46 protein-coding genes and 2 pseudogenes are annotated in these 46,717 nt (G+C 65.0%); 34 read left to right on the forward strand and 14 right to left on the reverse strand.

The features are described 5' to 3' along the window. Nucleotides 1-80: 80 nt before the first annotated feature. From mutL to QRO95_RS02975, 3 genes are read left to right on the forward strand one after another with little or no spacing between them, the layout of a single operon-like run. Nucleotides 81-1,988, forward strand: coding sequence for a DNA mismatch repair endonuclease MutL (gene mutL, locus QRO95_RS02965; protein WP_121505054.1), 1,908 nt, complete (start codon nucleotides 81-83; stop codon nucleotides 1,986-1,988). An 11-nt stretch (nucleotides 1,989-1,999) separates the two neighbouring features. Beyond that, nucleotides 2,000-2,932 carry a DUF1684 domain-containing protein gene (locus tag QRO95_RS02970; RefSeq protein WP_049401240.1) on the forward strand — a complete coding sequence of 311 codons (933 nt, stop codon included), beginning with the start codon at nucleotides 2,000-2,002 and terminating at the stop codon, nucleotides 2,930-2,932. Between the two features lies 1 nt (nucleotide 2,933). Then, a complete protein-coding gene (locus QRO95_RS02975; RefSeq protein ID WP_285301632.1) occupies nucleotides 2,934-3,887 on the forward strand; it encodes a TraB/GumN family protein in 954 nt (317 codons plus the stop codon). 74 nt (nucleotides 3,888-3,961) lie between these two features. Here QRO95_RS02975 and phaR read toward each other — a convergent pair whose 3' ends face one another. From phaR to gluQRS, 3 genes are all read right to left on the reverse strand, one after another. Further along, nucleotides 3,962-4,501, reverse strand: coding sequence for a polyhydroxyalkanoate synthesis repressor PhaR (phaR, locus tag QRO95_RS02980; protein WP_032130258.1), 540 nt, complete (start codon nucleotides 4,499-4,501; stop codon nucleotides 3,962-3,964). A gap of 183 nt (nucleotides 4,502-4,684) precedes the next feature. Then, on the reverse strand, nucleotides 4,685-5,425 hold the full coding sequence (gene phbB, locus QRO95_RS02985) for an acetoacetyl-CoA reductase (RefSeq protein WP_049423910.1): 741 nt from the start codon (nucleotides 5,423-5,425) through the stop codon (nucleotides 4,685-4,687). A 17-nt stretch (nucleotides 5,426-5,442) separates the two neighbouring features. Then, entirely contained in the window at nucleotides 5,443-6,363 is a 921-nt protein-coding gene (gene gluQRS, locus QRO95_RS02990; protein ID WP_285301633.1) for a tRNA glutamyl-Q(34) synthetase GluQRS, read from the reverse strand. 93 nt (nucleotides 6,364-6,456) lie between these two features. On the opposite strand from gluQRS, the gene htpX reads away from it, so the two are divergent. Both htpX and QRO95_RS03000 read left to right on the forward strand, forming a co-directional pair. Next, nucleotides 6,457-7,323, forward strand: a complete 867-nt coding sequence (gene htpX, locus QRO95_RS02995; protein WP_049457138.1) for a protease HtpX — start codon at nucleotides 6,457-6,459, stop codon at nucleotides 7,321-7,323. A gap of 173 nt (nucleotides 7,324-7,496) precedes the next feature. Continuing rightward, nucleotides 7,497-7,730, forward strand: coding sequence for a hypothetical protein (locus QRO95_RS03000; protein WP_285301634.1), 234 nt, complete (start codon nucleotides 7,497-7,499; stop codon nucleotides 7,728-7,730). Nucleotides 7,731-8,015: 285 nt separating this feature from the next. On the opposite strand, the gene QRO95_RS03005 is transcribed toward QRO95_RS03000, so the two are convergent. Next, nucleotides 8,016-8,843, reverse strand: coding sequence for an inositol monophosphatase family protein (locus QRO95_RS03005; protein ID WP_049401244.1), 828 nt, complete (start codon nucleotides 8,841-8,843; stop codon nucleotides 8,016-8,018). A gap of 120 nt (nucleotides 8,844-8,963) precedes the next feature. Between QRO95_RS03005 and QRO95_RS03010 the strand changes: the two genes are divergently transcribed. The 3 genes from QRO95_RS03010 (at nucleotide 8,964) to QRO95_RS03020 (ending at nucleotide 12,836) form a co-directional block, all read left to right on the forward strand. Further along, entirely contained in the window at nucleotides 8,964-9,734 is a 771-nt protein-coding gene (locus QRO95_RS03010) for an RNA methyltransferase (protein ID WP_049423915.1), read from the forward strand. Between the two features lie 76 nt (nucleotides 9,735-9,810). Further along, nucleotides 9,811-10,713, forward strand: coding sequence for a phosphate/phosphite/phosphonate ABC transporter substrate-binding protein (locus QRO95_RS03015; RefSeq protein ID WP_032952775.1), 903 nt, complete (start codon nucleotides 9,811-9,813; stop codon nucleotides 10,711-10,713). Next, on the forward strand, nucleotides 10,710-12,836 hold the full coding sequence (locus QRO95_RS03020; RefSeq protein ID WP_032130248.1) for a bifunctional diguanylate cyclase/phosphodiesterase: 2,127 nt from the start codon (nucleotides 10,710-10,712) through the stop codon (nucleotides 12,834-12,836). Before QRO95_RS03015 ends, QRO95_RS03020 begins: the two co-directional genes overlap by 4 nt. Before the next feature lie 73 nt (nucleotides 12,837-12,909). Here QRO95_RS03020 and epmB read toward each other — a convergent pair whose 3' ends face one another. After that, nucleotides 12,910-13,950, reverse strand: a complete 1,041-nt coding sequence (gene epmB, locus QRO95_RS03025; RefSeq protein WP_285301635.1) for an EF-P beta-lysylation protein EpmB — start codon at nucleotides 13,948-13,950, stop codon at nucleotides 12,910-12,912. A 96-nt stretch (nucleotides 13,951-14,046) separates the two neighbouring features. On the opposite strand from epmB, the gene efp reads away from it, so the two are divergent. The 5 genes and pseudogenes from efp (at nucleotide 14,047) to QRO95_RS25290 (ending at nucleotide 18,303) form a co-directional block, all read left to right on the forward strand. Next, nucleotides 14,047-14,613, forward strand: coding sequence for an elongation factor P (gene efp, locus QRO95_RS03030; RefSeq protein ID WP_014037874.1), 567 nt, complete (start codon nucleotides 14,047-14,049; stop codon nucleotides 14,611-14,613). Between the two features lie 197 nt (nucleotides 14,614-14,810). Next, on the forward strand, nucleotides 14,811-16,154 hold the full coding sequence (locus QRO95_RS03035) for a TRZ/ATZ family hydrolase (RefSeq protein WP_053460913.1): 1,344 nt from the start codon (nucleotides 14,811-14,813) through the stop codon (nucleotides 16,152-16,154). A 24-nt stretch (nucleotides 16,155-16,178) separates the two neighbouring features. Next, the gene (ubiG, locus tag QRO95_RS03040) at nucleotides 16,179-16,895 is read left to right on the forward strand and encodes a bifunctional 2-polyprenyl-6-hydroxyphenol methylase/3-demethylubiquinol 3-O-methyltransferase UbiG (RefSeq protein WP_049401248.1); all 717 of its coding nucleotides are present in this window, start codon (nucleotides 16,179-16,181) and stop codon (nucleotides 16,893-16,895) included. Next, the gene (locus QRO95_RS03045; RefSeq protein ID WP_110712927.1) at nucleotides 16,892-17,587 is read left to right on the forward strand and encodes a phosphoglycolate phosphatase; all 696 of its coding nucleotides are present in this window, start codon (nucleotides 16,892-16,894) and stop codon (nucleotides 17,585-17,587) included. The genes ubiG and QRO95_RS03045 overlap by 4 nt, the downstream gene beginning before the upstream one ends. Nucleotides 17,588-17,598: 11 nt before the next feature. Beyond that, nucleotides 17,599-18,303 (forward strand): annotated as a pseudogene (locus tag QRO95_RS25290) (phytoene/squalene synthase family protein). 89 nt (nucleotides 18,304-18,392) lie between these two features. Here the strand turns inward: QRO95_RS25290 and QRO95_RS03060 are convergent. From QRO95_RS03060 to yidD, 3 genes are read right to left on the reverse strand one after another with little or no spacing between them, the layout of a single operon-like run. Further along, complete coding sequence (locus QRO95_RS03060) at nucleotides 18,393-19,241, reverse strand: M23 family metallopeptidase (RefSeq protein ID WP_049401255.1); 849 nt, start codon at nucleotides 19,239-19,241, stop codon at nucleotides 18,393-18,395. Further along, a complete protein-coding gene (locus QRO95_RS03065; RefSeq protein WP_010486624.1) occupies nucleotides 19,241-20,587 on the reverse strand; it encodes a dihydroorotase in 1,347 nt (448 codons plus the stop codon). The genes QRO95_RS03060 and QRO95_RS03065 overlap by 1 nt, the downstream gene beginning before the upstream one ends. A 1-nt stretch (nucleotide 20,588) precedes the next feature. Further along, a complete protein-coding gene (gene yidD, locus QRO95_RS03070) occupies nucleotides 20,589-20,843 on the reverse strand; it encodes a membrane protein insertion efficiency factor YidD (protein WP_014037867.1) in 255 nt (84 codons plus the stop codon). Between the two features lie 272 nt (nucleotides 20,844-21,115). Between yidD and dksA the strand changes: the two genes are divergently transcribed. The 7 genes from dksA to QRO95_RS03105 all read left to right on the forward strand — a co-directional run bounded on the left by dksA (nucleotide 21,116) and on the right by QRO95_RS03105 (nucleotide 26,778). Then, nucleotides 21,116-22,225, forward strand: coding sequence for an RNA polymerase-binding protein DksA (gene dksA, locus QRO95_RS03075; RefSeq protein WP_285301638.1), 1,110 nt, complete (start codon nucleotides 21,116-21,118; stop codon nucleotides 22,223-22,225). A 229-nt stretch (nucleotides 22,226-22,454) separates the two neighbouring features. Continuing rightward, on the forward strand, nucleotides 22,455-23,654 hold the full coding sequence (locus QRO95_RS03080; RefSeq protein ID WP_033959547.1) for a site-specific integrase: 1,200 nt from the start codon (nucleotides 22,455-22,457) through the stop codon (nucleotides 23,652-23,654). After that, nucleotides 23,651-23,974, forward strand: a complete 324-nt coding sequence (locus tag QRO95_RS03085; protein WP_060434321.1) for a hypothetical protein — start codon at nucleotides 23,651-23,653, stop codon at nucleotides 23,972-23,974. The genes QRO95_RS03080 and QRO95_RS03085 overlap by 4 nt, the downstream gene beginning before the upstream one ends. After that, nucleotides 23,971-24,354 carry a type II toxin-antitoxin system RelE/ParE family toxin gene (locus QRO95_RS03090; protein ID WP_033959552.1) on the forward strand — a complete coding sequence of 128 codons (384 nt, stop codon included), beginning with the start codon at nucleotides 23,971-23,973 and terminating at the stop codon, nucleotides 24,352-24,354. Before QRO95_RS03085 ends, QRO95_RS03090 begins: the two co-directional genes overlap by 4 nt. Continuing rightward, nucleotides 24,338-24,640 carry a DNA-binding transcriptional regulator gene (locus QRO95_RS03095; protein WP_033959554.1) on the forward strand — a complete coding sequence of 101 codons (303 nt, stop codon included), beginning with the start codon at nucleotides 24,338-24,340 and terminating at the stop codon, nucleotides 24,638-24,640. The genes QRO95_RS03090 and QRO95_RS03095 overlap by 17 nt, the downstream gene beginning before the upstream one ends. A gap of 22 nt (nucleotides 24,641-24,662) precedes the next feature. Next, nucleotides 24,663-25,481 carry a TIGR02391 family protein gene (locus tag QRO95_RS03100; protein WP_033959555.1) on the forward strand — a complete coding sequence of 273 codons (819 nt, stop codon included), beginning with the start codon at nucleotides 24,663-24,665 and terminating at the stop codon, nucleotides 25,479-25,481. Nucleotides 25,482-25,494: 13 nt separating this feature from the next. After that, entirely contained in the window at nucleotides 25,495-26,778 is a 1,284-nt protein-coding gene (locus tag QRO95_RS03105; protein WP_285301639.1) for a hypothetical protein, read from the forward strand. An 18-nt stretch (nucleotides 26,779-26,796) separates the two neighbouring features. On the opposite strand, the gene QRO95_RS03110 is transcribed toward QRO95_RS03105, so the two are convergent. Then, the gene (locus tag QRO95_RS03110; protein ID WP_033959559.1) at nucleotides 26,797-27,585 is read right to left on the reverse strand and encodes a hypothetical protein; all 789 of its coding nucleotides are present in this window, start codon (nucleotides 27,583-27,585) and stop codon (nucleotides 26,797-26,799) included. A gap of 6 nt (nucleotides 27,586-27,591) precedes the next feature. Continuing rightward, complete coding sequence (locus QRO95_RS03115) at nucleotides 27,592-28,494, reverse strand: YafY family protein (protein WP_285301640.1); 903 nt, start codon at nucleotides 28,492-28,494, stop codon at nucleotides 27,592-27,594. A gap of 90 nt (nucleotides 28,495-28,584) precedes the next feature. Between QRO95_RS03115 and QRO95_RS03120 the strand changes: the two genes are divergently transcribed. From QRO95_RS03120 to QRO95_RS03150, 7 genes are all read left to right on the forward strand, one after another. Beyond that, nucleotides 28,585-29,778: a hypothetical protein gene (locus QRO95_RS03120; RefSeq protein WP_033959564.1), complete on the forward strand. Its 1,194-nt coding sequence runs from the start codon at nucleotides 28,585-28,587 to the stop codon at nucleotides 29,776-29,778. Next, entirely contained in the window at nucleotides 29,775-32,030 is a 2,256-nt protein-coding gene (locus tag QRO95_RS03125; RefSeq protein ID WP_060434318.1) for a ThiF family adenylyltransferase, read from the forward strand. Before QRO95_RS03120 ends, QRO95_RS03125 begins: the two co-directional genes overlap by 4 nt. A 44-nt stretch (nucleotides 32,031-32,074) precedes the next feature. Further along, nucleotides 32,075-33,145, forward strand: a complete 1,071-nt coding sequence (locus tag QRO95_RS03130; protein ID WP_033959566.1) for a competence protein ComEC — start codon at nucleotides 32,075-32,077, stop codon at nucleotides 33,143-33,145. A 368-nt stretch (nucleotides 33,146-33,513) separates the two neighbouring features. Further along, nucleotides 33,514-34,023 (forward strand): DNA repair protein RadC, encoded by a 510-nt coding sequence (radC, locus tag QRO95_RS03135; RefSeq protein WP_033959568.1) that lies wholly within the window; start codon nucleotides 33,514-33,516, stop codon nucleotides 34,021-34,023. Nucleotides 34,024-34,301: 278 nt separating this feature from the next. Next, the gene (locus QRO95_RS03140) at nucleotides 34,302-34,694 is read left to right on the forward strand and encodes a hypothetical protein (RefSeq protein ID WP_033959570.1); all 393 of its coding nucleotides are present in this window, start codon (nucleotides 34,302-34,304) and stop codon (nucleotides 34,692-34,694) included. A 762-nt stretch (nucleotides 34,695-35,456) separates the two neighbouring features. Beyond that, the gene (locus QRO95_RS03145) at nucleotides 35,457-36,284 is read left to right on the forward strand and encodes a DUF932 domain-containing protein (protein WP_285301641.1); all 828 of its coding nucleotides are present in this window, start codon (nucleotides 35,457-35,459) and stop codon (nucleotides 36,282-36,284) included. Between the two features lie 79 nt (nucleotides 36,285-36,363). Further along, the gene (locus tag QRO95_RS03150; protein WP_033959574.1) at nucleotides 36,364-38,412 is read left to right on the forward strand and encodes a ParB N-terminal domain-containing protein; all 2,049 of its coding nucleotides are present in this window, start codon (nucleotides 36,364-36,366) and stop codon (nucleotides 38,410-38,412) included. Between the two features lie 294 nt (nucleotides 38,413-38,706). Here QRO95_RS03150 and QRO95_RS03155 read toward each other — a convergent pair. The 3 genes and pseudogenes from QRO95_RS03155 to QRO95_RS03165 all read right to left on the reverse strand — a co-directional run. Next, a pseudogene (locus QRO95_RS03155) lies at nucleotides 38,707-38,889 on the reverse strand (IS30 family transposase); the annotation flags it as partial. Nucleotides 38,890-38,923: 34 nt separating this feature from the next. Next, nucleotides 38,924-40,141 (reverse strand): DUF418 domain-containing protein, encoded by a 1,218-nt coding sequence (locus QRO95_RS03160; protein WP_033959575.1) that lies wholly within the window; start codon nucleotides 40,139-40,141, stop codon nucleotides 38,924-38,926. A 60-nt stretch (nucleotides 40,142-40,201) separates the two neighbouring features. Continuing rightward, nucleotides 40,202-41,014, reverse strand: a complete 813-nt coding sequence (locus QRO95_RS03165) for a hypothetical protein (protein WP_124180083.1) — start codon at nucleotides 41,012-41,014, stop codon at nucleotides 40,202-40,204. A gap of 348 nt (nucleotides 41,015-41,362) precedes the next feature. Here QRO95_RS03165 and QRO95_RS03170 point away from each other — a divergent pair, with 348 nt between their 5' ends. Together QRO95_RS03170 and QRO95_RS03175 are read left to right on the forward strand one after the other, a co-directional pair. Further along, nucleotides 41,363-41,524 carry a hypothetical protein gene (locus tag QRO95_RS03170; protein ID WP_153573931.1) on the forward strand — a complete coding sequence of 54 codons (162 nt, stop codon included), beginning with the start codon at nucleotides 41,363-41,365 and terminating at the stop codon, nucleotides 41,522-41,524. Between the two features lie 758 nt (nucleotides 41,525-42,282). Beyond that, on the forward strand, nucleotides 42,283-42,597 hold the full coding sequence (locus QRO95_RS03175) for a DUF736 domain-containing protein (RefSeq protein WP_033959579.1): 315 nt from the start codon (nucleotides 42,283-42,285) through the stop codon (nucleotides 42,595-42,597). Nucleotides 42,598-42,667: 70 nt separating this feature from the next. Here the strand turns inward: QRO95_RS03175 and QRO95_RS03180 are convergent, their stop codons facing one another. After that, a complete protein-coding gene (locus QRO95_RS03180) occupies nucleotides 42,668-42,961 on the reverse strand; it encodes a helix-turn-helix domain-containing protein (protein WP_012467524.1) in 294 nt (97 codons plus the stop codon). Nucleotides 42,962-43,279: 318 nt separating this feature from the next. Here QRO95_RS03180 and QRO95_RS03185 point away from each other — a divergent pair, with 318 nt between their 5' ends. The 5 genes from QRO95_RS03185 to parA form a co-directional block, all read left to right on the forward strand. Beyond that, nucleotides 43,280-43,630: a DUF2958 domain-containing protein gene (locus QRO95_RS03185; RefSeq protein ID WP_033959581.1), complete on the forward strand. Its 351-nt coding sequence runs from the start codon at nucleotides 43,280-43,282 to the stop codon at nucleotides 43,628-43,630. 337 nt (nucleotides 43,631-43,967) lie between these two features. Further along, nucleotides 43,968-44,735, forward strand: a complete 768-nt coding sequence (locus QRO95_RS03190) for a DUF2285 domain-containing protein (RefSeq protein WP_033959583.1) — start codon at nucleotides 43,968-43,970, stop codon at nucleotides 44,733-44,735. Nucleotides 44,736-44,846: 111 nt separating this feature from the next. Beyond that, nucleotides 44,847-45,131 (forward strand): AlpA family transcriptional regulator, encoded by a 285-nt coding sequence (locus QRO95_RS03195; protein ID WP_011657225.1) that lies wholly within the window; start codon nucleotides 44,847-44,849, stop codon nucleotides 45,129-45,131. A 26-nt stretch (nucleotides 45,132-45,157) separates the two neighbouring features. Next, nucleotides 45,158-46,012: a replication initiator protein A gene (locus QRO95_RS03200; protein WP_033959586.1), complete on the forward strand. Its 855-nt coding sequence runs from the start codon at nucleotides 45,158-45,160 to the stop codon at nucleotides 46,010-46,012. A 241-nt stretch (nucleotides 46,013-46,253) separates the two neighbouring features. Next, a partial coding sequence (gene parA, locus QRO95_RS03205) for a ParA family partition ATPase (RefSeq protein WP_285301642.1) occupies nucleotides 46,254-46,717 on the forward strand: 464 nt, incomplete at its 3' end.

Consider the following 46,717-nt stretch of genomic DNA (forward strand, 5'->3'; position numbering starts at 1 on the left):
GGTCAAGCCTGCTTCCAGAAGGCTTGACCGCGAACATAGGATCTCGACTCTACCCTCGGCCGCTCCGTTATCATCCCCGCATGACGTCTGCTACCCATCCGCGCCCGATCCGGCCGTTGCCGGAGATCCTCATCAACCAGATCGCCGCTGGCGAAGTGGTCGAACGTCCCGCGTCGGTGGTCAAGGAGCTGGTCGAGAACGCGATCGATGCCGGCGCCAGCCGCGTTGATATCGATCTTGAAGAGGGCGGTGTCCGCCTGATCCGCATCCGTGACAACGGCAGTGGCATCGCACCGGAACAGTTGCCACTGGCGGTCTCACGCCACGCCACCAGCAAGATCGCCGATCTGGACGATCTTGAATCGGTGGCCACGCTCGGCTTCCGTGGTGAGGCGCTGCCCTCGATCGCATCGGTCAGCCGCTTCACCCTGTCCTCGCGCCGCGCACATGACGAACATGGTTCGGCACTGCAGATCGAAGGCGGCAAGATCGGCGAAGTGACCCCGCGCGCGCATGCGCCCGGCACCACGGTGGAAGTGCGCGAGCTGTTCTACAACGTGCCGGCGCGGCGAAAGTTCCTGCGCGCAGAACGCACCGAACTGGGCCATATCGAAGAATGGCTGCGTTCACTGGCGCTGGCGCGGCCGGATGTCGAACTGCGCGTGTCGCACAACGGCAAGGCCTCGCGCCGCTACAAGCCGGGCGATCTGTATTCCGATGCGCGCCTGGCCGAAACACTGGGCGAGGATTTCGCCAACCAGGCCGTGCGTGTGGATCACAGCGGTGCCGGCCTGCGGCTGCACGGCTGGATCGCGCAGCCGCATTATTCGCGGGCCAGTGCCGACCAGCAGTACCTGTACGTCAACGGTCGCTCGGTGCGCGACCGTAGCGTCGCCCACGCCGTGAAGATGGCCTATGGCGATGTGCTGTATCACGGCCGCCAACCGGCCTACGTGCTGTTCCTGGAACTTGACCCGACCCGCGTCGACGTCAACGTGCATCCGGCCAAGCACGAGGTGCGCTTCCGCGACTCGCGGCTGGTCCATGATTTCGTCTACCGCACCCTGAAGGATGCGCTGGCCGATACCCGCGCCGGCATGTCGGTGCAGGACATCGGCGCCGGCTCCGCGCATCCGGTGGATGCAGGCGCGGCACCGATGCTCTCCAGTGCGGGCGCCTCCGGTTTCGGTCTGGTACGCGGTGCCGCACCGGGGGCCGGTTCGAGTGGTGGCGGTGGTGGATTCTCGGGTTGGCGCCCGCAGCAACCGCTGGGATTGCAGGTGGCCGATGCACCGGCGGCTTATGCCGCGCTGTATGCCGCACCGGCCGGCGCCGAACGCGGTGCTGCGCTGCCGCCGATGCCGACCGAGAACGGGCTGCCGGTCACCAGTGCCGACGCTGGCGTGCCACCGCTGGGCTACGCGATCGCGCAGCTGCATGGCATCTACATCCTGGCCGAGAACGCCGAAGGCCTGATCGTGGTCGACATGCATGCGGCACACGAACGCATCGGTTACGAGCGGCTGAAGAACGCGCACGATGGCATCGGCCTGCAGTCGCAGCCGCTGCTGGTGCCGATCACGCTCGCAGTGGGCGAGCGCGAAGCCGACACCGCCGAGAATGAAAGTGAAACCCTGGCCGCACTGGGCTTCGAAGTGACCCGTGCCGGTCCCGGTGCGCTGCACGTGCGCAGCATTCCGGCGCTGCTGGCGCATGCCGAACCGGAAGGCCTGCTGCGCGATGTGCTGACCGACCTGCGCGAACACGGCCAGAGCCGGCGCGTGGCCAGTGCACGCGACGAACTGCTGTCGACCATGGCCTGCCATGGGGCGGTGCGCGCCAACCGGCGCCTGACCGTGCCGGAAATGAACGCGCTGCTGCGCGACATGGAAATCACCGAGCGGTCCGGCCAGTGCAACCACGGCCGGCCGACCTGGGCCCGTTTTTCGCTGGCGGAGATCGACCGCTGGTTCCTGCGCGGACGTTGAGGGGAGCATCGATGCGTTATCGGGGAATGGGCGGCCTGCTGGCCGCTTTGGTGTTGGCCGCCTGCAGCCCGGCAACGCCGCCGGCACCGGCCTCGGCCGCGGAGGATCCGTCCTATGCCGCCGAGCAGCAGCAGTGGCGGGTGGCACGCTATCAGGACCTGACCCGGCCCGATGGCTGGACCGCGCTGGTCGGCCTGCACTGGCTGCAGAACAAATCCCACTTCGTCGGCAGCGGCGCGACCAATGGCATCCGCCTGGCGGTTGGGCCGGACAAGCTGGGCCTGCTGCGCCGTGAAGGCAGCCAATGGTGGTTCACGCCCGAAGCCGGTGTGGATGTCAGCCATGATGGCCAGCCGGTGCGCGGCCGCATCCGCATCGACACCGACAAGGATGCGCAGCCGACGCTGCTGGCTTTCGATGGCGGCAAAGGCCAGCTCAGCATCATCCGCCGCGGTCCGCGCGATGCGCTGCGGGTCAAGCACGCCGATGCGCCGGCACGTCGCGATTTCGGTGGGCTGGAGTACTGGCCGGGCGGCCCGGACTGGCAGGTGCAGGCGCGCTTCATCGCGCACCCGCCGGGCAAGACCCTGCCCATCGTCGACATCACCGGCCTGACCACCGAAATGCCCAATGCCGGCGCGGTCGAGTTCCAGCGTGATGGTCGCAGCTGGCGGCTGGAGGCGATCGGTGCGCCGGGGCAGCCGCTGTTCCTGATCTTTGCCGATCGCACCAGTGGCCGTGGCAGCTATCCGGCCGGTCGCTATCTGGATACCGATGCCCCCGCTGCCGATGGCACCGTGCGCATCGATTTCAACCATGCCTACAACCCACCGTGTGCGTTCACCGCCTACGCGACCTGCCCGTTGGCGCCACCCGAAAACCGGTTGGACCTGCGTGTGGAAGCAGGCGAGAAGGCGTACCACCTGCCTGAAGGAGAAGGCTGATATGCCGATCAGATCCCTGTTGCGTGCCTCCGTTCTGTTGGCGGCCTGTGCGCTGGCACCGCTGGTTGCAGCGCGTACCGTGCAAGCCGATACCACTGGCGCAGCGGCGGCCAAGCCGCCGGTGCCGTTGCTGTGGAAAGTGACCGGTCCGGGCGATTCGCGCCTCTACCTGCTCGGTTCCTTCCACCTGCTGAAGCCGCAGGACTACCCGTTGTCGCCCGATGTCGAACAGGCGTTCGAGGCTTCGCAGCGGGTCGTGTTCGAACTGTCGCCGGAAGACATGCAGTCGCCACAGTTGGCCAGCCGCATGGTGCAGGCTGCGGTGCGCACCGATGGCAGCGAGCTCAAGCGCGATCTCGATGCCGCGACCTGGCAGAAGCTGCAGGTGTTCGCCACCGAAAACAAGCTGCCGCTGGCGCAGATGCAGGGGATGAAGCCGTGGTTTGTCGGCCTGAGCATTTCGGTCGGGCAGATGCAGAAGCTGGGCCTGGACCCGGCACTGGGCCTGGACCGTCACTTCATGGAGCGTGCGCAGAAGACCGGGCGCAAGACTGCGGGACTGGAAGACATCGACACCCAGATCGGCATGCTCGACGGAATGACGCTGCAGGAACAGCGGCAGATGCTGGCCGAAGCGCTGGACCAGGCCGGCAAGGCCGACGAGCAGGCACGCCAGCTGCACGACGCCTGGCGCCGCGGTGACGAGCGCGTGCTGTGGACCCGGATGGCGGCGGAAATGCGCCAGCAGTATCCGCAGCTGTATCAGCGCATCAATACCGGCCGCAATGACGCCTGGGTGCCGAAGCTGCTGCCGTACCTGCAGGCAGGGCAGGGCGGTACGCTGGTGGTGGTGGGCACGCTGCACCTGCTGGGCAACGACGGCGTGGTCGAGAAGCTGAAGGCGAAGGGTTACAAGGTCGAGCGCGTATGCACGGGGTGCAAGGCGAAACGCTGACGTATCGTTGGCGCGATGCCAAACAAAACGGCGCGCCAGGGGCGCGCCGTTTTCGTATCAGCCGTTGCAGCAGCTCAGCGGCGGGTCTTGCCACCGGTGCCGGTGCCCGGTTCGTTCGGCTTGTTGCCGGTACCTGCGCCGGTTCCCGTTCCGGTGCCGCCCGGACGCGGGCCACCGAAGCCGGTGCCCATGTTGCGCTGGAATTCCTGCCACAACTCCAGGTTGCGCTCGGTCAGCTGGTTCATCATCGCCCACGGGGTCTGGCCCAGCAGGTTGCCCATCTGCTGGCGGAACTGCTGCTGCTGGTCGAGGAAGACCTGCATGCTGCGCTCCAGGTAGTTGCCCATGAAGCCCTGCAGGGAATCGCCGTAGAAGCGGATCAGCTGGCTCAGCAGCTGGGTGGACAGCATCGGTTCGCCGTCCTGTTCCTGGTCGGCGATGATCTGCAGCAGGACCGATCGCGTGAGATCGTCGCCGCTCTTGGCGTCGCGGACTTCGAAGTCTTCACCGTCCAGGATCAGCTGGCGCACGTCCTCGATGGTGATGTAGCTGGAGATCTCGGTGTCGTAGAGACGGCGGTTCGGATACTTCTTGATGATGCGGGTCGCAGCCATGAAGCGGTACTCGTCACAGTAGACGCGCAGCATGGCGCAGTGCAGCAGCCGTTGCAACCGCCTCAGCCCCCGCCAGGCTTGGCTTTCGGCGGCGATCATGTTGCGCAACAAGGGTTTGCGTGCTGCGCAGCATGACTCTTGGCAGGGGCCGGCGGCGTTCGCCGCGATGGCCCGCTGCGCGGCTTACCAACCCATATGGTGGCCGCCGTTGATGTCCAGGTTGCTACCGGTGATCCACGAGGCTTCATCGGCGACCAGGAACGAGACGCCGTAGGCGATTTCCTCCGGCTTGCCCAGGCGTCCGGTGGGGATGTCGGCGATGATCTTGGCACGCACCTCCTCCGGCACCGCCATCACCATGTCGGTAGCGACGTAGCCGGGCGAAATGGTGTTGACGGTGATGCCAAAACCGGCGTTCTCGCGGGCCAGCGAGATGGTGAAGCCGTGCATGCCGGCCTTGGCCGCCGCGTAGTTGGCCTGACCGTACTGGCCCTTCAGGCCGTTGATCGAGCTGATCTGGATGACCCGGCCCCAGCCGCGGCGGCGCATGCCCTCGATGACCGGACGGGTGACGTTGAACACCGAATTGAGATTGGTGTTGATCACATCGTGCCACTGGTCCGCGCGCATGCGGTGGAAGGTGGTATCGCGGGTGATGCCGGCGTTGTTGACCAGGATCTCGACCGGACCCAGTTCGGCCTCGACGGCGCGCACCAGTGCTTCGGCGCTGTCCGGATCGGAGACATCGCCCGGGAAGATCGACACGCTGTAGCCGCGTTCGGTCATCGCCTGCTGCCAGGCGCGGGCCTTGGCCTCGTCGCGGTAGTTGGTGGCGACCCGGTGGCCCTGGTCGGCCAGGCGTTGGCAGATGGCGGTACCGATGCCGCCGGTTCCGCCGGTGACCAGTGCGACGCGAGATGTCATGGAGTGCTGTCCGGGTATCAGGTGGGGGAAGGGTGATTCTGCAACATCGGCGCGGAAAGTGCGCCGGCAGGCAACAGGATGTCGCTACGCGGCAACCGCGCCGGGTCGAGGGCCCGCCGAGCGGCGGCCAGCAGCGCGTCCAGATCGTGTGCCTGCGCCAGCGCCTCAGGGGCTTGGCCGAGCAGCTGCCAGAGCTGGCGCAGCACCGGCAGCGGGCATTCGCTATCCACCGGCAGCGCCGCCAGTGACTTGGACAGCTTGTGGCCCGGTGTATCCAGCAGCAGCGGCAAGTGCCAGTAGCGCGGCACCGCCAGGCCCAACGCCTGCTGCAGCAGGATCTGCCGTGCGGTGGAGTCGAGCAGGTCGGCACCGCGCACCACTTCGGTCACCCCCTGCGCGGCGTCATCGACCACCACCGCCAGCTGGTAGGCCCAACAGCCATCGGCGCGGCGCAGCACGAAGTCGCCGACCTCGGCATGCACGTCCTGCTGCTGCGGGCCGCGCAGGCCATCGTCGAAGTGCACAAGGCTGCCGGGCGGCACGCGGAAGCGGACGGCCGGGTCCGGTCGTGGTTGCCGGGCTACGCAGCGGTGATGGATGCCGCCGCTGGCAGCCAGCTCGCTGCGGCTGCAGTGGCAGACAAAGGCCTGGTCGCTGGCGAGCAGTTCATCCAGCGCGGCCTGGTAGGCCTCGCCGCGCGTGCTCTGCCAGAGTACCGGGCCATCGTGGACCAGGCCGAACGCGGCCAGCGCCTGCAGCTGTGATTCCGCCGCACCGGGCACGGTGCGCGGCGGGTCGACGTCTTCGACGCGCAGCCGCCACAGGCCGCCGTGATGGCGGGCGAGCAGCCAGCTGCCGAAGGCGGCGAGCAGGGATCCGGGGTGGAGCAGGCCGGTCGGCGAAGGGGCGAAACGGCCGCAGGGAATGGGGGAGGTCATGCTGGCTGAATCGTCGGTCAGGTTGGCGCTTGAATTCAAGCTGACCGCACCGCAAATTGATCGATATCGACCCCTTCCGAGCCGGAATTTCCCATGTTCACCCGTATTGCCCTCTTCCTGGCCACGAACTTTGCCGTGCTGATCCTGGCCAGCATCGTGATGTCGCTGTTGGGAACCGACCCCAGCAAGATGAGCGGCCTGCTGATCATGGCCGGCATCTTCGGTTTCGGTGGCTCCTTCATCTCGCTGCTGCTGTCCAAGTGGATGGCCAAGCGCTCCACCGGTGCGGTGGTCATCACCGAGCCGCGCAACCAGACCGAGCGCTGGCTGCTGGCTACCGTCGAGCGCCAGGCCAAGGCGGCCGGCATCGGCATGCCGGAAGTGGCCGTGTACGAAGGTCCGGAGATCAATGCCTTCGCCACCGGTGCCAACCGCAACAACGCGCTGGTGGCGGTGTCCACCGGCCTGCTGCACAACATGAGCGAAGACGAAGCCGAAGCGGTGCTGGGCCACGAGATCGCCCACGTCGCCAACGGTGACATGATCACCATGGCGTTGCTGCAGGGTGTGCTGAACACCTTCGTGATCGTGCTGGCGCGCGTGGTTGGCGGCATCATCGACAGCGCGCTGTCGGGCAACCGCGAAGGCGGCGGCCGCGGCTTTGCGTACTACATCATCGTGTTCGTGCTGGAGATGGTGTTCGGCCTGTTCGCCACCATGATCTCGATGTGGTTCTCGCGCCATCGCGAGTTCCGCGCCGACGCAGGCGGTGCCTCGCTCGCCGGCCGCCAGAAGATGATCGCCGCGCTGGAGCGCCTGCAGCTCAACCACGGCCAGAGCACGCTGCCGACGCAGATCGCGGCGTTCGGTATTGCCGGTTCGACGGCGAAGAAGCTGTTCATGAGTCACCCGCCGCTGGAAGAGCGCATCGCCGCGCTGCGGGCGTCGACGGTGGCGTAAGCCTCCGTACTTCCACGGTAGCGCAGGAACGCCTGGCCTCGCGCCGGGCGTTTTTGTTTGTGCGCGCACGCATCGGTGGTGCCGGGATCATTTCCGCGACCGCGGAGGGGTGTCACTTTCTTTGCTCGTGCAAAGAAAGTAACCAAAGAAACACGCCGCCGGGGCGCGAGCCGATGCTGCGCATCGGTACCCTGCGCTCCTCGGTCCGTCGAGGGACGGTGCGGGAACTCGCTGCGCTCAGACACCCGCACCTCTTCGCCCTCGCCGGACCTGCGGTGCTCGGCTCGCTCAAGGCGGACTGGAAGGTCAAGATCAACGGCAACGGCAACGGCAACGGCAACGGCAACGGCAACGGCAACGGCATCCACGCATGGCGTGGACCTACTGGGTGCAGCTGTGGCATTTGACCTTGGGTCCGCCTTCAAGCGAGCCGAGCATCGCAGGGGAATCAGGGGCGAAGAGGCGCCGATGTTTGAGCGCAGCGAGTTCGGCGCCGTCCCCTGATTCGCCGAGAAGCGCAGGGTACCGGCGCGTAGCGACGGCTCGCGGCTGGCGGAGCGTTTCTTTGGTTACTTTCTTTGCGCGCAAAGAAAGTGACACCCCTCCGCGGTCGCGGAAACGAATCTCCGTGCGCACAAACGAAAACGGCACCTTCGCAGGTGCCGTCTCCATGAACCGCGTCTACGCGCAGATCAGAACTTCGCGTCGAACTCCGCCGCGTAACCGGTGTTGACCAGCACCTTCTGCAGCGACTCGGCCACCTTCAGGTTGCCGGCCACGATCTGGTGGGTCTCCGGACCGCGGTTGTCCATGCGGCCCAGGGTCGCGCCCTTGAAGTCGCAGACCTTGCCACCGGCCTCGCGGACCAGCAGCAGGCCGGCAGCGATGTCCCAGGCCTTCACGCCGGCTTCGAAGTAGGCGTCGGCGCGGCCGCAGGCCACGTAGGCCAGGTCCAGTGCAGCCGAGCCGGTGCGGCGGATGTCTTCGCCGTGCACCAGCAGGGCGTCGACCGCCTTCAGCTGAGCGCTGGCGCGGTTGCGCTCACGCGGAGCGAAGCCGGTGTGGATCATGGTGCCTTCCAGATCCTTGCGTTCGGCCACGCGGATGCGGCGGTCGTTCAGCACGGCGCCGGCGCCACGGCTGGCGGTGAACAGTTCATTGCGCAGCGGGTCGAAGATGACCGCATCGGTCGGCTCGCCGTTCTCGACCAGGGCGATCGACACGCAGTAGTGCGGCACGCCGCGCAGGTAGTTGCTGGTGCCGTCCAGCGGGTCGATGACCCACATGTGGCGACGCTCGCCCTGCACGCCGCCTTCCTCGCCGAATACACCGTATTCGGGGTAGGCGCGCTTGAGTTCCTTGACGATGACCTTTTCCGCGTCCGCATCCACTTCGCTGGCGTAGTCCATCCGGCCCTTCTGCACCACGTTCAGTGCCTCGAGCTTGTTGATGTTGCGCAACAGGACGTTGCCGGCGAGGCGGGCGGCCTTGACCATGACGGTTACGGCGGGTTTCTGCATGGCGTGGGCTCCCGGAAAGGCAGAAGAGATGGACTGGCGGGGGAAAAGAGCGGGTCCGGCGCAGTGGCCGGCCGCACAGTTTACCATTGGTCATCGTCCAGCTCGACCTTTTCCCTGTTCATGTCCCAGTTTCCTGCCGCCACCCGCCTCCGATTCGTCCTGGTCGGTACCCAGCACCCCGGCAACATGGGCGCCGCCGCCCGCGCCCTGAAGACCATGGGCCTGGCCCGCCTGGTGCTGGTTGCCCCCGAAAAGCCACTGGACGAGGAGGCCTTCCGCCGCTCGGCCGGTGCCGAAGACGTGCTGGGGGATGCCCCGGTGGTGGCCACCCTGGCCGAGGCGGTGGCCGATTGCCGCCTGGTGCTGGGCTGCACCGCCCGCGCACGCCGCGTCCAGCTGGAGGAGTACCTGCCGGCCGATGCCGCTGCCCGCGCGGTGGCCAAGGCCGGCGAGGGCGCCGAGGTGGCGCTGGTGTTCGGCCGTGAGCGCACCGGCCTGACCAACGAGGAACTGCAGCTCTGCCATGCAGCGGTGCACATCCCGTCCGACCCGGAGTTCAGCTCGCTCAACCTGGCTGCCGCCGTGCAGGTGCTGGCCTATGAAACGCGCATGCAGCTGCTGGGCGCGCAGCCGGCCACCGATGCCGAGCCCGGCTTCCGCGAACAGGCGGCCAGCCACGAGCAGATGGAGAGCTTCTTCGCCCAGCTTGGCGACACGCTGGACGAGATCGATTTCCACAAGGGCCGCGCCCCGGAATCGGCGATGCGCAAGCTGCGCCGCCTGTTCCTGCGCAGTGAGCCGAGCGAGCAGGAAGTGCGCCTGCTGCGCGGCATCCTCGCCGACACCCAGCGCATGGCGCGACTGGCCCAGGCAGGCGGCAAGGACAGCTGACGACGTTCTCATTTTTTCGGGTAGTCTGTCCGGATACCCAGGGGGGATGAAGCCTGTGTCGGGTCTGCGAAAGGCAATGCAGGGGGGACTGCTGAGCCTGGCCATGGTCCTGCTGGCCGGGACGGTGCGTGCAGCACCGGACCCGGTGCTGGTGCTGGGCCGGATCAGCGATGATCCCAAGGCCCATTACGAGCAGCTGCAACCATTGCTGGACTACGTGGTGGCGCGCATGCACGACGTTGGCATCAAGGAGGGGAGGATCCTGATGGCACGCGACCCGCAGCAGATGGCCAGCTATCTGCGGCGGGGCAGGGTCGACTGGGTCACGGAAACCTCCGGTACGGCGGTGGCGCTGGGCCAGCGCAGTGGCGCCCGTCCACTGCTGCTGACCGAGCGCAACGGCGTGCGTGATTACCAGACGGTGTTCTTCGTGCGCCGCGACAGCCCGATCCAGCGCGTGCAGGATCTGCGGGGCCATCGCCTGGCCCTGCAGAACACGGCGTCCACCAGTGCCTATCTGGTGCCGGTGATGACGTTGCTGCAGGAGGGCCTGTCGCCCCAGATCCTGGCCGGTGCATGGGACATGCCGGGCCGGGACAGTGTGGGTTACGTGTTTGCACGCAGCGAGCTGAACATCGCGACGTTCGTGCACAAGGGGGTGGTTGACGTGGGGGCGGTGAGCAGCGTGGACTGGAACGACGAGCGGCGGATGCCGGCAGCGTTCCGGCGCGACTTCCGCGAGCTGCTGCGCACCGAGCCCTACCCGCGTGCGGTGGAGATGGTCCGCGCCGACCTTGATCCACGCGTGCGCGATCGCCTGCAGGAAGTGCTGCTGCAGGCAGCCAGCGACCCGCAGGCACAGGGGGCGCTGCATCGGTTTTTTGGCACTTCCGGGTTCCACCGCGTCGATGCGCATGCGCAGCAGCGGTTGGATGAATTGAAACAAGGATTGACGCGCGTGCGGATGGAAGTGGAATGAAGTGGCTTGGCTCGGGGATGCAGGCCCGGTTCCTGCTCGCGATGGGCGGGGCGATGGTCGTGGTGATCGCGATCCTTGCGGTGTTGTTGGGGCGGCAGGCCGCGATGCAGGGCGAGGTGCGCAACCTCAGCGGCGGCGTCATCCATGAATTGTTCGACCGCAGCGTGCGCAGCCGCGGCGAGGCGATGGCGCGTGAGCTGTCCGACGCGCTGGCCAACCCGTTGTACTACCGTGACCTGGACCAGGTGGGCGTACTGGTGCGCAGTACCGCGCGCCAGCCCGTGGTGCGCTATGTACTGGTGTTCGATGAACGCGGCCGGTTGGTACACGATGGCTCGGTCGAGGTGTCTGGATTCGGTCAGCCGATGGCCGATCCACTGGCACCCAAGGCCGCGGCCGCGCAGATGCTGGTCGTGCAGGAGTCACCGAAGGTGCTCGACAACACCATGCCGATCATGATCGGCAACCAGCGCATTGGCGGCGTCCGGGTCGGCATGGCGCTGGATGAGGTGCAGCAGCGCGAGCAGGCGGCCAACGCCACCCTGGGCGAGCGCCTGCAGCAGGTCGGCAGCCGTCACCTGGGCTGGCTGCTGCTGATGCTGGGCCTGCTGGTGGTGATCGGCGTGGTGGTGATCCTGTACGTGCAGCGCACCCTGGTCGCGCCGATCCGTGATCTTGCCGTCGCCGCCCGCCGCATCGAGGCCGGTGACTACCAGACACCCTTGGCCGAGAACACCCGCGACGACGAGGTCGGCGAACTGGTCCGCGGTTTCGCCCGGATGCGCGATGCGATCGCACGCCATGACCGCGAAGTGCGGCGCATGGCCTATACCGACGCGCTGACCGGGCTGACCAACCGGCTGGCATTCCGCGAGGCGCTTGATCATCGGTTGATGGCGGCCCGTGCCGCCAATCACCGGCTGGGCCTTCTGTTCGCCGATATCGACGATTTCAAGCGGGTCAATGACACCCTTGGCCACGAGGCCGGCGATGAGGCATTGCTGCAGTTCGCCCAGCGTATCGGCCGCGCGGTCACCGAGGCCGGGGGCGATGAAGCCCTGCTGGCCCGCTTCGGCGGCGACGAGTTCGTGATCCTGGTCGGAGATGGCGACGTGGCGGCCAATGCGCGGCTGCTGGCCGAAGTGCTGGTGCGCGAGCTGGGCAAGCCGCTGGTGGTGCAGGGCAGGGAACTGTTCCTGGGCACCTCGATCGGCGTGACCCTGTTCCCCGACGATGCTGCCGATGCGACCACGCTGCTGAAGAACGGCGACATCGCCATGTACCAGGCGAAGATGGCCGGCAAGAACTGCTATCGCTATTACAGCCGGGCGATGGACCATGCGGTCGAGCGTCGCGTGCATATGGAACAGGAGCTGCGCGGCGCCTGGGAGCGCGGTGAGCTGCGCCTGGCCTACCAGCCGATCTTCCGCATGCGCGACCGCCGCATGGTCGGCGTTGAAGTACTGCTGCGCTGGCAGCATCCGACACTGGGCACGATCCCGCCCTCGGTGTTCATCGAGGTGGCCGAGCAGAGTGGCCTGATCGAGATCATCGGCCCGAAGGTGCTGCGTGCGGCCTGCATGGAGGCCTCGCAGTGGCCGCGCGGGGCAGCGGGCGATGATCTGTTCGTGTCGGTCAACGTGTCACCGCGGCAGCTGCGTGGCGGCGAACTGCCGGCACTGGTCGCGCAGTGCCTGCATGAGTCCGGGCTGCCGGCGTCGCGCCTGCACCTGGAGCTGACCGAAACCGCCGTGATCGGCGACGAGATGGTTGCCGCGCAGCTGCTGGACAAGCTGCACCGCACCGGCGTGAAGGTGTGGCTGGACGATTTCGGTACGGGCTTCTCCGGGCTCAGTCATCTGCGCCAGGTGCCCGTGGACGGCGTGAAGATCGACAAGAGCTTCGTTGCCGACATGCAGCGCGATCCTGACGACCTTGCGCTGACCACGGCGATCATCGCCATGGCCCACGCGCTGGGCATCACCGTGGTGGCCGAGGGCATCGAGCAGCAGGCACAGTTCGAGCTGCTGGCGCAGCGCGGCTGCGACCTTGGCCAGGGCTACTGGCTGAGCCACCCGGTGACCGCCACCGAAGTGGTGCGGATGATCGAATCGGGCGTCTGACCCCCAAAAAGGGGACGGAGGGAATTAAGTCGCAAATGCATAAGCGACTTAATTCCCTCCGTCCCCTTTTTTGTTACAGCGGGCGCTTGCTTGGGTCGCCGGGCAGTTCGCGCACCAGCTTGGGGATCAGGTAGCCGGACAGGCGTGCGGTCAGGCCGGCAATCAGCGCCTTGGCCTGGGTGTCGTCCACTTCGAAGTGGGCCACGCCCTCGACCCGGTCCAGCTGGTGCAGGTAATAGGGCAGCACGCCAGCAGCAAAGCTGCGCTCGCTCAGGTCCTGCAGGGCCTGCACGCTGTCGTTGACCCCGCGCAGCAACACCGCCTGGTTCAGCAGCTGGGCGCCGGTACCGCGCAGGCGGGCCATCGCTGCGTCCACGCTGGCGTCGAATTCATTGGCGTGATTGGCGTGGACCACGATCGCCAGCGGCCAGGGCAGGCTGCCCAGCCAGGCCAGCAGCTCCTCGTCCACCCGTTCCGGCAGCACGATCGGCAGGCGGCTGTGGATGCGCAGGCGGCGCAGGTGCGGGATTCCGCGCAGCGCATCGGTCAGTTCGACCAGCTTGTGGGTGGCCAGTGACAGCGGGTCACCGCCGGACAGGATCACTTCGTCAATGTCCGGGTCAGCGGCGATGGCGGCTACGGCCTCCTGCCAGCCGCCCTTGGCGGCGTTTTCCGCGCCATAGTCGAAGTGGCGGCGGAAGCAGTAGCGGCAGTTGATCGCGCAGCTGCCGGTGGCGACCAGCAGGGCGCGACCGCGGTATTTCTGGATGACCCCGGTGGCCTTCTTGGCCGCGCCATCGCCCACCGCGTCGAAGCTGAACCCGGGTGCCGGACGCATTTCCTCGTCGACCGGCAGCACCTGGCGCAGCAGCGGGTCGGCCGCATCGCCGGGGCGCATGCGGGCCACGAAGCCCTCCGGTACGCGCAGCGCGAACTGTGCCATGGCCGCCTCCGAGACGCCCAGCGCGGCCGGGTCCAGCTGCAGCCGGGCCAGCAGGGCGTGCGGGTCACGCAGCGCCTGGCGCCAGAGCTGCTGCCAGCGCGCGGGCGTACCTGGCGACTGGGGCCGTGGGAAGGCGGAAAGCTGCATGGAGAGGGGGCCTGCGGTTATCATGGGGGCAGAAAAACAGTCGCCCACCGGCATCCGGTGGGCTTTCCATTCTAACGGCTCGCCGCACCCGCGGCGTTTTTGCCACTCAGGAGTTTACGCATGGCCAGCTACGGCATGAACGACGTCAAGAACGGGATGAAGATCCTGGTCAACAACCAACCGGCCGTCATCATCGACACCGAATACGTCAAGCCGGGCAAGGGCCAGGCCTTCACCCGCGTGAAGTACCGCCTGATCAAGGACGGCCGTACCCAGGAAGTCACCATGAAGTCGACCGACTCGCTGGATGCAGCCGACGTCGTCGATACCGACATGAACTTCATGTACAGCGACGGTGAGTACTGGCACTTCATGGACCCGGAATCCTTCGAGCAGGTCCAGGCCACCAAGGCCGGCATGGGCGGCGCCGAGAAGTGGCTGAAGGGCGAAGAGTCCTGCGTGGTCACCCTGTGGAACGGTGAGCCGATCTTCGTGCAGCCGCCGAACTTCGTTGAACTGAAGATCACCGAAACCGATCCGGGCGTCCGTGGCGACACCTCGGGCGGCGGCGGCAAGCCGGCCACCCTGGAAACCGGCGCCGTGGTCCGCGTGCCGCTGTTCGTGAACCAGGAAGAAGTGATCCGCGTCGACACCCGTTCGGGCGAATACTCCGCACGCGTCAAGTAATCCGGCGCAGCCGGATTACGGTAGTGCCGGCCGCTGGCCGGGTACGCGCCATCGCATTCGCGCTGGCGCTCCCATGATCTGCTTCGGCAGATCATGGGCCCCGCTTCACGAGTCTCCAGACCCCGCCGCTTCGCGGCAGCCCCTGACTCAGGGGCGTGTCCCCCAGAAGTATCTCGCCCCACAGCCAGTGAGCCCGCATGAGCGATAGCCCGCACCTCCCCGAAGCCTGCGACCTGCTCATCGAAGCCGGTTACGTCGTTCCGATCGAGCCGCACGCGGTGGTGCTGGAAGACCATGCCGTTGCCGTGCGTGGCAGTGAAATCGTGGCCATCCTGCCGCGTGCCGAGGCGCGCGCGCGGTTCCGCGCCGCCCAGGTGGTGAGCCGCCCCGAGGCTGCCCTGATGCCGGGCCTGGTCAATGCGCACACGCACAACCCGATGACGCTGCTGCGCGGCGTCGCCGACGACCTGCCGCTGATGACCTGGCTGCAGCAGCACATCTGGCCGGTGGAAGCGGCGGTGATCGGCCCCGAATTCGTTGCCGACGGCACCACTCTGGCCATCGCCGAGATGCTGCGCGGCGGTACCACCTGTGCCAACGAGAACTACTTCTTCGGCGACGTGCAGGCCGCGGTCTACAAGAAGCACGGTTTCCGCGCGCTGGTGGGCGCGGTCATCATCGATTTCCCCACCGCCTGGGCCAAGACCGATGACGAATACTTTGCCAAGGCCGGTGAACTGCACGACCAGTGGCGCACCGATCCGCTGATCGGCACCGCGTTCGCGCCGCATGCGCCCTACACGGTCAACGATGCCAACTTCGAGCGGGTGCGGATGCTGTCCGACCAGCTCGACATGCAGGTGCACCTGCACACCCACGAGACCGCGCAGGAGATCAACGATTCGATCAAGCTGCACGGCCAGCGCCCGCTGGCGCGGCTGGATCGGCTCGGCCTGGTCAACGACCGCCTGATCGCGGTGCACATGACCCAGCTGACCGATGCGGAAATCCACCTGTGCGCCGAACGTGGCGTCAGCGTGGTGCACTGCCCGGAATCGAACCTGAAGCTGGCCTCTGGTTTCTGCCCGGCCTGCGCCCTGCAGCGCGCCGGCGTGAACCTGGCGATCGGCACCGATGGCTGCGCCAGCAACAACGACCTGGACATGTTCAGCGAGAACCGCACCGCGGCGATCCTGGCCAAGGCCGTGGCCGACGATGCGACCGCGCTCGATGCGGCGACCACGCTGCGCGCCTCCACCCTGGGTGGCGCCCGCGCACTGGGCTTCGGCGACCGCATCGGTTCCATCGAAGTCGGCAAGCAGGCCGATCTGGTCTGCGTCGACCTGTCCGCGCTGGAAACCCAGCCGCTGCACAACGTCCTGTCGCAGCTGGTGTACGCCACCGGCCGCCAGCAGGTCAGCGATGTCTGGATCGCCGGCAAGCCGAAGCTGGTGCAGCGCGAGCTGGTCGGCATGGACCTGCCGGGCATCATCGCCAACGCGCGCCAGTGGCGCGAGCGCATCCGTCATATCCGCGCCTGAACCCCGGCGCCGCAAGGACCCCTCATGACTGCCCCCCACGCTTCCTCCAATTTCGATCAGGCCGAGCTGGACAAGTTCGCCGCGCTGGCCAACCGCTGGTGGGACGCTGACGGCCCGCAGAAGCCGCTGCATGCGCTGAACCCGGTGCGCCTGCAGTACGTGGCCGATCGCGTGCCGCTGCGCGGTGCCCGCGTGCTCGACATCGGTTGTGGTGGCGGCCTGTTGAGTGAAGCGCTGGCCCAGGCCGGTGCTGACGTCACCGCCATCGACCTGGCCCCGGAACTGGTCAAGGTCGCGCGCCTGCATGCGCTGGAAAGCGGCGCCAAGGTCGATTACCGGGTGCAGGCTGCCGAAGATCTGGCCGCCGAGCAGCCGGGCAGCTTCGATGTGGTCACCTGCATGGAAATGCTCGAGCACGTGCCCGACCCGGGCGCGATCATCGAGGCCTGCAAGCGCCTGCTGAAGCCGGGCGGCCACCTGTTCCTGTCGACCATCAACCGCACCGCCGCCGCCTTCGCGGTGGCGATCGTCGGCGCCGAGTACGTGGCGCGGCTGCTGCCCAAGGGCACGCACCACTACCAGGAATTCATCAAGCCTGCCGAGCTGGCGCGCTGGCTGCGCGAGGCCGACATGCAGCTGGTGGATGTCAGCGGCATGGCCTACGAGCCGTGGCGCAACCAGGCCCGCCTGAGCAGCCGTACCGACATCAACTACCTGGCCTACGCGGTCAAGCCGGCATGACCGCGGCCCGCTTCCCGCGCGCGGTGCTGTTCGATCTGGACGGCACCCTGCTGGACAGCGCGCCGGACTTCGTCGCCACCTGCGACGCGATGCTGGCCGAGCGTGGACGCGCACCCATCGATCCGGCCGCGCTGCGCCCGGTGGTGTCGAAGGGCTCGCGGGCGATGGTCTCGGCTGCGTTCCCGGAACTGGACGTTGCCGCACGTGACGCGCTGATCCCGGAATTCCTGCAGCGCTACGAAGCATTGATCGGCCAGCACGCAGTGCTGTTTGATGGCGTGGCCGGCATGCTCGCCGCGTTGGACGATGCCGGTACGGTGTGGGGCATTGTCACCAACAAGCCTGAATACCTGGCGCGCTTGATCCTGCCGCAGCACGGCTGGCAGCAGCGCTGTGCGGTACTGGTGGGTGGTGACAGCCTGGCCGAACGCAAGCCGCATCCGCTGCCGTTGCTGCACGCCGCGCAGGCCATCGGCATTGCCGCCGAAGACTGCGTGTACGTGGGTGACGACGAGCGCGACATCATCGCCGCGCGTGCCGCGGCCATGCCGTCGGTGGCGGCGTTGTGGGGCTATCGCCTGCACAGCGACGATCCGCTGGCCTGGCAGGCCGACGTGCTGGTCGAGAACGCCGAACTTCTGCAACTGGCCAGCCTCTGGCCGACCCGGCCGGCAGCCCCGGCCCAGCCGTAAGGAATCACGTAGTGAGCAGTACCGCGCTGGACAGTTTCCTCGACAAGTGGCGCAGCCGTTGGCCGGAATGGTCGGTGGCCGCCCCGTTCGTGGCCGAATCGCAACGCGAGCTTGCGGTGGCGTGGTTCGCGCTGCTGCAGGAATTCGACGACATGCTCAACACCAGCGGCGACCCGTTGCCGGCCGACGCCAAGCTGGCGTGGTAGGGCGAGGAGCTGCGCAGCTGGGCCGCGCATCGTTCGCGCCACCCGCTGGGCCGCCTGCTGGAGCCGGTGCGTGCGCCGTGGGCGCAACTGGCCGAAGCGCTGCCCGATCTGGTTGAAGCGCGTACCGTCGCGCTGGATGCAGCCGGTGCCGAGCGTGCGCTGGCCCATTACGCTGAAGCCGTGGCTGCGGTGGAGGCAGCCCTGTTCGCGGACAAGCCGCGAACTGGCGCCGGTCGTGCGGTGCAGCTGCAGACCCTGGCCCAGCGCCTGCAGGATGCCGGCGTAGCCGGTGTGCCGCGCAGCCTGCTGGACGGTGATGCCAGCACGGCCGCACAGCGCTGGGCGCAGCATCTGTTGAAGGGCTGGGGCAGCCGCGTGCCCGGCCCGCGGCCGCGCCGCGTGTGGTCCAGCCTGGCGCGTGCACGCGTTGCCGCGCAGGCGGCAGGCAAGCCGATCGAAGCCACGCCGGTACGCACCCTGCTGCGTGTGTGGTGGGCTGCGCGCGGCTGATGCCGCTGCGCTCGCCGGGCATGGCCCGGCGCTACCGGGCGCGGTAATCGGGTAGCGCCGGGCCATGCCCGGCGGCCGTTCGTCGCGCGTTACTTCCGTTCCAGCACCAGTAACGGATCGATACGGGTATCGAACCAGTTCATGCCCCAGTGCAGGTGCGGGCCGGTGGCACGACCGGTGGCGCCGACCGCAGCGATCACCTGGCCCTGTTCCACACGGTCGCCAACTTTTACGTCGATGCGCGACAGGTGCAGGAAGTTGGAGCTGACACCGAAACCGTGGTCGAGCAGCAGCGTGCCGCCGGTCAGGTACAGGTCGGGGCCGGCGAAGGTGACGATGCCGGCCGCCGGCGCCTTCACCGGCGTGCCGGTCGGTACCGCGATGTCCATGCCGGAATGACCTGCGCCGGGCTGTCCGTTGTACACGCGTGCGTTGCCGAAGCGGCCGCTGATGCGGCCCTGCACCGGCCAGATGAAGGTCTGGGTGAAGTCGGTGCGATCGTCATCGCGGGCACGCGCGGCGGTCACCTGTGCCTGTTCGCGCTTGATCCGCTCGGCAATCGCCGGCGGCGGGTTGACCGTCTTCGGCGGCACGCCGTTGACCCGCTCGGTGGGCCAGTCGCGCGGGGTCACCGCAATGGTCGCGGTCTCGCTGCCACCGTCAGGGCGTTGCACCTGCACGCGCAGCGGACCCTTCTCGTCGCGGCCGATGCCGAACACCACGCTGCCATAGCCGCTCACCCGCAGTTGGCGGCCGGCGTACTGCACGCGGCTGCCGGCGGGTACCTTGCCGATCACCAGTGCGCCCTGCGATGCGCTGGCCGGGAACACCACGCGGCTGTCGATCAGGCTGCCGATGCCGTCCTGTGCCTGCGCCGACGGTGCGGTGAACAGGGGCGCGGCCAGCAGCAGCGCCCCGATCAGAAGTGCGGAGCGCATCAGCGGTCGTAGGTCATGCGCTGGCCGGCCGGCTCGCCCACCAGTTTGCTGCCGTCCCACACCAGTTGGCCATTGACCCAGGTGGAGGCCACGCGCGAACGGAAGGTCGTGCCTTCAAACGGCGACCAGCCGCACTTGGACAGCACGTCCTCGCGCTTGACCGTGAACGGCACGTCCTCGACCAGCACCAGGTCGGCGAAGTAACCCTCGCGCAGGAAGCCACGTTCTTCCACGTCGAACAGCTGTGCCGGCGCATGCGCGAACTTCTGCACCACCTGCTCGCGGGTCAGCTTGCCTTCGTGCACGCGTTCCAGCGCGGCCACCAGCGCGTACTGCACCAGCGGCAGGCCCGACGGCGCCTGTGCGTAGGGCTTCTGCTTCTCTTCCCAGGTGTGCGGCGCGTGGTCGGTGGCCAGCACGTCCAGCACGTCGTCGGCCAGCGCGGCGGTGATCGCCTCGCGGTCGGACACTTCCTTGATCGCCGGGTTGCACTTGATCAGGTTGCCCTTGGTCGCATAGTCCGGGCGCGCGAAGTGCAGGAAGTGCACGCAGGTTTCGGCGGTGATCTGCTTGCGGCTGCCGTCGGCGCGGATCAGCGGGCCCTTCTCGAACAGCGCCAACTCGTCGGCGGTGGAGATATGCAGCACATGCAGGCGGGTGCCGTGCTTGCGCGCCAGCGACATCGCCAGGCGGGTCGACTTGATGCAGGCCTCGCGCGAGCGGATGTCCGGATGCATGTCCGGGGTCAGCGCGTCGCCGTATTTCTCCTGGAAGGCCTTCAGGTTGGCGTCGATCATCGGCGTGTCTTCGCAGTGCGTGATGATCGGCGTCGGGCATTCGCGGAAGATCGCGTCCAGCGTTTCCGGATTGTCGACCAGCATGTTGCCGGTAGAGGCGCCCATGAACACCTTCACGCCCGGGGCCTTCTTCGGGTCCAGCGCACGGATGGCATCCAGGTTGTCATTGCTGGCGCCGTGGTAGAAGCCGTAGTTGGCCCAGGCGCGGCCGCGCGCGAGCTCGTATTTGGCTTCCAGGATGGTCGAATCCAGTGTCGGCGGATTGGTGTTGGGCATGTCCATGAAGCTGGTCAGGCCACCGGCCACCGCAGCTGCCGATTCGCTGGCGATGTCGCCCTTGTGGGTCAGGCCCGGTTCGCGGAAGTGCACCTGGTCGTCGATCATGCCCGGAAGCAACCAGCGTCCGGCTGCGTCCACCACCTGCTCGCCGTCGCGCGGCGCCAGCCCGTTGCCGATCTGCGCGATGCGGCCGTTCTCGATGCGCAGGTCGCCGTCGAAGGTGCGGCCTTCGTTGACCATGCGGGCGTTGGTGATGAGGGTGGAGGACATGTCAGTGTTTTCCTGTGCAACGGCAAGAGGGGGCGTTGGGGGACTCGGGCACGGGGTCGAAGCCGCCGGGATGGAACGGGTGGCAGCGGCCCAGCCGGCGCGCAGCCAGCCAGCTTCCGCGCAGCGGGCCGTGCCGCGAGATGGCGTCCATCGCGTATTCAGAACAGCTCGGCACGAAACGGCAGCGAGGCCCCAGCAGGGGGCTGATGAAGCGCTTGTAGAAGCGCAGCAGGGCAATGAGCAGGCGCGAGATCACCCAGTCATCTTATGCCAGTTGGCATGAAGGCCGCATTTGTGCAGGATGGGCCGTTGGTCGCATGTCGCCGATGGCCTGCGACCGGTACCAGTACCTTCGGGTGCTGGCCAGGTTCCGTACCGCGCAAGGCGGTCCGTGTTCGTCGGACTGCCTCCAAGGGCGCCTTGACTCCAGGACTGAATGGAGCAGGGGGTCGAGGTTGCTGCTGCGGGTCGGGTAGGCTATAAAGGCCCGCTTTCCCGGGCCCCGGGGAATCCAAGGAAGAGCGTTTCGTGGCTGCTAAAAAAACTGCAAAGAAGGCCGCAACGGCCGCCAAGAAAACCGCCAAGCCTGTTGTGAAGAAGTTGGCGGCAAAGCCCGTTGCCAAGAAACCGGCCAGCAAGCCGGCGACCAAGGCAGCGTCCTCGCAACCGGCGGCCAGGAAGGCCACCGCAAAGAAAACGCCGGTCAAGGCAACCAAGCCGGTGGCGAAGAAGGCAGCAGCCAAGCCGGCGCCGAAGGCGGTGGTGAAGAAGGCTGCGGCCAAGCCGGTCGCCAAACCTGCAGCGAAGAAGGTTGCTGCGGCTAAACCGGTGGCCACGCCTGCCGCTGTAAAGAAAGTCACCAAGAATGTTGCCGCGCCGGCCGCAAAGCCGACCCCGGCCCCCGTAGTGAAGTCCGCACCGAAGCCTGCCCCCAAGCCGGCTCCGGCCAAGCCTGTCCCGGCCAAGACCGTGGCAGTGGCAGCAGCCCAACCGGCCCCCAAGCCGGCCCCGGCCGCCGCTCCTGCTGCTTCGAAGGCCCCGCAATCCAAGAATCCCGTGCCCGTTTCGAAATCGCCTGCCAAAACCGCCGTGAAATCCGATTCCGCCCCGAAGACCGTGTCGCGCCCTGTCGGCAAGGTTGCCGTGGCCGTCGCCGCCCGCTCGGCGGCACCGGCCCCGCGCAGCAAGTACAAGGTGGTCGAGTACAAGACCGACGAGGCCACCGGCCGCCCGATCCTGCCGGCTGGCTACAAGCCGTCCTCGGAAGAGGAATACATGAGCCCGCTGCAGCAGGAGTATTTCCGTCAGCGCCTGCAGAACTGGCGCGCGGACCTGGTGGAAGAGTCCAAGCAGACCATCGAGAACCTGCGCGAGGAAGTGCGTGACATCGGCGACGAAGCCGAGCGCGCGACCCGCGAGACCGAAAACTCGCTGGAACTGCGTACCCGTGACCGCTACCGCAAGCTGATCGGCAAGATCGACAGCACCCTGAAGCGCCTGGAAGCCGGCGACTACGGTTACTGCGTCGACACCGGCGAAGAAATCGGCCTGGAGCGCCTGGAAGCGCGCCTCACCGCCGAACGCACCATCGACGCCCAGGAGCGCTGGGAGCACCTGCAGAAGCAGCAGGGCGACTGATTCCTGATCGTTGTCTGGTCATGCGAAAAACCCGGCCTCGGCCGGGTTTTTTGTTTGACGATGACTCCAGCCCGGTACTTCGCTGGACTGCGCCGTAGCTCGATACAGCAGGTTTATCAAGAGCTTACGCGCGTCCATCATATGCCGGTGCTTTCTGAAACTTGACCCGGTTTTCCCTCGCGCCGCTCCTATCTGGCTCTTGGAATCCGGGTCGTTCCAAGGAGTCATCATGGCAAAGATCAAGCTCACCAAGACCGCCGTAGAGTCAGCGCAACCCCAGGCCAAGGACATCGAACTACGGGATACCGTGGTGCCGGGCTTCCTGTGCAAGATTACCCCGAGGGGCCGCCGGGTGTTCATGCTCCAGTACCGCACGAACTCCGGGCAGCCCCGCAAGCCCTCGCTGGGCCTGTTCGGGGAACTGACCGTGGAGCAGGCCCGCGTCATGGCGCAGGACTGGCTGGCCGAGGTTCGCCGGGGCGGCGACCCCGGCGGCGCCAAGGCCGAGGCGCGCAAGGCGCCCACGGTCGAAGCGCTGTGCAAGAAGTTCATGGAGGACTACTCCAAGAAGCGCAACAAGCCCAGCACGCAGCGCGGCTACCAGGCCGTCATCGACCGCTGCATCGTCCCGCTGATCGGCCGCAAGAAGGTGCAGGACGTGAAGCGGCCCGACATTGCCGGGCTGATGGAAAAGCTGGCCTACAAGCCGGCCGAGGCGAACAACGCCTTCGGCGTGCTGCGCAAGATGTTCAACCTGGCCGAAGTGTGGGGCTATCGCCCGGACGGCACGAACCCGTGCCGCCACGTCCCGATGTACCCGCCCGGCGAGGAAACCCGGCTCATCGTGGACGACGAACTGGCGCTGATCTTCCGCCATCTGGAGAAGCTGGAGGCGGAAGGACTGGAGAACTACGTCATCCCGCTGGCGATCCGCTTGCAATTCGAGTTCGCTGGCCGCCGCTCCGAAATCTGCACGCTCGAATGGGATTGGGTCGATCTGGAGAACCGGCGCGTGGTCTGGCCCGACAGCAAGACCGGCGGACTTTCAAAGCCCATGAGCGCGGAAGCCTACCGGCTGTTTTCGACGGCGCCGCGCCGGGAGGGCTGCCCCTATGTCCTGCCGTCGCCCAACGACCCGACCAAGCACCTGACCTTTGGCGAGCACTACGGCGGCTGGTGCCGGGTGCTCAAGGCCGCCGGCGTCCCGCACGTCGGCACGCACGGCATCCGCCATCGCTCGACCACCGACATTGCCAATTCGGGCGTGCCGACCAAGGTAGGCATGAAGCTGACGGGCCACAAGACCGTGGCGATGTTCATGCACTATGTCCACACCGAGGACAAGCCGGTGCGCGATGCGGCCGAACTGGTGGCCAGCCGGCGGCAGGCCATCACGGGCGCGCGGCGCCCTGCGGAGGCCACGGCATGAGCAAGAAGACGCTTTCAGTGGCGGGGAAACCTCCCGCCGCCTTGCCGGCCGACTATCCCCGTTCCGCGATTTCCCAGACAGAGTCTGGGAAATTCGGCCTCGCCGAGCTAGCCAAGGTCTTCGCGCTGCCATGGTCGGCCTATGCGCTATTGATTTCGGCCATGGATGCCCGCGTGACCGGTGGCCGGCATCCCGTCCCGTCGGCTCCGATTGTCGTGCCGGCGTCACGACAATCGGGCGGGTCATCCCTTCTATCTAGGTGCTACACCGGAGACTGGAAAAGTATGCCCGTTTCGGGTATAGTTTGGAGGTCGAAATGACGGACATCCTGAAGCGCAAGGACTTTGCACGCTGGCAGTCGGGCGAGAAGCTGCCCGATGCCGCGTTGTGCAAGGCGGTTCAAGAGATGGAAAGCGGTCTGATCGACGCGGACTTGGGCGGCTCCCTCTACAAGAAGCGGGTGGCCCGCCCCGGCGGAGGCAAGAGCGGCGGCTACCGCACGCTGGTATCGGCCAGGATCGGCAACCGCTACGTGTTCCTGTATGGGTTCCCGAAGAACGACAAGGCGAACATCACGCAGGACGAAAAGAAGGCGCTGCAATTCGCAGGCAAGGTGTTCTTGGAACTGTCCGCGGAAGCCCTGTCGAAAGCATTGCAGACCGGCGTGTTATTGGAGGTGCATTGTGAGCAAGATCATTGAATCGCTGCGTGGCGACCTGGCTGCGCTCCACGAAGTGGGCGCGATCAGCAAGGTGACGATGCGCAAGTTCGACGCGATCTGCCCGCCACCGGTGCGGGAGTTCGGTGCTGCCGACATCAAACGCCTGCGCAAAGCCTTGAAATTCAGCCAGCCGGTGTTCGCGCTTCACCTGCACACCACAGCCTCGACGGTGCGCAAATGGGAGCAAGGCGAGACTCGCCCGGCCGGTCCGGCCCTCAAGCTGCTCAACGTCATTGCAGACAAGGGCTTGCAGGCCATCATCTGATGCCTGACGAGGGAGACAGGCATTGGCGACGCGAATTGACCCTTTCAGCTCACAGAATCTTGAAGCCGCTTGCCGTGTGCTTGCAGATACTGAGCGGGGCCTGAGCGGAACGCAGATCGAGCGCCTGCTGCAAGAAATAGAGGTTGCTGACACGTCGCCCGGCATCACCAAATGGAAGCGGTTGTTCAATGCGTTGGCTGGCGCGCAGAACCGGCATCAGATCGGGAACCATCTCATCATGTTCATCAATCGCGCGATGAACCCGGTGAACTACGCCCGCGACCCCGCGACGTTCACCTGGCGGCGCGACGAACTCAATGTCGTCCTGGCCTTCTCCGGCTTCTACGTGCGCGAAGACGGTAAGGTTGGGCACGCCGACAAGGCCACGACGCTTGATGCCGCGTGTGCCCGAGTTGGACGACTAAAGGCTGCGCTCGAAAGCCGCGTCGTCCACGCGGAAGTGCTGAACTATTGCCGTGCCGAGCTGCTGGACGAAAACTACTTCCATGCCGTGTTCGAGGCAACGAAAGGTGTTGCGGAGCGGATTCGCCTGCTGTCGGGCCTGAACGGCGATGGCGCCGACCTAGTGAGCAAGGCATTCGCAGGCCAGCAACCCGTTCTCACCTTGGGATCGCTCACCACCGAGTCCGAAAAGAGCGAGCAGAAAGGCTTTGCTAACCTGCTGATCGGCCTCTTTGGCGCCGTGCGCAATCCGCTGGCCCATGCACCCAAGACGAATTGGCCTATGTCCGAGCAGGACGCACTGGACATTCTGACGCTGGTGTCGCTGATCCACCGCAAGCTGGATGGCGCCACGAAAGTCGCCGCCGTATCGCAATAACGGAAAGAGAAGAATGGACGAGGCGATCGTTGTCTTCTCTCGGAAAGGGATCTTTCAGACCACGATCGCCGCGCGCGACGTTCGCAGCCGGGAACATGCGCGCAAGCTGTGGCCCCTGGTATCTCCCGGCGCATCACGGCAGATGGTGACATGGGTCAGCCCATCCTTTGAAAGCGGGAAGCTGTGCCGGCGATCCCATTTCCGGATGCTTCCTGCCCAGCACACCTATAACCCAAAAGCGCACTTCGATGATGAAGAAGCCAGCCGGTGGCGCACAGTGCAGGAAAGCGCTGAACACCGACGTGCGAAGGAACTTGTCGCAGCTGAACTAGCCCGACGCTTGAACGCCGGACTTGCAATGCCTTGGGCGTTCAAGGACGCGGATGCGTCTGACTATCCGCTGGAAGGCAACTTGCTGCTCGGCGCCGATCGGGTGGCGATCGAGCACCCGCTGGAGACACCATTCGGCAGCAAATTCCGACTCGACGTTGCCGTGATCGGGCCGCCTGTCCAGACCGAGCCGATGGTGCTGGGGGGCGTCGAAATCGAACTCAGGCATGCCTTTGATGGGCGCAAGGCGCTAATCGGAAAATCGCTCGGATTCCCCCTCATCTCCATCGACATTACTGAGATGACGCTGGCAGAACTCACACCAGAATGGGCGCAGAAGGTGCTGACCGCAACCACGCGGAGTCATGAGCAAGGGCGCCGGCAGACCTACATCTACCTGCATGATCTGCTGTACCCCCTCTACGCGCAGCTACCGGCATTTCTCGACGATGAACAGCGCCACCAGTTTCTGGTGTTTGCGGACGACAACACTCTAAACAAGCTGGTGCGCTGGATGAACGCGCTGGCCGAAAAGCTGGAGTACTCGAAGGGTACGGTCGCCGTTGCCCTGGTCAATGGCAAGAACGAACAGTCGCGCAAGATGCTGGAACGCGCCGGACAAGTGGTTGGCCCCGACTGGGCTGAATTCAACGACCAACGATGCCTGCGTCTGACTCTTCCGCGACCAAAAGGTCCGGCTGATCTCCAGGCTCATCGCTTCCACATGACGATGGCGCGCGTTCTGCTGTCGCGCACCGATGCGCTGGTTGGCTACAAGTATTGCAACGGTGTGGACAACAACCACCCCGAAGAAGATGTATGGGTTGCGCATCGCTGGATCGCCGACCTGAAAACTCATACCCAGCACCGCGTATTGCCCAAGCGACTGTCTGAACCGATCAACAGGTTGATCGCGGTGGTTTCGGACCTGCATCGCAATCACGCGGCAACCAGCCAAGAGGCGTGACCATTCCCATACTGAATTTCAATCTATAGCTGTTTTTTGCGCTTTTTTCCGAGGGGCCGAAGAAGACAAAGATGGCAAGCACTCGAATAGGCGTTCTGCGTAGACGAAGCCCATTCGCCTGACAGAATCCTGATCGAAATACAGCAGCCAAGCGGCAAGCAGCGCTAGGGAAATGAGTAGTGTCAAGCCGGCTGCGAGCCCTGGATCAGCAAAATTCATTGGGTTGAAGTGAGGCGGTGCTACCCGTAGGACCTTTGCGATCAAAAGTCCGTAAAGGATGCCCACGAGACACGACGCGACACCGACGGGCTTCATCGCCAACATGTTGCGATGGAATCCATACGCGATGTTCTCCTTCAGCAAGAGCTGCTTGTTCGAGCGCGTGAGTTCGCGAAGTCGTTTGGTTGCCCCTATGTACGTGTCGTCTGCCTGTTCAGGGGCTGCCAACTCTTCTTCCGCTGTTGGCATCGCGATGCCAAGTTTGGCAGTGATCGCCGTGTGGTAGCGCTGCTTGCTGACACCATCGAGAAACCTGTCGCGGTGGCGCAGTGCAATGGTGGTGGGCATGCCCCCCCACTTGGCAACTAAGGTTTCTTCGAGTTTCTTACCGCGGCCACGGGCAACGCTCGCAAGTGCATAAATGGCCCCACAGCCACCAAGCAGGCCAATCACACTCGTAAGCACAGGATGCTTGGCTCCGTAGACGCACAACAACGGAACCAGTACCGGCAAGGCCACAAGAAGCCCAGGAACAACCCGCGCCTTGCGCTCATAAGGGTCCTTGACCAGTTCAAAAATTGTTGTCATACGGAGTCAAGCCTGTGCCGTAAGGGCATCGATGTAGGGTTGAATATCGTCACGATTTTTCAGCGCGATCTGTTGTGCGAGCGGATCTGGTGCTTCCTTGGTGTGCAAGCCCAAACGTCTTAGTGTGTAGTAAAGGAATGCTTGACGGCACGGAAGCTTGACCTGCCCGTCTTCCATGCCGTAGTCCAACTCCAACACTCGTTTCTTGGCCGCCGGTAAGTCGGGGTGTGGCGCAAGGATCAGTGTCAGCACAGTATGCCAATGCGTATCCTGACTGAAGTCCACTTGGCTCGGCTCTATACCATCGATGCGAAGGATTCGAGCGAGGACGAAATCGCTGAAACGCTGGCGCTTGTGGCAAAACGCGCGCACGTGCCAACGAAAGCCATCGTAGCCAAGAGCGTGTGGCGACAACAGGCGAATTGACTCGTTCAAGGACGTCATGGACTGGTAACTGACTCGAATAGCTTCCTGCTGCCGTATTGCACGAACCACCAATTCGACAGTCTGCTCGTCGATGGTGCGCCAGGGGGAAGGAGCCCAATCTGTCTCCGGCGCGGATCCGATAAAGCTGGCAGTTGACTCAACCACCCCCATCTTGGTTGCCAACAGTTCTGCCAGATAACGTTGTGCAGAGCTTCGCTGGTAAAGCGGACGAAAACTCGGCGCTGCCGTGTAGGTCTTGGAGCTGCGGTCGTATGTCAGATTGTTCGGTGCCAGTTCTGTGTACTTGGCAATGTCAAGTGACGCTTGAGGCACTGATATGCCGAAGTACTCAGTAAGATCCATTCGATTGATGCGCCGCTCCCAGCGCAACCGAAAATCGATGAATTGAAGTCTGCTCTCCAGCCCCCAGCTCAGCCCCTTGGGCTCAACAGGTTCGGCAGTAGCAACGGGGGGGGTTTGCATCAGTAGCGCCTAAAAAGTAGACGGATCGAAAAAATAGTCGTACATTAACTATACGCGATCACTCCTCAGTCGTCTACTCGGAGACCCCAAGTGCCCACCACCATCACCTTTTTCCCCGTTGACAACGGGGACATGACCCTCATCAAGTTCGGTGATCTTGATGCCACCACCCTGCTGATCGACGTAAACATCCGACAAGATGCCGACGATCCAGAGGGGGAGGCGCGTGATGTCGCCAAGGACCTGCGCGATCGACTGAAGAAGGATGAAAACGGCAGACCATATGTTGATGCCTTCCTGCTGAGCCACCCCGACGACGACCACTGCCGAGGGCTGACTCGTCACTTCTACTTGGGCGAGTTGGATAAGTACCCGGACGACAAGAAGGACGACAAGGACAAGAAGATCGTCATTCGCGAGATGTGGTCGTCTCCCATTGTGTTTCGCCGTGCGAGCAAGACCCTCACCTTGTGTGATGACGCGAAGGCTTGGGCTACCGAGGCGCGCCGACGTGTTCAGTTGAATCGAGACAAAAACTTCACCGTTGGGTCCGGTGATCGCATCCAGATCATGGGGGAGGACATCAATGGAAAGACCGATGACCTCACCTCCATCGTGCGGAAGGTCGATACGCGCTTCTCTACGATCAACGGCAAGAGTTCTGCATTCTTCTCTGCGTTTCTTCTTGCACCTTTGGAGGCCAAGGACGATGAGGAAGAGGAAGAGTGCCTGGTCAAAAATCAGTCCAGTGTGATCCTGAACTTCACATTAGCTGCCGATGCAGCGACACCAGATGGCGCGAAGTTTCTTACTGGCGGGGATGCTGAAGTATTCATCTGGAACCGCCAATGGCAGCGCCATGAGGCCGAGACTGAGGTGCTGGAGTACGACATCATGCAGACACCTCATCATTGCTCTTGGCACTCTTTGTCCTATGACAGTTGGTCGAAGTGCGGAGAAAAAGCAAAACTGGATGCAGATGCAAGAAAGGCGCTCTCACAGACCCGTGACGGCGCCGTCATCGTCGCAAGTTGCAAGCCCATCAAAGCTGATGACAGCGATCCGCCCTGCATCCGTGCAAAGCGTGAATATGTAGAAATCGTGGAGGAAGCAAAAGGTGAGTTCTACTGCACGGGCGAGTACCCGAGCGAGAAATCTGTGGAGCCCCTCGTTTTCACCGTCACTTCCCAAGGTGTGCAGCCCCCCTCGAAGAAGGAAGCTGGATCGAAGGCCGCCGCCGTGATCACCTCCGCGCGAACTCCCATGCCGCACGGGGCATCATGACGGACGCTATCGCAGACGCACTGCATAAACTTCAGCGACATCGGGGCTTGACCCGCGTTGGCGAACCAAAGGTAATCGGTGCATCGACGCAGATAGAGGTCGATGTTGCCGTGCAACTGCCAAACAGGTCTCGGCGTAGCGGCGTCTCCGAAACCGGGGTGCGTGCCGTCGAGACATGCGTTCTGGTATTCGGCGGTGACTGGCCCCTATCCGCGCCCAAGCCCTTCTTGCGTGCGGACTTCCCACTCAACTTGCCACACATAAACCCCCATCGCGAAGGCGAGTTGGTTTCGCCATGCCTGTTCGAAGGATCTTTGAACGAACTGCTGCATCGGTTTGGTCTCGACGCCATTGTCGATCAGTTGGTTGATTGGCTGCACAAGGCTGCTGCCGGAACGTTGTTGGACCTGGAGCAAGGGTGGGAACCGACGCGGCGAGACAGTTGTCCTTCGACCGTTGTCTTCAGTGCCGAAAAGGTCGCGGCCGCCGCCCCCGTTGACGGCGCGGTTTTGGTGGTTTCCGCGAGCTACGTGACGATTGATGGCGGGCTATACGCCATCATCGATGACGAGCTGAGCGCACAAGTCGATCCTGTGTTTTCCCAAGGCGTTCACAACGACAAGTTGGGCAAGTGGGGGAATGGCCATACCGCGACCTTCATTGCGCGGGGACCAATCACCGATGGCCACCCGTATGTAGTCGAACGCTATCAACCGGAGACGGTTGTCGATCTTACGACACTGCTAGATCGAGCAGCAGAACTTGGTATCGATCGTGACGCTTTAGCCCAAAGCTTGGAGGGTTATTACCGGCGCTCGATTCTGGATATGCAACAAGACTCGCGTGGTTGGGTGCACGGTTTGTACGCGATTGTGATTCTGACTGTACAAAGACCAGCGCCGCTTGTTGGATCACCAGGCCGGAATGTCGAGGTATTGCCCTATGTGGTGCGCTATGAACTCAACGCTCAGTCGCTCCTAGAGCGAAATGCCACGGTTCACCCCGCCTTTCATGCGCATGCGCTGTCTCCCGAGCTGCTGGCACGGACATCCGGTATCCCGTCAGCAGCTACATCGCAGTCGCTGGTCATCCTCGGCTGCGGTAGTGTGGGATCAAAAATCGCGATGCACCTCGGGCGGGCTGGTTTCGGCTCAATGACTTTCGTTGACAACGAATCCATGTCACCTCACAACGCAGCTCGGCATGCACTCATTGAGCGAGCATCGGTGCTGGTCCTACCGCGAAAGTCTGCGCTGATGAAGACGGCCTTTGGGGAACTGTCGCATCTTCAATCGCGCGCGTTCGACGCTGACGCTGTGACTCTCTTGGTCGATCCGGAAAGATTCGCCACAATTGTTCCGCAGGATGCTGCCCTTATCGTGGACACGACGGCTTCACTTCAAGTGCTGGCCGCAGAAATGCAATCAGAAGCATTGGACCAATCCCCAACTCGACTGGCACGGGTAGTGATGTATGGCCAGGGGCGTTGTGTCGCGGTTTTGCTTGAAGGGCCAAGTCGCGCTGGTCGGGTTGATGACCTCACGGCTTTCTTGTTCGAGTGCTGCCGGTTTGTGCCAGAACTTCGTGCGTCGATTGCCGGTGATACGTCGGAGCCGACGCGCATTTTTGTAGGGGACAACTGCCGCTCACTGACCATGCCAATGTCAGATGCCGTTGTTTCGCGGTCTGCATCACTGGCTGGAGTGCAACTGGAGCGCTGGCTCGTTGATGGGCTTCCGGAGGAAGCGACGCTTTGTGCTGGTATCTCGGACGCCGAAGGCCTTGGCATGGCATGGAGCCGTGCCAGCCTTGGCCCGACCACTGTGCTCGATGTAGCGGACGATGGCGGCTGGAGCATTCGGATTCTGCACCCTGTGGCGCACGCGATCGATGCTGATGCGCTGCACTGGGGGGCGGTGGAAACAGGAGGCGCCTTGGTTGGCCGTATCTCGTTTGAAAATCGAACCATCACCATTGCAGGCCTTGTTGAGGCACCGTCTGACAGCGTTCGCGAGGCCGCTCGTTTTGTCCTTGGAACCAGTGGGCTTGTCCAAAGTTTGCGCGCTGCAAACGCGGCCTCTTTAGGATATCTCGCTTTCATTGGCACTTGGCACAGCCACCCGAAAGGCGGCGCGCATTCAGGGATAGACCGAAATACCTTGCGCAGCATCGCAGAGGATGCCGGTGGCCTTCCCGCCGTGTCGTTGGTCTGGACTCCGACAGGACTCACGTGCGCGGTTGACCGCTGGTAAGAACAAAGTCGCCGGCACTTTTTGGCAAAACACGAGGGGGATTTATGGCTGACTACTTCGAGATTGATTTTTTAGGCGTCGAAACAGCGAAAAGCGGGGATGCGATCACGCTACGCTATTCGGTGAATGGCACTGAGGGCGTACACGTCGTTGACGGCGGATACCTGGATACGGGAGATCAGATCGTCGAGCACCTGAAAACCTATTACGGAACAACTGTTATCGACCATGTGATCCTCACGCACCCTGATCGCGACCACGCCAATGGGCTGCGGAAGGTCTTGGAGCAATGCACAGTCAAGAATCTCTGGATCAACAGGCCATGGATATACGCGGATCAATTGATTGATCGCTTCGAGAACTATGAATCAGTTGATGCCCTCAGAAGGAAGCTGCGGTCCATCTATGATGCTTCGGCAGCTCTTGAGGATATTGCGCTGGAGAAGGGAGTTTCCATTCATGCCCCTCTTCAGGGGCAAAGCATTGGCCCATTCATGGTGATGGCACCAACTTTGGGTCGCTATCTTGACCTGATCGTAGATTCATCGAAGACACCGGAAGCTGTTGAGGAAAGCGCTATGGATAGTGCGCTGAGCAGCCTATTCCGGGTAGTAAAGGCCGCGACGGCCTATATCAAGTCCCTGTGGGGCGAGGAGTATTTTCCACCTGCTCCCACCAGTAGGGAGAATGAAATGAGTGTGGTGCAGTCGGCTGTGCTGAACGGCCATCGCATTATGCTTACTGGTGATGCCGGACGAGAAGCGTTGCAGGAAGTGATCGACTATGCCCCCTTTGCGGGACTTACGTTGCCCGGAATTCGATACTTCCAAGTGCCTCACCACGGAGGTCGGCACAACGTCTCGACGGAAATTCTGGATCAATTGCTGGGGCCACGCTTGGACGCGATGCCTGACAATCACCACTGGAATGCCATATGCAGCTCCGCCAAAGCGGACGAGGATCACCCGCGGAAGTCGGTGATTCGCGCTGTATTGCACCGGGGCGGGCACTGGGCGGCAACTGAAAGCAAGAACATCCGCATCGGCGCGGGCATCACCCGTGATGGCTGGGTGCCGATTCCTCAGGCGCCATATCCCGAAGATCAAGAGAACTGACTTCGATAGAAGGTCAGCACCATTTTGATTTTCTGCTGACTACATTGTTTGCGTCTCGGCGTACCGCCGTCGGGTTCGCGGGCTACGCCCCGCGCTTCGTTCCGAATCGCGGTCGTCCGGCTTTGATCCCTGACGCCTTCGGCCCTTGCGGGCCTGCGCACTCCGCTTGCACAAAGGCGGGTGTGGGCAGTGGGCGGGTGTAGGCGGTCTTGCTGTTCCCTTTCACCCTACCACGGCGTTCTCGCCGTAAAGGGCTGCGCGTGCTCGCACGCTTGCGGCCGTGGCCGTCTTCGCCCCTGTGACGGCTTGCGCTGCGCCGTGCTGGCGACGGTTCCGGGCAATTCCGCCCGAGCAACCGGAGCACGATCATGTCGCAACTGTCCATTCCTTCCTTCGATTCCCCGTTGATGCTGCGTGACTCGCGCGGGCGCTACCGTCAGGCATCGGCCGACCAGATTCTCGAAGCCGCGCGCCAGGTCATCGACCAGAAGATGCAGCGCGGTGACGAGTTCACTTCGCCGGCGGCGGTCAAGGACTACCTGCGCGCCAAGCTGGCCGGCTTCGAGCACGAAGTCTTCGCGGTGTTGTTCCTCGATACGCGCCATCGGCTGATCGACTATGCCGAGATGTTCCGCGGCACGATCGACAGCGCGGAGGTTCATCCGCGCGAAGTGGTGAAGGAGGCGCTGCGGCTCAACGCGGCGGCGGTCATCATTTCGCACAATCACCCGAGCGGGAACCCCGAGCCGAGCGCGGCCGACAGGGCAATGACCTCGCAGCTTCGGCAGGCGCTGGCGCTGGTGGACGTTCGCACGTTGGATCACATCATCGTGGCGGGCGGCACCACCACGTCTTTCGCCGAACGTGGCTTGATCTGATCGAGGGGGCTTCGGCCCCCTTTTTGCTGCGCCCGGTGGCGCAGCTCCGGCCCTCGCGGGCCTGCGCGTGCTGCGCACTTGCCAAAGGCAGGTGTGGGTGTATCGCATTGGTGGCGGTCTTGCTGTTCCCTTCACCGTATCACGGCGTTCTCGCCGTGCAAGGGCTGCGCGCGCCTTGCGCGCTTGCGTCCTGGCGGCCGTCTTCGACCCCTGACTGCTGCGCTGCGCCGTGAGGGCGACGGCTCCGGGCAATTCCGCCCGTGCAACCGGAGATCGTCATGAACGACAAATCACACGTTTCCCTCGAACAGCACGTTTGCCTGGTCTGCGGCACGGCGTTCGATACCGGCGCCATCCTGCTGGACAAGCGCCTGCGCGCGAGCATGGGGCGCCACACGGCGACCGGCTGGGGCCTGTGCCCCGAGCATCAGAAGCTGTCCGACGATGGCTTCGTCGCGTTGGTCGAATGCGATCCGCAGCGCAGCGGCTCGCAGGCTGGTGGCCGCATGAAGCCCGAGCAGGCGTACCGCACGGGCCGGCTGGCCCATCTGCGGCGCACGGTGTTCGCGCAGGTGTTCAACGTGCCGATCGCGGACGAGCAGGCTTGCGTGTTCGTTGAGCCGGGCGTGATCGAGCAGTTGCAGTCGATGACGGCGCCGGCGGCGAGCTGATCGCGCCGCGCTGCCTTCGGTGCGTCGTCCCTGCGGGGGCGGCGCACCTTTTTTTCTGCTGCGCCTGTTGCCGGCTTCTTCGCGCCTGCGGCGCTGCGCGCTTCGCTTGCCTCCAGGGGAAAGCCCTGCGGGCTATCCCCGCCGCGCGATGCTTGGCGCTCCTCGATGCAGCCGAACCGGCTGCGCCGGATCGGCAATACCAATGCCGCAAAGGCTGTTTGTCCACCACAGAAGATCCACTCTGCATCTCCACGACTGCATGGGCGTCCCCGGCCAAGAAACATGGCCGGTCGCGCTGTCGTGCTTCGCATCGAGCCGCCTGCGGCGTCTCGCCCCCTTCGGGCTTCCATCGTTCCCTCGCTCCGCTCGGCTGACGCCTACAGCCCGGCTTCCAGCTTCGGGCCTGCGCGCTTCGCTTGCCGTGCGGTCAGCACATAGGGATGGCCGTTGCCTTGTCCAGCCGTCTCCCCTGACTTCATCACCTTGCCCGCGACCGTAGCCCGCTCCCGTGTGCCGTCAAGGCGCGCAGGGCCGTGTCCTCGGCTGCGCCTGCGGGCCGCACCAACCCTGCGCTTGCCTCCTTGACGGCCCCCGTCCGCGCGCTCCTTGGCCGCTGGGCGATGAACTCAGGAAAGACGGTGGCAACGAGGCCAACCGGGTTCCTCGTGCCGACCGCACCGAACAGCCGAAAGGCTGGGCTTCCGAATCTAGGAATCCGGTGTGCGGTTTGAACAGCAAACCCTTTTCGTCAGGAGAAATGCCATGCAACTCGCATCCCGATTCGCTTCCCGTTCCCCGTCGCTGCGCAGCGATTACCCGCTGTCCGACGATCAAATCCGCACGGTCGCGCCGTCCATCTTCGCGGACGCGCCGCACGAAAGCCGTTCCGAGCGGTACGCCTATATCCCCACCGCCTCCGTGCTGGCGGAGCTTCGCAAAGAAGGGTTCCAGCCCTTCATGGCGTGCCAGACCCGCGTGCGCGACGAAGGTAAGCGCGAACACACAAAACACATGTTGCGCCTGCGCCATGCAAGCCAGATCAACGGCGCGGAAGCCAATGAAATCGTGCTGCTCAATTCCCACGACGGCACGAGTTCTTACCAAATGCTCGCGGGCATGTTTCGGTTCGTGTGCAGCAACGGTCTTGTCTGCGGCGACACCGTGGCAGACGTGCGCGTGCCCCACAAAGGCGACGTGGCCGGACTGGTAATCGAAGGCGCTTACGAAGTGTTGAGCGGCTTCGACCGCGTGCAGGAATCCCGCGATTCCATGCGCGCCATCACCTTGAACGATGGCGAATCCGAAGTGTTCGCCCGCGCCGCGCTGGCCCTCAAGTACGACGACCCCGACAAGCCCGCGCCAATCACGGAATCGCAAATCCTGATGCCGCGCCGCTTTGATGACCGCCGCCCGGACTTGTGGAGCGTGTTCAACCGCACGCAAGAGAACCTGACCCAAGGCGGCCTGCGCGGGCGCAGCGCCAACGGACGCCGCCAGCAAACCCGCCCGGTGCAGGGCATCGACCAAAACATCCGCCTCAACCGTGCGCTTTGGCTGCTGGCCGATGGCCTGCGCCAGTTGAAAGCCTGAATCCCCACGCGGCAGGGGCAGGCAGCAGCCCTTGCCGCTTCTCTCGCTGCTGCATCCCTAACCGCAAGGAGTCATCACCATGAACGCCGTTACCCAAACCGAAACCCGCGCCATCGAAACCGCCGCGCCGCTGGAAGTGGCCGACCCGACCAAGAACCTGATTTTGGTTCCGCTCTCGCAGTTGCTGCCGCGTCGCTCCAAGCGCAACGCACGCAAGACCCCGCGCCTGTCCATTCCCGAACTGGCCGCGAGCATCGCCCGCATCGGCCTGCTGCAAAACCTTGTCGTCATCCTGTCCGCCGATGGCGAGCAATACGAAGTGGTGGCGGGCGACCGCCGACTGACCGCGTTGAAGCTGCTGGCGAAGAAGAAGCGCATCGCCGCCGACTTTGAGGTGCCTTGCCTGCTGGTGCCGGACGCTTCGGCCCGTACCGTCAGCCTCGCGGAAAACCTGCTGCGCGAGCAGATGCACCCGGCCGACCAGTTCGAGGCGTTCGCCGCACTGGTCAAGGAAGGCCGCCCCATCGAAGACATTGCCGCCGACTTCGGCGTGTCCCCGCTGGTAGTGCAGCGCCGTTTGAAGCTGGCCAACGTCTCGCCGCGCCTGCTGGCCGACTACCGGGCCGGAGCCGTCACGCTGGAACAGTTGATGGCCCTGACCATCACCGACGACCACGCCGCGCAGGAAAGCGCGTTCTACGGTGCGCCCGAATGGCAGCGTGGCGCTTCCGCGCTGCGCGAACGCCTGACCGAACGCGAAATCGACGCGACGCATCCGCTGGTGCGCTTCGCCGGGCTGGACGCCTACACGGCGGCGGGCGGCGGCATCCGCCGCGACCTGTTCGCGGAAGGCGATGCCGGAACCTACCTGACCGACGCCGCGCTGCTGGAAACGCTGGTGCGCGGCAAGCTGGATGCACTGGCCGGGGACATGCGCGCCGAGGGTTGGGCGTGGGTGGAAGCCGTGCCGCACATGAGCTACGCCGAGCGGCAGGCGTTCCAGAACGCGCCACGGCAGCGCCGCGAACCGAACGCCCGCGAAGCCCGCCGCATCGCCTCGCTGCAAACCCGCCTCGACAAGATTGACGCCGAACTGGAAGACGCCTGCGGCGCCGAGGACGAGGACAAGACCGAAGCGCTGGAACCGCGCCGCGAACAGGTCGCCGGGGAACTGCAAGCCGTGGAGGAAGCCTTGCAGGGTTACGCCCAGGACGTGCGCGCCGTGGCCGGTGCCATCGTCACGCTCGACCGCAACGGCGAAGCCGTGATTCATCGCGGGCTGTTGCGCGAAGCCGAAGCCAAGGCGCTGCGCACGCTGGAACGCTTGCGGCAGGGTTTCGGCAGCGCGGAAGGCGAAGCCGGGAACGACGACGAAGGCGAGGACGCCGAGCAGCTCAGGGCCGCGAGCCTGTCCGACCGGCTGGCGCAGCGCTTGAGCGCGCACCGCACCGCCGCGCTGCAAATCGAAGTCGCCCGGCATCCGCAAGTCGCGCTGGCCGCGCTGGTGCATGGCATGGTGCAGAGCGTCTTGCAGGACAGCCACTACGGCCACGACTTGCCACTGGGCGTGGGCCTGAAAGTGCAAGACCGGCTGGAAGGCATGGCCCCCGACTGGCCCGAGTCGCCCGCCGCCGTCGCCCTGCGCGAGTTGCAGCAGGTCGCGGGCGAAGCGCTGCCGCAGGACAGCGCCGAACTGTTCGCCGCGCTGCTGGCGATGGAGCAAGGCGAACTGGTGCGGGTGCTGGCGGTATGCGTGGCGGCGACCGTGGACGTGGTGACGCCTCGCGCCACGGCGCACCAGCCGGGCGCGGAACTGGCGCAGGCCGTGGGGCTGGACATGGCCGCATGGTGGAAGCCCACCGCTGACGGGTATTTCCAGCATGTGCCGAAGGCCGCGATTCTGGAAGCCGTGGGCGAGTTCGCACCGTCGCACGCTGCCCGACTGGCGAAGTTGAAGAAGGCCAACATTGCCAGCGAAGCCGAACGGCTGGCCGATGGTACGGGCTGGATGCCCGCCATCTTCAAGACCGAAGGCCCGGAAGCTGCGCCGCAGGAAACGCAGGCGCAGGATGCCCCGGAGGATGCCGAGGCAATGGCGGATGAACCCGCCGAGGCACTGGCCGCTTGACCCGCGCCGAAGGCAAGCGCCCCGGCCTTGACCGGGGCGCTTCGCTGGAAGGAGACGCCCCCATGACCCGCACCACCACCAGCCGCCCGCGCATGGCGGCGACCTATGCGCCCGGCACGGTACGCGCTCGCCGCTGGCACGGCGAAGGCGACGTGCGCGGCTACCGTCCGCCCTCGGGCTGGTGCGGATGCTGGTATCAACTGGACACCGTGCCGGTTAGAACTGGACACGGCGCTGGTGCTGGACAGGTGGCAGGTGTGCAATCCAGTGGAATGTCCGCCTTCGACTGCGGTTTCAACGGGTCGATGCAACGGTTTGTCGAAATCGTGCGTCCGGCGTTTCATGGCCTAGCATCTTCCGGGGACGACCGTTCAACTCTCTCGCCACGGCATCGAGCTTGGCCTGCGATATCGGCGACAGGTCCATTCCCTTGGGGAAGTACCGCCGCAGCACGCCGTTGGTGTTCTCTTTGGAACCGCAGCCGACAGCGGACGATGCCAGCCCGATTCGATCAATGCACCGGATCCACTTCCGCGATCGAGCCACGCAGCAACCGTGGCCGCTCTCCGTATGTGAGCCATCGCCACAGCCATTCGACCGGACCGTAGCGGAAGCGCTCGAGCCACCAGTGGCTCCACGCGATCTGCAGCGCCAGTACCAGCGCCCACGCCAGCAGCACCACGGCCATTCCATGCGCAGGGCCGAGACCCAAGCCGATGCCGTAGAACAGCGCGATGCCGATCAGGCTCTGCGTCAGGTAGTTGGTCAGGGCCATGCGCCCCAGCGGAGCAAGGAAGGCGAGCCTGCGCGACCATGCTGGCTTACGGAACAGCAGGACGAAGCCGACGGCGTACGCAATGCCCAGCGCAAGCGGCCCCACGCGCAACAGCATGCGGATGGCCATTTTCACCGGTTCCACGTCGATGGCCGGCCAGACGGCACGCATCGGCGCCTGCACCAGCGATAGCAGGCTGGAAAGCAGCCACGCCACCAACGCGCCGGCGAGGATCCGGCGCAGCAGAGGGAGGTGCCGGTCGGGCGATTGCAGCAGGCCTTTCCGCCCGGCCCAGTAGCCCAGCAGGAACCGGCCCAGCACGAAGCACACCAGTGCCCAGTTGGATATGCGCGCCCATCCGGACATCTCCATGTTGAACGCGAACGCCTGCGACCACGATGGGGACGAGAACGCTTCGAGCGCCCGGCCGTACATCGCCGCCTGCGTCGCCAGTTCCGGCAGGGCCGCGCGGACCGCCGGCGCAAGCAACGGCGGAAGCATCGCGACGACGAGCCCGGCGATCAGGAGGATGCGGTCAGACGCATTCCGGAACGGGATCATCAGCAGGCCGACGATCGCATAGGTGAACAGGATGTCGCCCCACCACACGAACCACGCGTGGGCCGCGCCGATGGCCAGCAGGACGGCCAGCCGCCGCACGTAGCGGCGGACGCCATCCTGCCCGCGGGCCGATGCGCGCTCGAGCTGCAACGCGAAGCCCAGGCCGAACAGCAGCGAAAACAGCGTGATGAACTTGATGTTCACCAGCCAGTCCATCGCCTCGCTGGCCAAGGCGTCGAAGCCGTGGCCTGGCTGCTGCTGTGGATCGAGAAACTCGTACAGGCTCAGCGATACCAGGTTGACCATGCAGACGCCCAGCAGGGCGAAGCCGCGCAGTGCGTCGATCGCATCGTGCCGTTCCGATGGCGGACGCGGACCAGAATCGAGCTTCATCGTTTCCCCTTGTATCGGTATTGCGCCGGCGGCGCGCGTTTCGATGCGAATTCTTCGGGTCTATGGGCGACTCGGGACGCCGCTCATGTCCGTCATTGCGGGGGCGGGGTCGCCTTCAACCAGCCGCCGGACCTCATCGCGGAGGAGCCAGACGACGCCTGCGACCGCGGCGGCCTGCACCGCAAGCAGCGTGGGCCAACCCGGCAACAGCGCCTGATGCAGCACGCCGTGCGCGAGGGCGCTATTGAGCGTGGCCGCCCAGAGAATGACGAACACGAACGGCAGGAACAACAGGCCGCTCATCGTGCGCCCGCGGCGGCCGATCGGCAGCTGTCGCCACACCATCAGCAAGGGCGGCAAGGTCAACGCCAGCGCGGCCAGCAGCGCCAACCCGCCCGCGCCGGCCCGTTCGATGGCATCGCCGGCGATTCGACGAACAAAGCCATACTCGTCAGACGTGGAGCCGGCGACCAAGGCCACCAGGACCTGCGGAACAACACGCGCGAGGGGCAGCGAAGCGAAGGCCAGGCTGAGGCCGAGGCCGCGCGTCACCGGCGACTGGCGCCGCGACATCAGTGCGCCGGTCCACAGCATCGCGTACGAGAACAGTGGCCCGACCAGATCTACGACGGCCAAGCTGGAGGCGCTGCACCCGCTGTAGGTCAGCACGTTGTCGAAGACGCGGTCTGCCCAGCCACCGCACAGCAGGCGCGTGGCGATGGCGTGGCCCTGCTCGTGGATCTCCACGAGAAGCAAGGTCGACGCGGCCAAGAATAGCAGATAGCGGCCAGTGGGCCTGAACATGCGAATCCCATTGATTGGCCAGAACGAACTGGCGCCGCCATTGTTTCGGTCCAGGATGAGGATTCTCAAGGCCAGAAGTCACTTTCGATGCTTTGGGCCGCACATTCTTGACGAGCCTTGGCAGGGGCCGACTGTCACCGGGCAGAGCGCTTGAAGGGCCGGGTCGTGGCGCCGGCGTGCCTCTGGCGCTTTCCGTTCCCGGCCGGCAACAGAAGGTACAAGCGAGGCGAAGGCAGTGCTAATGTCCATTTCCGACCCGTAGTACATATCGCCAGCTAGTTGCCCCCTGCCGCCAGCCAGCTGACTGCAGCAGCCAAACTAGCCAGTGCGCACCACATTGGAAGCTGCTGGCAAAACATCGGGACCTGCACACCTCCAGGCCCAGTTGATGATCCGGGATGATCAGCACCGGATTGCATGTCCAGCACCAGCGTTGTGTCCAGCTTTAACCGGCACGGCTGTACAGCTGAACCGGAATCCGCAGGCTGGACGGCCTGCGCCGACCTCATCGACATTCACCCCATCAGCGGCCAGCCCTTGCCGCGTTCGGTGTGGTGGATCATCGAAACCAAGGAATAGCGAGCGGCACCGGCCCCAAGCCGTTCCGCCTTGGGGACGGTGGTCGAAAATCCGGGCGCGGCGATGGCCGCGCCCGGTTCCAGCGTCCAAAGCAAAATCGCCACGTCGCCGCCTTCGACCAGGCGGCGACGTGGCGGACGTGCAAGTGCCTTGCACGCGGTACGGCGATCGGCGCCCGCTGCGCGGGCAAGGTTTCGATGGCGCCCCGCCGCAATGGGTGGGGCTTGTGGGGCTACGCCCCGGCTTGCTGCGGCAGGTTGTGCCAAAGCGTGCCGTCCTCGACGCTGGCGGTTCGCGCCTGTACGTCACGAAGGACGGTTCACCGACACGCCACCCGGCTTCGCTATGGAGCATCCACGCCACGCCTCAACCACGTCGTTGCAATCAGCGGCAAGGAGCGTTCTCGCTCGTCGTTGGGGTGTTGTCCTTGCCCGCGTCAGGGCGCAAGCCGGTGAAACCGTCACGCGGGGATGCCGAGTCGGCCATCTCTCCATTCGAGAGCGGGCGGCCCGTGCGTCCTTGGCTTGTCGTGAATCCTGGCGAGGGAGCGGCTGCGCCTTAGGCTTCATGGCCGCAACCTTCCAGCGAAAACAATTTCCCCTGCGCTGCGCGCATTCCTCGCGGGACAAATTCTTTTCGCTTCCAGGCTCTCCACGGTGTTGCGACCGCTGCGCGGTGCGGCCAGCCCATCCCCCGCCGGCCGGATCACAACAAGGACGCACTGGCGCGACCTTGTTCAACCCGAAAGGAGAAACATCATGGCTAACATCGGCACCTTCACCGCAGAGAAAGACGGCTTCACCGGCCAGCTCCGCACCCTGACCCTGAACGTCAAGGTCAAGCTCATTCCCAACGATAAGGGCGACACCGAGAACGCCCCCGACTTCCGCCTTCAGGCGGCCGGCCACGACATCGGCGCGGCGTGGAAGAAGACCAGCGAAGCCGGGCGGCCCTACGTGTCCGTATCCCTCGACGATCCTTCGTTCCCGGCGACGGTCTATGCCCGCCTGATCGAGAACGAGGACGGCACGCACGACCTGATCTGGTCGCGCAGCAAGCCCAAGGCGGCCTGACGGCCGCCCACCGCGCCCCGCCCATTGCGGCGGGGCGCCGTGCTGCTGGCGCAGCACGTCACGCACGCGCCTACGGCGTGTCGCGTTCCTTCAACACCGCCTCAAGCTCCTGGCGCACCTGCGCCAGAAGCTGATCGGCCTTGCGCGTGCTGTCGCCGGCATAGGCCAGCGTCAGCAGCGTGAGCGGATGCACGTCCATGACCTCGCACAGCTCGGTCAGCTTGTGCATGGTCGGGCTTTTCAAGTCGCGCTCCAGCGAACTCATGTAGGTACGGCTGGAAACGTCGGAGAACGCTTCCTGGCTCAAGCCGCGCGCTTTCCTGACCGTCCGTATTGCCGTTGCCAATGAGTGTTTCGCTGTCACCAACTTGGTTTCCCCGTAAAAACCAAAATGACAGCCCATTGCACCCAATAGGGCTACAATCTAAAGTGTTCATTCCTGTTGGCCGAACCGCTTTCGTGCTTTTACGGAAATCCGCATGGGCGGATTCCGACAGAATCGGGGAACCGCATCCGTGTCTTTCCTGGCCTGCGTAAATCCGCTTCTGCGTTTCCGTGCATGTACGGATTCGATGGCTTGCGCCTTCGTGCTTTCCCGCCAAGGCACGCATCCGCTTCGGTGGTTCCGCGCTTCGGTGGAAAATCGTATCCGTGCATCCTCGGATGCGTGGGGATTCGGGCCATGACCCAGCCGCTCGTCACCGCTGAACAGCAGGCGCAACTGCTTGCCGTCGGCGCGGCACGCGCCGCTGGCCGAAGCATCGACCCGATGCCGGTGGTGCGGCTGTTCACCCCTGACGCGCACGCCACCTGGCTGCTGGCCGCGCTCGACCCGGCCGATGGCGACACGGCCTGGGGGCTGATCGACCTGGGAATAGGCATGCCCGGCCTGGGCCATGTGAAGCTGTTCGATCTGGCGTCCATCGTCGGGCCGCACAAGCAACCTGTGATGCGCGATCGCTACTTCCAGCCGGTGCGGCTGCTGTCGGAGTACCTGCGTCTGGCCGAGGAAAACGGCTCGATCACCGACTGAGCAGTCCCGGCCAACGACAGCGCATTCTGACTATTTCAGTCTTACCCAAGACCTGCGCGGTCTGAATCCACACTCTTGCACCGAAGCGGTGCGCTTCTGCTGCAAACAGTCATGATCTTTGGTGCGGGCTGCTGCACGGTGCTCCAGGCTGCGCGCCATTTTCGTGGCGGCGCAGCCGTCGCATTCAGACGATTTCCGCAATGCCCTGGAGCGAATCAGTCTTGACACCAGCAGTTACAGCTTATCCCGATTTCGATGACGACTTGATGGCGACTCGATAGCTCCCGCACGGCGGAATCCGTGGCGACGTTCCTGCTGAATGACAGGAGGCTGCGTCATGGCTGACCCGAGCGCCGAACACTGGTATCCGACCGCCGCGTATCTCTACACGCTGCACCTCGACGGCCCCGCGCTGGCGTGGGAATACCTGCGCCGCCACCCCGACTACCGCCGCGACTGGCTGCGCCGACGCCGCCGGCCAGAGGCCGCCGCGCGCTGGGGACTGCGCCTGCTGGAAGATCCCGCCCTGGATGCGCGCGACGCGCATCCGGCCTGGTTCCCCGATCACGATGCGGTGGTGCAGCTCTACCCGGATGCCGACCCGCCGCCCAATGCCGATGCCTTCGAGTTCTGGAACGTCCCCGGACGCAAACACCTGATCCACGATGGCACGCGCCTGGTGCTGGTATCGCGCTGGCCCGGCTGCTGCGTGCGGCTCGCACTCGCGCCGGGCCTGGAAGATGGCATGGCCTACCTCTATGCCATCCGCGCTTGCGCCACGCCCTGCGCGCGCTACCGCGCATTCGCGGCCGAACTGGATACCTTGGCCGTGGTCACGGGTGCCGCGCCTGCGGCGGCGGCCCGTTCCCGGCCCACGCCGGCCGCGCTGCTGGAACTGCACACCTTGCAGGTGCTCGACGCGACCCTCGCGGGCGCGTCCTTGCGCGTGGTGGCCGAAGGGCTGTTCGGCGCGGATGCCGTCGCGGCCGACTGGCACAAGGACAGCGCCTTGCGCGCCCGCGTGCGGCGGCTGGTGCGCCGGGGCGATGCGCTGATGCGCGGCGGCTACCGCCGCCTGGCACAGCTTTCGCCACCGTTGCACTAGGGGGGACGTTTCGCGTCCCTTGAAGAACGTCCCTTAGCAAGCAGCCTTGCTTTCTTGAAAGTGCCTCTATCCGGCCGCGTGGTGTGGCCGGGCTTGATGGAGGTACATCCCATGCGACCCGCTCCCTTGCGGCCTGCCGCCGCTGCCGTCGCTGCGCCCGTGCAGCCCCAACGCTATCTGACCAACGACGAAGCCGCCGAGTACCTGCGGCTGTCGCCGCGCACGCTGGAGAAACAGCGCGTGATCGGCGGCGGCCCGAAGTTCCGCAAGTTCGGCCGCCGCGTCATGTACGCGGTGTCCGACCTCGATGCCTGGGCCGACCAGCGCAGCTACGAGGCCACGTCCGACCCGGAATATGCCGAGCGTCACGCGGGCGACTACCGTGATGGCCGCTGATCGTCGGCTCGCCGGTGGCCATCGTCATGTCCAGCCCATCGCTGCCGCCGGGGCAGCGATCGCAGCAGCGGGAACAGCTCGACCTGTTCCGCGCGCTGCCGGGCGACATGGCACCCCGCGACAGCCAGGACTTGATGGCCTTTCCGTTCTTCTCGCTGGCGAAGTCGCGGCGCGTCGCGCCGATCGACTTCCGGGCGGGTGGCGTCACCATCCGCGTGGAAGGCACGCAGGAGCACGGCATCGCAACGATATGGGATGCCGACCTGTTGATATGGGCCGCCTCGCAGATCGTGGAGGCGCGCGACGCGGGCCTGCACCCGTCGCGCTGGATACGCACCACGCCCTACGAAATCCTGCGCTTCATCGGGCGCGGCACGTCCCTCAACGACTATCAGCGCCTGAAAGCCGCGCTGGATCGGCTGCAATCGACCACGGTGGCCACATCCATCCGCGAAACCACGGGAAGGCGCTTGCATCGCTTTTCATGGGTGAACGAATGGCGCGAGCTGGCCGACGGCAGCGGCACACCGCTAGGCATCGAACTGATCCTGCCGGACTGGTTCTATGCGGGCGTGCTCGACGCCGCCCTGGTGCTGACCATCGACCCCGCGTATTTCCGGCTCAAAGGCGGCATCGAGCGGTGGCTATACCGCCTGGTGCGCAAGCACGGCGGGCGGCAGGAGCACGGCTGGCAATTCGACTTCCGGCACCTGTACCGCAAGTCGGGCAGCGCGGCGCGCTTCTCGGACTTTGCCTACGACCTGCGTGCCTTGGTGGCGCGGCAGTCGTTGCCCGGCTACGTCCTCGGCATCGCGCGGATGCCGGACGACGGAACGGAGCTGCTGACCTTCCGGCCCGTGCCGCCCACGGCACGGGGATAACTGCGGGAAAACCTGTGGACGGCCTCGTGCTATCAGGAGTACCGGGTATCGTGCTATCAGGAGTACGACCCTCGTGCTATCAGGAGTACGAAAACGCCGCAAAGCCAATAACGGCGCGGGTTTTCGTCCCCTCTAACTTACCTAACTATAAATCTCTAACTTTTAGTAGAAGCGCGCCGTTTCGGTGGATAACCGCAAAACGGCACAGCCAAGCCGACTTTCCCGCAGGGAGGGCCGCGCCATGATCGTCGCGTTTCTCAACCAGAAAGGCGGCGTCGGCAAGACCACGCTCGCCACCCACATCGCCGGCGAGCTGGCGATGCGCGGCCTGCACGTCATCCTGCTGGATGCTGACCCGCAGGGTTCCTCGCTCGACTGGACGCAGCGCAGAAGCCAGCAGGGCTTGCCCCGGCTGTTCAGCGCCGTGGGCCTCGCCCGCGAAACGCTGCATCAGGAAGCGCCGGAGCTGGCGCGTCGCGCCGATCACATCATCATCGACGGCCCGCCGCGCATCGCCGCCCTGGCGCGCTCCGCGCTGCTGGCGGCCGAGCGCGTGCTGATCCCGGTACAGCCCAGCCCCTACGACGTGTGGGCCAGCGCCGAGATGGTTTCGCTGATCCGCGAGGCACAGGTGTTCCGGCCTGCGCTGCGCGCGGCCTTCGTCATCAACCGGCGCGTCAGCACCACCATCATCGGCAGGGCAGC

The sequence above is a fragment of the Stenotrophomonas maltophilia group sp. Smal13 genome, assembly GCF_030236855.1.
GTDB classification, from domain to species: Bacteria; Pseudomonadota; Gammaproteobacteria; order Xanthomonadales; family Xanthomonadaceae; genus Stenotrophomonas; species Stenotrophomonas maltophilia_A.

Bases quoted from the DNA above. Each gene is read 5' to 3' on its own strand.
- mutL (WP_121505054.1), top strand. From the start codon at position 81: ATGACGTCTGCTACCCATCCGCGCCCGATCCGGCCGTTGCCGGAGATC.
- QRO95_RS02970 (WP_049401240.1), top strand. From the start codon at position 2,000: ATGCGTTATCGGGGAATGGGCGGCCTGCTGGCCGCTTTGGTGTTGGCC.
- QRO95_RS02975 (WP_285301632.1), top strand. From the start codon at position 2,934: ATGCCGATCAGATCCCTGTTGCGTGCCTCCGTTCTGTTGGCGGCCTGT.
- phaR (WP_032130258.1), bottom strand. From the start codon at position 4,501: ATGGCTGCGACCCGCATCATCAAGAAGTATCCGAACCGCCGTCTCTAC.
- phbB (WP_049423910.1), bottom strand. From the start codon at position 5,425: ATGACATCTCGCGTCGCACTGGTCACCGGCGGAACCGGCGGCATCGGT.
- gluQRS (WP_285301633.1), bottom strand. From the start codon at position 6,363: ATGACCTCCCCCATTCCCTGCGGCCGTTTCGCCCCTTCGCCGACCGGC.
- htpX (WP_049457138.1), top strand. From the start codon at position 6,457: ATGTTCACCCGTATTGCCCTCTTCCTGGCCACGAACTTTGCCGTGCTG.
- QRO95_RS03000 (WP_285301634.1), top strand. From the start codon at position 7,497: ATGCTGCGCATCGGTACCCTGCGCTCCTCGGTCCGTCGAGGGACGGTG.
- QRO95_RS03005 (WP_049401244.1), bottom strand. From the start codon at position 8,843: ATGCAGAAACCCGCCGTAACCGTCATGGTCAAGGCCGCCCGCCTCGCC.
- QRO95_RS03010 (WP_049423915.1), top strand. From the start codon at position 8,964: ATGTCCCAGTTTCCTGCCGCCACCCGCCTCCGATTCGTCCTGGTCGGT.
- QRO95_RS03015 (WP_032952775.1), top strand. From the start codon at position 9,811: ATGCAGGGGGGACTGCTGAGCCTGGCCATGGTCCTGCTGGCCGGGACG.
- QRO95_RS03020 (WP_032130248.1), top strand. From the start codon at position 10,710: ATGAAGTGGCTTGGCTCGGGGATGCAGGCCCGGTTCCTGCTCGCGATG.
- epmB (WP_285301635.1), bottom strand. From the start codon at position 13,950: ATGATAACCGCAGGCCCCCTCTCCATGCAGCTTTCCGCCTTCCCACGG.
- efp (WP_014037874.1), top strand. From the start codon at position 14,047: ATGGCCAGCTACGGCATGAACGACGTCAAGAACGGGATGAAGATCCTG.
- QRO95_RS03035 (WP_053460913.1), top strand. From the start codon at position 14,811: ATGAGCGATAGCCCGCACCTCCCCGAAGCCTGCGACCTGCTCATCGAA.
- ubiG (WP_049401248.1), top strand. From the start codon at position 16,179: ATGACTGCCCCCCACGCTTCCTCCAATTTCGATCAGGCCGAGCTGGAC.
- QRO95_RS03045 (WP_110712927.1), top strand. From the start codon at position 16,892: ATGACCGCGGCCCGCTTCCCGCGCGCGGTGCTGTTCGATCTGGACGGC.
- QRO95_RS03060 (WP_049401255.1), bottom strand. From the start codon at position 19,241: ATGCGCTCCGCACTTCTGATCGGGGCGCTGCTGCTGGCCGCGCCCCTG.
- QRO95_RS03065 (WP_010486624.1), bottom strand. From the start codon at position 20,587: ATGTCCTCCACCCTCATCACCAACGCCCGCATGGTCAACGAAGGCCGC.
- QRO95_RS03080 (WP_033959547.1), top strand. From the start codon at position 22,455: ATGGCAAAGATCAAGCTCACCAAGACCGCCGTAGAGTCAGCGCAACCC.
- QRO95_RS03085 (WP_060434321.1), top strand. From the start codon at position 23,651: ATGAGCAAGAAGACGCTTTCAGTGGCGGGGAAACCTCCCGCCGCCTTG.
- QRO95_RS03090 (WP_033959552.1), top strand. From the start codon at position 23,971: ATGACGGACATCCTGAAGCGCAAGGACTTTGCACGCTGGCAGTCGGGC.
- QRO95_RS03105 (WP_285301639.1), top strand. From the start codon at position 25,495: ATGGACGAGGCGATCGTTGTCTTCTCTCGGAAAGGGATCTTTCAGACC.
- QRO95_RS03110 (WP_033959559.1), bottom strand. From the start codon at position 27,585: ATGACAACAATTTTTGAACTGGTCAAGGACCCTTATGAGCGCAAGGCG.
- QRO95_RS03115 (WP_285301640.1), bottom strand. From the start codon at position 28,494: ATGCAAACCCCCCCCGTTGCTACTGCCGAACCTGTTGAGCCCAAGGGG.
- QRO95_RS03125 (WP_060434318.1), top strand. From the start codon at position 29,775: ATGACGGACGCTATCGCAGACGCACTGCATAAACTTCAGCGACATCGG.
- QRO95_RS03130 (WP_033959566.1), top strand. From the start codon at position 32,075: ATGGCTGACTACTTCGAGATTGATTTTTTAGGCGTCGAAACAGCGAAA.
- radC (WP_033959568.1), top strand. From the start codon at position 33,514: ATGTCGCAACTGTCCATTCCTTCCTTCGATTCCCCGTTGATGCTGCGT.
- QRO95_RS03140 (WP_033959570.1), top strand. From the start codon at position 34,302: ATGAACGACAAATCACACGTTTCCCTCGAACAGCACGTTTGCCTGGTC.
- QRO95_RS03145 (WP_285301641.1), top strand. From the start codon at position 35,457: ATGCAACTCGCATCCCGATTCGCTTCCCGTTCCCCGTCGCTGCGCAGC.
- QRO95_RS03150 (WP_033959574.1), top strand. From the start codon at position 36,364: ATGAACGCCGTTACCCAAACCGAAACCCGCGCCATCGAAACCGCCGCG.
- QRO95_RS03160 (WP_033959575.1), bottom strand. From the start codon at position 40,141: ATGAAGCTCGATTCTGGTCCGCGTCCGCCATCGGAACGGCACGATGCG.
- QRO95_RS03170 (WP_153573931.1), top strand. From the start codon at position 41,363: ATGTCCAGCACCAGCGTTGTGTCCAGCTTTAACCGGCACGGCTGTACA.
- QRO95_RS03175 (WP_033959579.1), top strand. From the start codon at position 42,283: ATGGCTAACATCGGCACCTTCACCGCAGAGAAAGACGGCTTCACCGGC.
- QRO95_RS03185 (WP_033959581.1), top strand. From the start codon at position 43,280: ATGACCCAGCCGCTCGTCACCGCTGAACAGCAGGCGCAACTGCTTGCC.
- QRO95_RS03190 (WP_033959583.1), top strand. From the start codon at position 43,968: ATGGCTGACCCGAGCGCCGAACACTGGTATCCGACCGCCGCGTATCTC.
- QRO95_RS03195 (WP_011657225.1), top strand. From the start codon at position 44,847: ATGCGACCCGCTCCCTTGCGGCCTGCCGCCGCTGCCGTCGCTGCGCCC.
- QRO95_RS03200 (WP_033959586.1), top strand. From the start codon at position 45,158: ATGTCCAGCCCATCGCTGCCGCCGGGGCAGCGATCGCAGCAGCGGGAA.